Origin of the sequence: Altericroceibacterium endophyticum (assembly GCF_009827595.1) — a bacterium.
Classification (GTDB): domain Bacteria; phylum Pseudomonadota; class Alphaproteobacteria; order Sphingomonadales; family Sphingomonadaceae; genus Altericroceibacterium; species Altericroceibacterium endophyticum.
Map to the genome: position 1 here is coordinate 111,748 of NZ_WTYT01000001.1, position 56,723 is coordinate 168,470.

The following is a 56,723-nucleotide window of genomic DNA, read 5'->3' on the forward strand; positions in this document are numbered from 1 at the left end:
CCTTGAGCGCAGCGGCGCGAACGATGATGGCGTTGAGACCGCCGCAGAGCCCCTTATCCGTATTGACGACAACCAACAGGTGCCGTTGATCCGAACCGGTGCCGGCGAGCAGTTTGGGCGCATTGTCCTGACCAGCAAGCGTACCTGCCAGACTGCCCATGACCTTCGCCAGACGCTCCGCATAGGGGCGTGCAGCTTCGGCAGCAGCCTGCGCTTTGCGCAGCTTGGCCGCGGCGACCATCTGTTTGGCCTTCGTGATCTTCTGGGTCGATTTGACCGAGTTGATCCGACCTTTGAGTTCCTTGAGCGATGCCACTCTTGTTTCCTTCCCCTTTCGTCACCCCCCGGTTGAGGGATGACGAAGATGGATGATCCTCTGCGGTCTTACGCGAACTGCTTGGAGAAAGCGTCGAGAGCTGAAACGGTGCGGTCTTTCACATCGCCTTCAAACTTCTGGCTTTCACGAATGTCCTTCAGCACATCACCATGCTGCGAACGCATGAAGGACAGCATTTCGGCTTCATATTCGGTCACGCGGCCAACCGGGAGTTTGTCCAGATAGCCATTGGTGCCGGCGAAGATCGAAACGGTCTGTTCTTCAAAAGGCAGCGGCGAGAATTGCGGCTGCTTGAGCAGTTCGGTCAGACGCGCACCGCGGTTAAGCAGCTTCTGCGTTGCCGGGTCGAGATCCGAACCGAACTGAGCAAAAGCAGCCATTTCGCGATATTGCGCGAGTTCGAGCTTGATCGAACCAGCGACCTTTTTCATCGCCTTCGTCTGCGCTGCACCGCCCACACGCGAAACCGACAGGCCGACGTTAATAGCCGGACGGATACCCTGATAGAACAGGTCGGTTTCAAGGAAGATCTGACCGTCGGTGATCGAAATCACGTTGGTCGGAATATAGGCGGAAACGTCGCCGGCCTGGGTTTCAATGATCGGCAGAGCGGTCATCGAGCCCGAACCATTGGCTTCGTTCAGCTTGGCAGCACGTTCGAGCAAGCGGCTGTGCAGATAGAACACGTCACCCGGATAGGCTTCACGGCCCGGAGGACGACGCAGCAGCAGCGACATCTGACGATAGGCATTCGCCTGCTTGGAAAGATCGTCATAAACGATCAGCGAATGCATGCCGTTATCGCGGAAGAATTCACCCATCGCGCAACCGGTATAGGGTGCGAGATACTGAAGCGGAGCGGGTTCCGATGCGGTTGCGGCAACCACGATCGAATATTCCATCGCGCCGTTTTCTTCGAGCTGACGAACGATCTGCGCAACGGTGGAGCGCTTCTGGCCCACGGCAACATAGATGCAGTAAAGCTTCTTGCTTTCATCATCGCCCGCATTGGGGCCCTTCTGATTGATGAAGGTATCGATGGCGACAGCGGTTTTACCGGTCTGACGGTCACCAATGATCAGCTCACGCTGGCCGCGGCCAACCGGAACCAGAGCGTCGATGGCCTTGAGGCCGGTCTGCACAGGTTCGTGAACCGATTTACGCGGGATGATGCCCGGTGCCTTGCTTTCAACACGGGCGCGCTGATCGGAAACGATCGGGCCCTTGCCGTCAATCGGGTTGCCCAGCGCGTCAACAACGCGGCCCAGCAGGCCCTTGCCAATGGGAACGTCCACGATGGTGCCGGTCCGCTTGACGCTGTCGCCTTCTTTAATGTCGGAGTCGGTACCAAAGATAACGACACCGACATTGTCGGCTTCCAGGTTCAGGGCCATGCCCTGAATGCCATTGGCGAATTCAACCATTTCACCGGCCTGGACTTTGTCGAGGCCATGGATGCGGGCGATGCCGTCACCCACTGAAAGCACGGTTCCGACTTCGCTGACTTCGGCTTCTGTACCGAAATTAGCGATCCGGTCTTTAATGACCTTGGAGATTTCTGCGGCGCGAATTTCCATTTTCAGCCTTTCATCAGCCCTTCATCGCTTGGGCGAGAGAATTGAGACGAGTGCGGATCGAATTGTCGATCCTTTTGGAACCGATGGTAACGACCAGGCCGCCAAGCAGCTCAGGATCGACACTGGTCCGAAGTTTAACATTGCGACCTTCGCGTGCCTTCAGCTTTTGCTGAAGTGCCGCCAATTGTTCTTCCGTGAGCGCATGGGCACTGGTCACCTCGGCGGTGACCTCTCCGCGCTGTGCGGCGGCAATGGTTGCAAAGGCGCGAATCATGGCCGGCAGTTCAATGATCCGGCGATTCTCGGCAAGAACGCCGAGAAAATTACGGGTCATGTCACAAAGGTCGAGATGCTCCCCGATACCGCACATGACATTGCCGAGCTGAGCACGACTGATTTCTGGGTTGCGAATAAGGGCGCGCAACTCGTTCGATTCGACGAGTGCGGCCTGCAGCCTGTCCAGATCACCTTCCACGGCGGTCACAATGCCAGCCTCGGAAGCTAAATCGAACAAAGCGGACGCATAGCGCCCGGCAAGACTGGCCTGGATACCGGCGGAAAGCTCCACGCGTGAAGGTCCTCTCAAGTCCGAAGGAACGGAAAACGAAGTTTTGCCAATAAGAGCATGCTTTTGCAGCCCCCCGGCAAAGCTGGCGCGCGACTACCATCGGGTGCGGGGATATGCAAGCCAAACGGGGTCTTTACTGTCATGCTTCTGTCTCAGTCATCGTAAAAAGATCCTCATTCGGATTTGTCAGTGCAACTATATACCAGCCGTTCATTGGGCTGATCTGGCAATAGCGAGATGACACGGTCCTGGCTGGCACCGACTTCACGAGCCGCGTCCAGGCCGCCGCATTCCGGCGTTTGATAGTCGCCGCGCGCTTCGCGCGCCTTGGCGAGATCATCACGGCCCAACAAATAGCGATCCATCGAATATTTGCCCGATTGCGGATCAAAGCGGCTGATCGTCACGGCTGCTTCGGATGACGGCACAAAAACGCGCGACCATTCGCCATTGGACAATCCATATTGGGTCCGCTCATTGACGCAGCCATTGTCGTTCCATTTGAAATCAAGCGAATCATTCGCACTGCCGGTAATACGGCTGCGCGAAACATCGAGCGTGCATTGCTTGGTGACTTGCTGCGCCGTATCGCCGGCCGGGATCACGCCCGTATCTTCTTCCGCCTCCATCTCCGCTCTCAGGACGCGTTCGACACGGTCCTGTGCAGAAGAGAAGTCAGGCCGGGAGATCCAGCTGATCATGGCGCCGACAACGGACAATATCGTGATACCGCCGGCGATCGCTACGGCGCGGCGTTTGCCTTCGCGGTGCGACAATACAGCATAGCCGCCGCCGCCCAATGCGATAATCAGCAGCAGCAGAGCGATGGCCATCCCATCCTCCCGCTCTGATATAAGAGTGTAGTTCACGGTGCGGCGGATTTCATCGCGGCGGTGAGCCAGTGCGGCCTCTGCCTGATTGGCCTTTTGCTGAGCCATCATCTGCTCGCGCTGCGCTCGCTGGCGTTCTTCCTGATTAAGGTCGGCCAGACTGCGGCAGGCAAGGCCGTTGGTTTTGGGTGAAACGTCATTGGCGCGCAGGAAGGGCAGCAATTCGCGCGTGGATACGGCAAAGAAGAACTCCGCATCCGCGCCGCCGCTTTCCGCGCCGAAGCTGTTCACGCCGATAACGCGGCCACATTCATCCAGCAGTGGCCCGCCGCTGTTCCCGCGCGCGATGGGGGCCGTATGCAGCAATGTATCAAAATCGCGGCTTGGTCGGCGGCCAGACAGGAAGCCGGTGCTTTTTACCGGCGGGGTAGAGTGGAAGATGTCTTCCATATTCAATCCCTGCGCCCGGTCCACATTCATAGGATAGCCGACCGATACGACCGGGCCGCTGTCGGCGCCATTTCCCGATGCGATCGACAAAGGTGGCAGGTTCAGCGGGCTGGTCGTTTCGATAAGCGCCAGATCATTGCGCGGTGAAACGGAGATCAATCGGCCATAAACGGCATTTTCACCATCCGCCGGAACGATACCGATCGACAGGCTGGGGTCATCCACCGCTTCCTGCACGACATGGGCATTGGTGATAATTCGTTCGGGGGAAACGGCGAAGCCGCTGCCATGCGACACGGCATACACTTCATCCCCGTCATCGCCGACGATGACGACCCGGACCACACCGCGCGCTGCCGCATTAATATCGGCCGGGTCCGCATGGGCGGGCATGATGGGAGCCGCCGCCGCCAGAATCGCGATGCAAGCGATCAGCAGATGGGTGACAATGCGGGTATGCCGGGCGGATAATTGAGTAACCATCTGGCCCCTTTCGCCGTCTGCGGCTTTAAGTGCAAGAAACGGGAGGCAATTATTTCTGCCCGCCCTTACTATAGAGCCATGACTGCGCAAGATAACCCTATCAGCGAAAGCCAAATGGCCGAGGCGTTCCGGCAGCGCGACCGCAGCTGGGACGGGCGCTTCGTGGTCGCGGTGCGCACGACACATATATATTGTCGTCCATCCTGCCCTGCACGTCGGCCAAAGCCTGAAAACACCCGGTTTTATTCAAGCGCGGAAGCCGCGCGGCAGGCAGGCTACAGACCGTGCAAACGCTGCCGCCCGGATGACTTCGCACGCGACAGGAAGGCGGTGATGGATGTCATCAGCTGGCTGCGTGATGCAGAGACCGCGATGCCGCTGGATCAGCTGGCCGAGCGAACCGGCTATTCGCCTTCGCATTTGCAGAAGATATTCAAGACCAGCATCGGCCTGTCCCCTGCGGCCTATGCGCGTGCGCTGCGAGTTGAAAGAGCGCGCGCGGAATTGAGGAACGGCAAAAGTGTGAGCGATGCAATCTATGCGGCGGGGTTCGAATCGCCGTCGCGCTTCTACGAGAATATGGACGGGAGATTAGGGATGACACCTTCTATATGGCGCAAGGGTGGGGAGGGGATGACGATCAGATGGGTTGAGGCTCCCACAACGCTCGGCCCCGTGCTTATCGCGGCCAGCGAAAAGGGTGTATGCCGGGTCGCGTTCAATACGCCGCCCGAGGATCTGACCCGTCTGTTTCCCAAGGCGACGATTGTTGAAGGCGATGCAGATTTTGCGGATTTGTTCCAGCGCGTGGTTGCGGCGGTGGAGAATCCGGGCCGGTCGCATGATATTCCGCTGGACGTGCAGGGCACCGTTTTTCAGGAGCGGATCTGGGCGGAACTGTGCAAGATCCCACCCGGTGAAACCCGCAGCTATGGTCAACTTGCCGCCGCCAGTGACAAGCCGGGCGCATCGCGAGCAGCGGGGTCTGCCAATGGCGCAAACCGTATCGCCGTGCTGATACCCTGTCACCGCGTTATTCGCGCTGATGGATCGATTGGCGGCTATGCCTTTGGTGAGGAGATAAAGCGCGAATTGCTGCGGCGTGAAAATTCAGCTCAGGACGATGGTTGAGCGGGCAGGAACGGGGGCGTGACTTCGCTTAAACCTGTGAACCCACCCCAAGATTTGCTCAGGTCAAATTGGGTTCCAGCCCCGGCTCTGCTTTTTCCATGGCTTTGCGGTAGGCGGCGCGCGCGCCGATACGCTGCAGATAGGCGCGCGTATCGGGCATATTATCCAGTGACTGCCCGCTGAAATGACGCCCGGTCGTGAGGCAGAACACCATCATAATGTCCGCAGTGGTCAATTGACTGCCGCCAAAGAACTCTGCTTCGCCCAAGCGGTGTTCGATCAGATGGCTGCACTTTTTCATCCGGTCGGCGATGAAGTCCGCTCTGGGATTTTCGCCCTCTCCGCCTTGAAGGACCAGTCCGGCTATCGCCGTTGCCATCATCGTGCCGTTGGAGAAATGCAGCCAGAACAGATGATCGGCGAAATCGGGATGGTCAGAATCGAGCGATAATTTTCCGCCGCCATGGATGGCATCGATATATTCCACGATGGCGCCGCTTTCGCCCAGCATCTGGCCATTGTCTTCGATTACGGGAGCAATTCCCATCGGGTGAAGCTGTTTATAGCTGTCAGGTGCCAGCCGGTTATCGGCTCGCCGATCATAGAGTTTCAGTTCGTAATCAAGGCCCAGTTCTTCACACAGCCAAACGATGCGTTCGGATTGGGACATTCTCAGATGATACACGGTCAGCATGGTTGCTATAGTCCCTTCAGGATGCACGCGCCCAACCGGCGCTTGCCGGTTTCAGCGTGGCTAGAAATTGGTTTGCGGTTTCGAGATATTCTTGGCGCCTAGGCGCATCCATTCGGTCCCAATTGGAATAGACGCGCCCGATGCGCTGATTGCTTTCAAGTGCCTCGCGATGGCGATGCATGAAATGCCAATAGAGCGAATTGAACGGGCAGGCTTTGTCGCCGGTTTTCTGATGCGGCGAATAGGTGCAGGACCCGCAATAATCAGACATTTTATTGATGTAATTGGCGCTGGCGGCATAGGGTTTGGAAGCTAGTGCTCCGCCATCGGCAAACAGGACCATTGCCGAAACATTGGGCAGTTCGACCCATTCATATGCATCGGCGTAAACCGCCAGATACCAATCTTGGACTGCGGGCGGGCTGACGCCGATCAACAGCGCGAAATTCCCGAGGATCATCAGGCGCTGAATATGATGGGCGTGGGCATTTTCAAAGGTGGAGCGGATGCAATCGGCGAGGCAGCGCATGCTGGTTTGGCCGGTCCAGTAGAATTCCGGCAAAGCACGCTGTGCGTTCAGAGCATTGGAAGTTTGCAACTCCGGCATCTGCAGCCAGTAAAATCCGCGAACATATTCACGCCACCCAAGAATCTGCCTGATGAAACCCTCCACCGCATTGAGCGGTGAATTGCCGGCGTGATATTCCTCCTCCGCCCGGCGGCAGAGCGCCAGCGAGTCCAGCAATCCCAGATTGATCTCCGGGGAGAGCAGTGAATGATAGAGCTGATCCTGCCCGTGCAGCATGGCATCCTGATAATTGCCGAAATCGGCAAGGTAGTCGGTGAAAAAGGGTTCGGCCGCCTGTTCGGCCTGATTGCGCGTCACCGCCCAGCGAAATCTTTCAAGTGAGCCAAAATGGTCGGCGAAACGCTCTGCCACCAGATTTATCACGTCTCTGGTCAGTTCGTCAGGTTCAAACCCCTCGCGCCATTCGGGCGACAGGTCGCTGTCCGGCTTTGCGCGATTTTCCTTGTCGTAATTCCATTCGCCGCCTTCGGGGCCGCCTTCATCATCCAGCAAAATGCCGGTTTTGCGGCGCATATCGCGGTAGAAATACTCCATCCGCAGCGATGTTCGGCCATCTGCCCAATCCCGGAAGTCCTGCTTGGAGGCGATGAATCGGTCATCTTCGTGAATATGGACCGGGCAATCCAGATCATCGCCCCAGGCGTCGATCATCTGTTGTACGCGCCATTCACTTGCTTCGGTCACATGGAGTGCGGATGGTTGATGACGCTGCGCAGCGCGTTTCACTTCTGCGGTGAAGCTGCCGGTGTTGTCGGGATCGTCCAGCCGGATGTAATCGACCTGCCAGCCGTCATTTTCCAGCTCACGCGCGAAATGGCGCATGGCAGAAAGGATCAGGGCAATCTTCTGCTTGTGATGCTTCACATATGTGGTTTCGTCCCACACCTCCATCATCAATATGACGGAACCATCCTTGGTTCGGCCGCGCAGCGATGGAAGAGTACGCGTCAGCTGATCGCCAAGAATGGGGATGATTTCCGGCCCGTTCATGGCAACCTAACGATCGGGCCGCGCTCAAGTGCCCGAATTAGGCCGTAAACTCATAAACAGCACCGTCGAGGCGCCCAAATGGCGAACATATCGGGGCAAAGCGCCCGCCGGGAAGGCTGTTTGCCTTTCCAAGGGCGATTTGGTTCGGGAGGGAAGCCATTTGGGCGTCGCAAAGCGATTTGGTCAAAATGGCCCATCGCAACGTCAAGAAGCCTGGAAATATCGACATATTCCCACGTCTTCTTTCCTTGCGCTGAGCCATTTTGCCTCAAACCTCGATGGTGCTGTTTATGAGTTTACGGCCTAGACGAAACTATAAGGATCAATGTCGATACTGACGCGCACGCTGCGTGGAAAATCAAGCGCGCCGAGCCATTCGCGGATCACATTTTGCACCTGTGCGCTGCGCCGGGCATTGATCAGCAGGCGGTAACGATATCTTCCGCGCAGCAGCGACATGGGGGCCGGAGCAGGGCCCAGGACGGCGACATCGGGTAGATGCGGCGCGGTTCCGCCGATGGCGCGTGCAGCATTGCGCGCCTCGGCCTCATCTTCGGAGGATACGATGATCGCGGCCCAGCGGCCAAAAGGCGGCGCACCGGCATGGCGCCTCGCTTCCGTTTCGGCATCATAAAAGGCATCGCGATCGCCTGCTGCCAGCGCAGCGATCACGGCCGCTTCCGGGTGGCGGGTCTGGATCAGAACTTCGCCGGGTTTCGAGCCGCGGCCCGCACGCCCGGCAACCTGCGCGACCTGCTGATAGGTTCGCTCCGCCGCGCGCAGATCGCCTCCCTCAAGACCAAGATCAGCATCGACGACGCCGACCAGAGTGAGTTCCGGGAAGTGGAAGCCCTTGGTTACCAATTGCGTGCCGACAATCACATCCACCAGCCGTTCTTCTGCCAGCTGCACGAATTCCGCCGCTTTTTCGGGGGAATTCAGCGTGTCGGACGTGACCAGCGCGACGCGTGCTTGCGGCATGATCTCGCGGACTTCATCGGCAATCCGCTCCACCCCCGGACCGCAGGCGACCAGACAATCTTCCGTGCCGCATTCGGGACACGTGGCGGGGGGCTGCGTTTCATATCCGCAATGGTGGCAGGCGAGGCGACTGGACAGGCGATGTTCGACCAGCCAGGCGCTGCAATTGGGGCATTGAAAGCGGTAACCGCAATGGCGGCACAGGGTGAGCGGCGCATAGCCACGGCGGTTGAGAAACAGCAGCGATTGTTCGGAGCGTTCGAGCCGCGCTTCCATTTCCTTCACCAGCGGCGGTGCCAGCCAACGGCCGCGTTCAGGCGGTGTTTCGCGCAGGTCGAGCGTGGAAATTTCCGGCATTGTCGCGCCGCCAAAACGGCTGGCCAGCTCGATCTTTTCGTAAATGCCGCTTTCGGCCATTTGGAGGCTTTCCAGCGCGGGCGTTGCGCTGGCCAGAATGGCGGGGATTTCTTCAAACCGAGCGCGCATTACCGCCACATCGCGGGCATTATAACGCACGCCTTCATCCTGTTTGAAGGACACTTCATGCGCCTCATCCACCACAATCAGGCCCAGATTCGCATAGGGGAGGAACAGCGCCGATCGTGCCCCGACCACCACTTGTGCGCCGCCCTTGGCGGGCGGTGTGGCGATGGCTCGCCATGCGCGGCGGCGTTCGGTGCTTTTCAGGGAACTGTGCCAGACCACCGGCGAACTGCCGAAGCGGTTTTCAAACCGGCGCAGGAACGCCTCGGTCAGGGCGATTTCCGGCAGCAGGACCAGCACTTGCCGATCTTTGGCGAGCGCTTCGGAAATGGCTTCAAAATAAACCTCGGTTTTGCCCGAGCCGGTGACACCATCCAGTAGGAATGGTGCAAACCCACCTTTTTGCATCGCTTCGATAAAGCGATCTGCGGCATGTTGCTGACTATCATTGAGATCGGGAACGGCGAAATCCGGCTGCGCTCTGGGATAGGGGCGGTCGCAATCCACCTCCACCGGTTCCAGCACGCCTTGCGAGACCAGCCCGCGCAGCACGCCGTCACTTACCCCGGCGAGTTCGGACAGTTCGCGGATGGTGGCCTGTTCACCCTGCAGCGCGTCCATCGCGCGCAGACGCTGCGGTGTCATCCGGTCCGGCTCGTGATCGGTCAGGCGATATTCGGTCATGGTCGCCGGACCTTTCAGCGCGCCGCCACTGGCCAGCACCATACGCGCAACCGATGCGAGCGGCGCGCAGTAATAATCGGCGGTCCATTCCACCAGGCGGCGCAATTGTGCCTTGAGCGGGGCCACCGGCAGAACACCGATCAGCGGGCGCAATTTGGCATCCGGAACCTCAGCCGCAGGCAGCCGTTCGGCTTCCCAGACAATCCCGGTAATTTGCCGGGGGCCGAGCGGGGCAACCACTACCGAGCCCGGTTCGACCTGCATTCCCTGGGGGACGCGGTAGTCGAGCGGGCCGAGTGCGGCATTGAAAATGACAATTCGGACGCGGTTCATGAGAAGTGGCTATATGGGCGGCAATGGTGCTGCCCCGCAAGCACCGTCTGCAAACGCGATAATATGTGGCGATTATGCGGGCCGATTGGGAGAAAACAATATGCCTGCAGCACATGATATTTCAGAGCGAACGGTGTCAGCGCCATATGTCGGCACAGCGCGCCGCCGATTCCTCGGTCGCATGCTGGGCGGCGGCATTCTGGCTGCAGGTGTGCTGAGCCTGCCAGCCTGCCAGAGCTTTGGCGGTTTCAGCCTGACCGAAGCTGTGCGCCGCTTGATGCTGCTGTCGAGCGAAAGAGCCTTTACGCGCCTGACCGCGCCCGACGGTTACTGGGATCAGGCGGTAAGCCAGCTCGACCTCAATGGCTTTCTCGGCGCACGGGGCGATATTCTTGGTGGTATCCTGACCTCGGCCCTGTTCAAATCCCGGCTGGAATCCGCCTTTGCCGATATTGCGGTGGATGCATCCTATCGCGCAGCGCCCGTGGTGACCGAAGCGGTGCGGACCATCGGCATTGCCAATGCCGTGGCGCTGATCAATGGTCAGCCTTCGGCCGCGACATCCTATCTCCGCGGGGAAATGGCCGGCAGTCTGGTCGAAGCTATCGTGCCCGATGTGGCAGAGGCCTTGCGCGTGGCGGATGATCCGCTGGTGGGGCAGGCCTTGTCGGCCCTGACCGGGGTGAATGTTGCGCAGGTCGCACGCAGTTTCGCCGGGGAAGTGGATGACGTGATCTGGCAGCAGATCGGGGCTGAAGAGGCCGCTATCAGGGCCGATCCAGCCTCCAGCAGAGATCCGATGCTGATCAGTGTGCTGGGCGGTGCAGGGGCGCTGAGGTGAATAGAACTGTCGGTACGGAATAAGCGTGCAAGACTTGCGCCTGCCGGGGGTGGCCCTATTCGCTCTCGGCACCTATAGCACCGGCAACAGACTCAATTTTCCCAGCCGGAGCCAACATGAAATTCTTCGCCGACACCGCCGACACTGCCGACATTAAAGAACTCGCCGAAACCGGCCTGCTTGATGGCGTGACCACGAATCCTTCGCTGATTGCCAAGTCGGGACGGGATTTCATGGAAGTGACCAAGGAAATCTGCGGCCTGACCGGTGGCCCGGTTTCCGCCGAAGTCGTCGCGCTCGATCACGAGACGATGATGAAGGAAGCCGAAGTTCTGCGGAAAATCGCCGACAATGTCTGCATCAAGGTTCCGCTGACGATTGACGGGTTGAAGACATGTAAAGCGCTGACGTCAGAAGGTACGATGGTCAATGTGACGCTGTGCTTCTCTGCCAATCAGGCACTGCTGGCGGCGAAGGCCGGCGCGACTTTCGTTTCGCCCTTCGTTGGACGGCATGATGATAATGGCACGGATGGCATGGATCTGATCCGCGACATTCGCCTGATTTATGACAACTATCTGTTCGACACCGAAATTCTGGTCGCCTCTGTCCGTCACGCCACGCATGTGCTGGAAAGCGCGCGCATCGGCGCCGATGTGGCAACCATGCCGCCCAAGGTTATCAAGGCACTGGCCAATCATGTGCTGACCGATAAGGGCATTGAAGGCTTCATGGCGGATTGGGCCAAAACCGGCCAGACCATCCTGAAATAAGCCGCAGCAGCAGATTACTGATTTGTCCGAAGAAACACCTCTCGATCGTTTCAAGCAAGCACTGACCGGCGCATCGCGTGCATTGGCGCGCGATGCGGAGGTGGAAGTCGCGTGGAGTCCCGACAACGCCCAGCTTCAGGGTAAGAACGCGCGCGTGCCTATGCCCGCGCGCAATCTTCCCCCCGAAGAAGCGCAGCAGGCGCGCGGCCATGCGGACAGTTTTGCCTTGCGGCTGCGGCATCACAATGATGCGCTTCATCGTCGCAACATGCCCGCAGAGCCAGATGCGCGTGCCTGTTACGATGCGATCGAACAGGCGCGGTATGAGGCAATTGGTGAGACGGGTTTTGCCGGCATTCGCGGCAATATCGCCAGTGCGATTGATCAGCGGCTGGCCAATGATCCTATCGTCAGCGCGCAAAGCGCTGAAGATGTGCCGATGCACACGGCTTTGTCGTTGATGCTGCGTGAATCGCTGACCGGGCAGCCTGTTCCAGAGAATGCCCGTGCCGGGGTCGATCTGGTGCGCGAATATGTCGAAAGCCGGGCAGGTGATGATTTTGAACAGCTGGCCCATTCGCTGGATGATCAGAAGTCCTTTCAGGCGCTGTCGCTCAACCTGTTGCGCCATCTTGATCTGGTTCAGCCTGAGGATGCGGATGAAGCCGATCCTGAGGATGCGGGCGAGGAACCGGAAGGTGATGATGAGCAGCCATCACCAGAGGACCAGCCGGAATCAGGCGAAGATCAGCAATCTCAGGAAGTCGCCGGCGAAAGCGGTGAAGGCCAGGATGACGGCGAAAATGACGACGAGGCCGCTGGCGACGAACAGATGAGTGAAGGCGACGTGGGTGATGAGGGTGAGGAAGGCATGATGCCGGTCCGCCCCAATCGCCCATGGACGCAGGACCCCGAACATTTCGATTACAAGGTCTTCACCGAGGAGTTTGACGAAATTGTCGAGGCACAGGACCTCTGCGATCTGGATGAGCTTGACCGGCTGCGGGCCTATCTCGACAGCCAGCTGACCGGATTGCAGGGCATCGTCACCCGGCTGGCCAACCGGCTGCAGCGGCGCCTGATGGCGCAGCAGAACCGCAGTTGGGATTTTGATCAGGAAGAAGGCCTGATCGATGCTGCACGGCTGGCACGGATCGTGGTGTCGCCCGGGCATTCTCTGTCTTACAAGGTCGAACGGGAACAGGAATTCAAGGATACTGTCGTCACTTTGCTGATCGACAATTCCGGTTCCATGCGCGGCCGGCCGATTTCCATCGCTGCCATCAGTGCGGATATCATGGCGCGCACGCTGGAACGCTGCGGCGTGAAGGTCGAAATTCTCGGCTTTACAACACGCGCCTGGAAGGGCGGCCAGAGCCGTGAAAAATGGCTCAATAGCGGCAAACCCGGCGACCCGGGCCGGCTGAATGATCTGCGCCATATCATCTATAAAAAAGCCGATGAGCCGATGCGCCGGGCGCGCAAGAATCTCGGCCTCATGATGCGCGAAGGTCTGCTGAAGGAAAATATCGACGGCGAGGCTTTGCTGTGGGCGCATGAGCGGATGCTCGCCCGGCAGGAAGACCGCCGGATATTGATGGTCATATCGGATGGCGCGCCTGTGGATGATTCCACGCTCAGCGTGAATAGCGGCGGCTATCTGGAAACCCATTTGCGCAAAGTGATCGACTGGATCGAGAATCAGAGCCCGGTCCAGCTGGTTGCGATCGGCATCGGTCATGATGTGACGCGTTATTACAAACGCGCCGTCACCATCATGGATGTCGAGCAATTGGGCGGCACCATGGTGGAACAGCTGGCCGAATTGTTCGAAGCCGAATAGGCGCGCAGCGCAGCGGCGCAGATATTTCTCAGCCGCGCCAAGAAAAACACGCTGTTCGCTGTCTTCCAGCTCTGCTTTTTCTAGGCATACCGGCATTCGCCGCGCAAGCTGCGCGTCATTGCCGGATAGTCTCCGCCTATGCCGAGGGAAGTTTCGATGGCAGATGCAGCACTGATCTGGGTTCCTTTCACCCTCATGGCGGCCTGTGCTCAGGTCTTTCGCAATGCTTTCCAGTCACGCCTTGCCGGACGGATCGGCACGCTGGGCGGAACGCAGGTGCGGTTCATTTTCGGCCTTCCCTTTGCGGCGGTGTTTCTGGGCGTCCTGTGCCTGACCACCGGGCAGACGCTGCCTTCGCTGTCCGGCGACGCGATGCTTTGGGCCTTGCTGGGATCGGCGGTGCAGATCGCGGCGACATTTCTGATGCTGGTCGTCATGCAGAAACGCGATTTCGGCGTCGCCTATGCCTATATCAAAACCGAACCGGTCAGCGTTGCGATCATGGGGTGGGTACTGATCGGTGACCACCTTCCCGCGCTCAGCGTGGTGGCGATCTGCATCGTTACCGTCGGCGTGGTTCTCGCCTCTCTGCGCAAAGGAGACGGCGCGGCGCAGCTTGCGGAATGGAAACCGCTTGCTGTCGGCGTTGCCAGTGGTGCTTTGTTCGGCCTTTCCGCGATTTCCTTCCGCGCCTCCATTGGTGCTTTGCCGGAGGGCGGTTTTGTGCTGCGCAGCCTGACCATGCTGGTCATGACGCTGGGCATTCAGTCGGCAATGCTGCTCAGCTGGTTTGCGTTCCGCGATTCTGCCGGGCTGATCGGGTCTCTGCGCCAATGGCGGTTGAGCGTGCCCGCCGGAGCGCTGGGCGCACTGGCATCGGCGGGGTGGTTCATCGCCTTTTCCCTGACTCAGGCGGCCAATGTCCGCACTCTGGCGCTGATTGAAATGCCGGTGGTGGCACTTGTCTCACGCTTTGTATCTGGGCGCTGGCTCAGCAGCCGTCAGCTGCTGGGATTTGCGGCGATTGTCGCCGGTGTCGGCCTGTTGATGATGGCGGAAGCCGCCACCGGATAGACTTTGCGTATGAAATCCATGCGCCGCCCGCTTGACCAGTGCCTCGCCTTCGGGCCAAGGCCGCAGGCATGACCGACGCATCTATAACGCTCTTCAATTCGTTGACCCGCCAGCTGGAACCGTTTCAGCCCGTCCATCCCGGTGAAGCGCGGGTGTATAGCTGCGGGCCGACCGTCTACAATTATCCGCATATCGGCAATATGCGCGCCTATGTCTTCGCGGATGTTCTGGGGCGTACGCTGAGCGCTGCGGGATATAAGCTGACTCATGTCATCAATATCACCGATGTGGGCCATCTTACTGATGATGCCGATGCCGGCGAGGACAAGATGGAAAAGATGGCCGCGCAAAAGGCGCAATCCATCTGGGACATCGCGCGCCATTACACGCAGGCCTATTGGGCGGACATCAAGGCGCTGAATATCCGCGAGCCGGCGGAATGGTCGATTGCCACCGATTATATTGACCAGATGATCGCATTTGCGTCTGCAATTGCTGAAAAGCATTGCTACGAAATTGAGAGCGGCCTGTATTTCGACGTCTCCACGGTCGAGGATTATGGCCGTCTGGCCCGCGCACAGAATGAGGAAGAGGGCGAAGGCCGGATCGAGGCGGTCGAAGGCAAGCGGCATGCGGCCGATTTTGCCATCTGGCGCAAAACGCCGTCTGGAGAGAAGCGCCAGATGGAATGGGATTCCCCCTGGGGTAAAGGCGCCCCCGGCTGGCATCTTGAATGCTCCGTCATGTCGGGCAAATTGCTGGGCTTCCCCTTCGATATTCATACGGGCGGCATCGATCACCGCGAAATTCACCATCCGAATGAAATCGCCCAGAATCAGGCTTTTTGCGGCTGCGGAGCACTGAGTGATGCCGCGAATTCAGGCGCACGGATCTGGATGCACAATAATTTCCTGATCGACCGCTCCGGCAAAATGTCCAAAAGCGCGGGTGAGTTTCTGCGCTTGCCTTTGCTGATCGAGAAAGGCTTTCACCCGCTCGCCTATCGCATGATGTGCCTGCAGGCTCATTATCGCAGCGAGCTGGAATTCAGCTGGAATGGGCTGAATGCAGCTTTTACCCGTCTCAAGCGTATTCTCATGGCGGCGGAGCGCATTGCTGATGCCGGGGAGGGCGGCGAGATCCACCCCAAGTTCCAGCCCTTGATCGACAAATTTGATCAGGCGATGGCAGATGACCTCAACACGCCGATTGCGCTCACCGCGATGGAGGAAGCGCTGGCGGTGAAGAAAGTGCCGCCAGAGGCGAAGCGCGCCGTGATTGCACGGATGGATGCGGTGCTCGGTCTGAATGTGCTGACGCTGACCCGCAAGGATTTACGCCTCAGGCCGGCAAGTGCCGCAATCGATGAAGCGGAAATCGAAGATGCTCTGGCGCGCCGAAAAGAGGCTCGATTGCAGAAGGATTTTGCCGCTTCCGATGCGATTCGGGACGAATTGGCGGCTAAGCGCGTGGAGGTCATGGATGGCGATCCGCTCGGCTGGGAATGGGCATTGGAAGACAATGCGGCGGCGTCGCCCGCGTAATGTGTGCGGAAAAATCAGTTCTGAACGCGGTTTTGCCTGCAATTTGCCGTTCGCAGATTGAGGGCAATCTGCCTGAAGCGATCGAGCCGCTATGGTATGACACGCCAGAGCAGATGGTCGATCTTGCGCCGCGTGCGGATATTGGATGGTTTGATCAACAGGACAAACAACCGATGATCGCGGCCATCCGGCTGGCACGCGATTTGAAATGGCTCAACACCGCGATTGCCGGGCTGGACTTCATACCGGAGGATTTGCTGCGACGAGATGGGCTGATCATCACCAATGGCGCAGGGATCAGCAGTTTTGCGGTGGCCGAATTCGCGGTGATGGGTATGCTCAACATTGCGAAGGGCTATCGCCAAATCGTGCAGGCACAGGACCGGCATGAATGGCTGCACTACGCTGCCGGCACACGGGAACTTTCCGGCAGCCGCGCCTTGCTGCTGGGCTATGGTGCCATTGGCAAGGCGTTAGAACGTATGCTGGGCGGGTTCGGCGTGGAATGCGTGCCGGTGCGGCGCTCTGCTGCATCGGGCGCCCTGGGGCCGGATGAATGGCAGGCACGGCTGAGTGAATTTGACTGGGTTATCGCGGCTGTTCCATCCACGCCCGAAACCGCTGGTATGATCGGGGACAAGGAATTGCGCGCCATGGGCAGCGAAGCCGTGCTGGTCAATATCGCGCGCGGTGATGTTGTGGATCAGGCGGCTCTGGTCGATGCCTTGACCGAGAAGCGCATTGGCGGGGCTTTTCTGGACGTTACCAGCCCGGAGCCCCTGCCGGAGGATCACCCGCTGTGGTCGCTCGAAAATGCCCATATCAGCATGCATCTGTCCGCGCTTTCGCAAAACAGCATGTTTGACCGTGCGGCACAGCGTTTCTGTGACAATGCGCACCGTTTTTGTGCGGGCGATGATTTGGTGGCGCGTTACGATCCGCAGCGCGGATATTAATCCGGCGGCGTCTCAAAGGGTCCGCGATACGGCTCAATTGTCTTCCAGCAGCAACAATTCAGCCTCCACACACAGGCATGGCTCTGGCAGTAAAGTGTGATCAACCGCGACCACTGCGGCATCCGCCACCAATTGCCCCGGCAGAGTGAATTCATGATCGGGCAGGGCGGCGATCAGGGTCTCACCAGCGGCAATGGCGGCCTCTCCGCGAAAGCGCATGCTGATAGTATGGCGCGACCCGGTGAAGGTGATGCTGGCCCATCCTTGCTCCTTCAGCGACAGAAATTCGGCATGTCCATCGGACAGATCCTGCAAGGTCAGCCGTAATCTTTCGCCCAGAGTGCGCCGGGTGCGATGTGGTGTGCGCGGAATAAGCGAATCAATACGCATGGGTGTTCTCGCGATATTTGTTCATGAAATGTTCCACTTTTTTCTCTGTATCAGGGCGGGGCTCCCGACCGTTGCGTAAATCGAGCACGAATCGTGGGTCCTTGGTTGCCAGCCGCCCGAACCTGGTCGGCTTCATCTCCGTGTGCCGTAAAAATACTTCGATTTTCCGGATCAGCATGTTTCCCCAACTCCCAGACAGCGATTCGTTGACATGATTCGTCGCGAAGCAAATCCTACTTGTCTAGGAAAAATCCTATGCTAGAAGAAAAATATGTCGGACCCACAAGAAGCATCTTCTGCGGCGCGTACGCGGCTCATGAGCCTGGCCTCTGGCGGGGGCGTGTCTTTGGCGTCTCTGTCACAGATGATAGGCCGCAATTCGAGCTATCTTCAGCAATATATCCGCAAGGGAAGTCCGCGTAAGCTGGAGGAGCGCGACCGCAAGGTGCTCGCCGATTTCTTTGGGGTATCCGAAAGCGAACTCGGTGCGCCTGAGGAAAAATCCTATACTCCGGGGGATGGAAAACTCAGGCAGTGGGTCGATGTTCCGCGCCTGCCGCTTGATGCATCCGCGGGTCCCGGTTCGCTTGGGTCAGCGGAAATTCCGTTCGATGCCTTTCGCTTTTCTGGTCGCTGGTTGCGGCAGCAGGGCCTCGATCCCGCGCAATTATCGGCGATTTCGGTCAATGGGGACAGTATGGAGCCCTTGCTGCGCGATGGAGATGAAATTCTGGTGGATCGAACCCCCCGTGCGGTGCGTGACGGCGTGCATGTGGTGCGTCTGGGGGAGGCGCTGCATGTGAAGCGGCTACAGACCGGGCAGCCGGGCTATGTGCGGCTTATCAGCGAGAATGAGGCCTATCCGCCCATGGATCTGCCCATAGGGGATGTGGATGTCATCGGGCGGGTGGTCTGGAAGGCCGGCCGCATCTAGATAGCCGTATCTAGAACGGTTGCCCGGCGCGCAGCACTGGTTCACATTGCCGCTCATGTCTCAAACGAATGAAGCTCCGCTGCGTGCGGCCATTGTGCCGGTCACGCCCTTGCAGCAGAATTGCTCGCTGATCTGGTGCAGCAAGACGCGCCGTGCCGCACTGGTCGATCCGGGCGGCGATTTGCCGAAGATTCGCGATGCTTTGGCGAAAGCTGATGTCACTCTGGAAAAAATTCTGATCACGCATGGCCATATCGACCATTGTGGGCAGGCCGGAATCCTGGCGCGTGAGCTGGAAGTCCCGATTGAGGGGCCGCATGAAGAGGATCGCTTCTGGATCAGCCGTTTGGGCGATGATGGCCGCGATTACGGCATTCAGGGAGAAGTCTTTGAACCCGATCGCTGGCTGCAGGATGGTGACAGGGTGACTGTCGGGCAAGTGGAGCTGGAAGTTATCCATTGTCCCGGCCACACGCCCGGCCATATCGTTTTCTTCCACCGGGATACGCAATTCGCCTTTGTGGGCGATGTAATCTTTGAAGGATCTATCGGCCGAACCGATTTTCCGATGGGGAATCATCAGGATCTGCTTGATTCCATCACGCAGAAATTATGGCCGCTGGGCGATGGTGTGACCTTTGTGCCGGGCCATGGACGGCCCAGCACTTTCGGGCGGGAGCGGGAGCATAATATGTTCGTCAGTGATGCCGCTATGGCCGCAGGATAAGTCATGCTACACAGTTTGAAGTTCTGCAGACGCAGACAGATTACGAACAGAATACCCACGTCGCTTGCAACTGGCTGAGAATCCGTTATACGGCGCGCCTTCACCGCATGGCTGAGGATGGGTGCAGCCGCGCTTGCGCGGATGTCCTCCTTGTCCTAGATCGGCTGTCAAACAACCTAATTTCAAGGAACAGGTGCCTCAATGGCTGTCCCTAAAAGAAAAGTATCACCGCATCGCCGGGGCAACCGCCGGTCGCATGACTCACTGAAAGTGGAAGCATTCCACGAATGCTCCAATTGTGGCGAGCTGAAGCGCCCCCACAATCTGTGTCCGCATTGCGGGCATTACAATGGACGCGAAATCGTCTCCGTCGGCCTCTAAGCTGCGGTTGGATTGAGGATTAGCGCATGAGTCTTCCGCGTATCGCCATCGATGCGATGGGCGGGGATGAAGGCGTGCGCGTCATGATCTCCGGCGCTGCGCTTGCGCGGCGTGATCATGATCAGTTCAAATTCCTTTTGGTGGGTGACCAGCACCGCATAGAGCGGGCGCTGGAAGCTCATCCGAATTTGCGCGAAGCATCCGAAATCCTTCATTGTGATGATGTTGTTGGGGGTGATGAACGCCCAACCCAGGCATTACGTCGGGCGAAGACCACCAGTATGGGGCTGGCTATCGACGCGGTAAAACGCGGCGCTGCCGGTGCAGCTGTCAGCGGCGGGAATACCGGCGCTCTGATGGCGATGAGCAAGCTTGCCTTGCGCACCATGCCGGGAATTGATCGGCCGGCGCTGGCCGCGCTGATGCCAACGCTTGGCGAGCATGATCTGGTTATGCTTGATCTGGGTGCCAATACCGATTGCGATGCACGTAATCTGGTTCAATTCGCCATTATGGGTGCTGCCTATTCACGCATTGTGACCGGGGCAGAGAAGCCGCGTGTGCGGTTGCTCAATATTGGCACTGAGGCGACCAAGGGCACTGACGCCCTGCAGGATGCAGCTGCAAAACTGCGTGAATCCACAAATCTGGCAATGACTTTTGAGGGCTTTGTTGAAGCCGACAAGATCAGTCGCGGTGATGTGGATGTCGTGGTGACCGATGGATTTTCCGGCAATATTGCCCTGAAGGCCATGGAAGGTGCCGCACGATTTGTCGGTGATCTGCTGAAGCGCAGCTTCATGAGCTCCCTGCGATCCAAGATCGGCTTCCTCATTTCCCGTCCGGCGACGGACCTGCTGCGACATCATCTTGACCCCAATAATCATAATGGCGCGGTATTCATCGGGCTCAATGGCGTGGTCGTGAAATCGCATGGCGGTGCGACGGCGCTGGGTGTTGCCAATGCAGTGGCTGTGACAGCACGGCTGCTCGAAGAAAACTTGATTGAGCGCATTTCCGCCGATCTCAGCGAGGTGGCCACCGAAGCTGCGCCGAAGCAATCCGCGTCTCAGGAAGCCATTTAATGATTCGTTCTGTCGTCAAAGGCTCAGGCTCTGCTTTGCCGCAGCGGATCGTCACTAACGAGGAACTGGCGCAAAGCGTCGATACCAGTGACGAATGGATCCGCGAACGCACGGGCATTACGCAGCGCCGCATTGCCGCTGATGATGAAACGACGTCCAGCCTTGGCACAGGCGCTGCACGTGCGGCACTGGAAATGGCGGGTATTGATGCGAAATCGGTCGATCTGATCATTGTTGCGACCGCCACGCCTGATCAGACCTTTCCGGCTACCGCTACCGTCATTCAGCACGCGCTGGGCTGCAATGGCTGTGCCGCATTTGATGTTCAGGCCGTGTGCTCGGGCTTCCTCTATGCAGTGGCAACGGCGGATTCGATGATCCGCAGCGGTATGGCCAAGGTTGCACTGGTGATTGGCGCTGAAACATTCAGCCGGCTGCTGGATTGGGAAGATCGCGGCACCTGCGTGTTGTTTGGCGATGGTGCCGGCGCTCTGGTGCTTCAGGCGGAAGATGTTGCGGAGGACGGCCCAGGCGTTCTCGCGAGCAAGCTGCATGCTGACGGCGCCTATAATGAATTGCTGTATGTTGATGGCGGCCCATCCACGACTGGCACGGTTGGCAAATTGCGGATGAAGGGGCGCGAAGTGTTCCGTCATGCCGTGGTCAATCTGGCATCGGTCTTGAACGAAGTTCTGGACATGGCCGGTTATACCGCATCCGATATTGATTGGGTGGTGCCGCATCAGGCGAACCGCCGCATTCTGGATGCGACGGCCAAGAAGCTCAGCCTGCCGGAAGAAAAAGTGGTGATCACGGTTGACCAGCATGCCAACACATCGGCGGCGTCCGTGCCGCTGGCCTATGATGTGGCGATGCGCGATGGGCGCATTCAGCCCGGTGATCTGGTGATGCTGGAAGCTATGGGCGGCGGCTTTACATGGGCGGCTAGCCTTATCCGTGCCTGAAACGGGTTGAACGCGTGTTAAAACATTGCGTTTTCGATTAAAATCGCTAGTCAGTTCGAGGGTCGCCCCTAGAATTAGTGAAAGTTTTGATCATGCACACGATGCGATCTGTTGGCACTCTGACGCGCGCCGACCTCGCCGAGACAATCAATCGCAAAATGGGCCTTTCCCGCGCGGAAAGCCTTGAGATGGTTGAAAATATTCTCGCCAAAATGTGTGGTGCGCTTGCGGAAGGCGAAAACGTCAAGATTTCCGGATTTGGCAGCTTTGTTCTGCGTGACAAAAATGAACGCATCGGCCGCAACCCGAAAACGGGTGTTGAAGTGCCGATCACTCCTCGCCGGGTGATGACGTTCCGCGCCAGCCAGAAACTCAAAGACAAAATCGCCAATTCCTGAGCGACATAGGTGATGAGCGCGAGATGATCGAATTTAACGATGGCAAAGACAGCAATGCCTTGCGAACCATCGGCGAAGTAGCCCGCGCGCTCAATATCAAGCCGCATGTTCTGCGCTATTGGGAAGAGCAATTCCCTGCCTTGAAACCTTTAAAGCGTGGCGGAAACCGGCGTTATTACCGGCCGGAAGATGTCACGCTGGTTTCTGAAATTGACCGTATGGTCAATCAGCAGGGCTTTACCCTGAAGGGTGCCAGGCAAGCGCTTGATAATCGCACCCATTCCGGCGAGAGAGATGTTTCCGGCGCATCAGCGAACAGTGTTTCGCTCGATGATTTGAAGCATTTGCGCCAACGGATCGAAGCAGCGCTTCAAGCCTGCTGAATTCCAGCAGATTTAACTGAACTCGGTCGGGCCCAACTCCGGATCGAGATCGCGCGGACGGGCCAGATGGACCAGTCTGCCACAATGATCGGTCAGGCTGCGCCAGTTTTCGATGCTCAGCTCCAGCACAGCAAAGGATGCCGTAGGATATTTCTGTGCGGCAATGGCTGACAGATCGTTCTCTGCATCCGGCGCCTGCAATTCATTGATCAGATCCTGTAGTCCGGGATTATGTGCCGCGAGCAGAACAGTGCGGGCGGTCTCGGGGGCTGCCTGCAGCAATTCCATAAGCGTTGCCGGAGCAGCGAGATAAGCAGATTTCTGCCACGAGACATGCCGGTCCAGCCCGGCTGCCTCCAGGGTATTTTTAACCCGTTGGGCAGGGCTGGCAATGACGTGATCCCACTTGATGCCATGCTGACGAATATGATCGCCCATCAGGGCAGCGCCCTTCCGCCCGCGATCATTCAGTCCACGATCGAAGTCGCGCAGAGACAGGTCGTCCCAATCGGACTTCGCGTGCCGGAAAAGCCCCAGCAATTTCATGCTTGGAATTTCGATGTCTCATCCCCTTCGGCGGTGTCTGCCACATCCCTTGTATCAGAAAAGCCGAGCCTAATCCTGTCCAGCGCTTCTTCAAGCGGAAGCCGCATGACGGGGGTGCCGGCAGGGAAGGCGGTCAGCAGACGTGACGGGAAGGCCGGAGACAGCATGACGAAATGACCGCGATCCTCGCGCGCACGAATTAAGCGGCCAAAGGCCTGGGCCAGACGGGCGCGGATCATCCGGTCATCATAGGCCGAACCGCCATGGGCCGCGCGGCGGGCACGGTGGAGAATCGATGGTTTTGGCCAGGGTACCTGTTCCATCACGACGCAGCGCAGACTCCGGCCTGGAACATCCACTCCGTCGCGCAGGGCATCTGTCCCGAGCAAAGAAGCGCGCGGATCATCACGGAATATATCCACCAGAGTACCGGTGTCGATCGGGTCAACATGCTGCGCATAAAGCGGCAGCCCGTCGCGGGCGAGACGGTCGGCTATACGCCCGTGCACGGCCCGCAACCGGCGGATGGCGGTAAACAGGCCCAGGACGCCTCCGCCGCTTGCTTCTATGATTCTGGCATAGGCTCCGGCAAGGCCCGCCAGGTCGCCCTTTTTAATATCGGTAACGACCAGAATTTCGGCATTGCTGGCATAATCAAAGGGGCTGTCTGCAGCGGAAAGGCGCGGTGCTCCTTCCAGATGGTTCGCACCGGAGCGGAGCAGGGCGCTGTCCCAATCCTCCCCGTCGCGCAGAGTGGCGCTGGTCAGCATCACCCCATGCGCGGGTTCGATGACAACCTTCGCGAAAGGCTTCATCGGGTCGAGGAAATGGCGATGAATCCCGATATCGAATTCGCGGGCTTCCGACCGGTCAACCGCCAGCCAATCGACAAATTCAGGATCGGCGGCACCGCCCATGCGGTTCAGCAAGGCTTCCCAGGCGGATAGCGTATCCACGCGCCAGCTGAGCGAATGCCGTGCCCCTTCTATGCGGGCGCGGCCTTGACCATCCAGCCAGTCGGGCCCATCCTCGATCAAGGCTTCCAGCCGGACGCCCAGCTTCATCAAGGGGGCGCGAATGGCTGCGAGCGCGGATTGCGCGCGCCCGGCCAGCTCGACGAAATTACCTTCCAGCTGCGTAGCTTCGGTTTCGATGCCATATCCGGCTTCCTGCCCGCCGCTTTCATCGCGTGCATAGGTGGTGGCGCGGACTGCGGCGAGCAATTCTTCCAACGGACCCGATGGTTCATTTTCATTGAGCCGCTGTAACCATCCTTCGCTGGGCAAAGCCTCGGCCGCTTCACAAGCGGCGGCAATCGCCTTTGCGCCGTCTTCATCATAGGATGCGACATCCGCTAGCCGGGCGGACAGACCGCGCCTGCGTCCGCGTGACCCGCGCTCAGGGCCGAGAATCCAGCGCTTCAGTTCAATTGTTTCCTGTCCGCTCAGGGCGGCGGCGAATGTGCTGTCAGCCGCTTCGAAAACGTGATGCCCTTCGTCGAAGATGATGCGGGTGGGGCGCTGTGCATGGTCCCGTCCGCGGGCGGCGTTTACCATCACCAATGCGTGATTGGCGATCACCAGATCGGCATTGGCCGACGCCCGTCCAGCCCGTTCGATGAAGCACTTTCGGTAATGCGGGCAGCCGGCATAGACGCATTCCCCGCGCTGATCGGTCAGCGACGTGATCCCGCGCTTGCGAAACAGGGACCCCAGCCAGCCGGGCAGATCCCCGCCAATCATGTCCCCATCGGCGGTGAAGGCGGCCCAGCGGGCAACCAATTGCGCGAGGATAGCGGCGCGCCCGCCAAACCCGCCCTGCAGTGCATCTTCCAGATTGAGCAGGCACAGATAATTCTCGCGTCCCTTGCGCACCACGACGGGCTGGCTGCCATCCTCACGCCGCTCAGGCCATGCACGGGCGCTTTCGCGGCGCAATTGTCGCTGCAGATTCTTGGTATAGGTCGATACCCAGACAGTGCCTTGAGATCGTTCAGACCAAAGGGATGCCGGGGCGAGATAACCCAATGTCTTGCCCACGCCGGTCCCTGCCTGAGCGAGCAGCATATGCGGGATGCGGTTGGTGTGGCGCGGGGCAAAGGCGGCGCTGACCTCGCGGGCATAAAGCTGTTGCCCCTCGCGCTTTTCGGCGCCTTCACCAGTCAGCCGTTCAAGCCGGGCCTGCACCTCGTTTTCCTCCATCAGAACCTGTGCTGGCTGGGGGCGTTCGGGGTTTTCTTCCCATTCGGGCAGCGCGGAAAAGAGCCATTTTTCTGCGCGTTCGGGGCGGTGAATATGGGGCGTGATAATATTCGCCCAGGGCCAGCGCATTCGGGTCAGCGATTGCAGGGATGACCATGCACCTTCGCGTTCCTGCCAGCTTTCACTTTCGCATGTTTCCAGCAGGCGCGCTGCGGCCTGTTGCAACAAGAGCGGAACGCCGTGGTCATCCTCCGGCTCGTTCAGGTCGAGTGCATGGGCAAGCCCCTTCGGCGTGGGCACGACAAACCGCGCCGGATGAATAAAGGCAAACAGCTCCAGCAGATCGAGGCCGGACAGATCAGGATAGCCGAGACGGGTTGCCACCAGCGGAGCGTTGAGCAGCAGCAACGGCGTATCGGCCGCTGCCATGATCGCCTCGCCCTTACCCACGGTGCGGCTCGTGCCATTGGCATCGCGGAGCCAGGTTCCCGCATGGCTTGCGTGGAGGGCGGGAAGGGGAAGCGCTTCGGCCATGCCGCAGGTGATGCGTCAGCGGGAACGAAAAGTAAACGTCGCCAACGCATCCCTGCTCTGGAAATCAGCTCATTCTGGCGACTTGGAACAGCTCCAGTTGTTGAGATCATTCGTCTCGCCGCCACTATATTGCGCGACCAGGGGATAGGGACAGATTTTCCGCCGGAGCGGCGCGTCAGCTTTGGTCGCGGTCAGGAACGCAGGTGCACTGCCGTCTTCCACCCATTGATCAAGCGCGGCGAGCAGATCGACCGAGTCAGGCCCGGGGCCGCCAGCACAATGTTCAACCCCGGGTAGCTCGAAATAGCGCATCTGCTGGCCAGCCTCGGGATTTGCCAGGAAGGCGGCACGATAATAATCCGCCGTGCCGACCGGGCTGGGGCCGGGGTCGTTTTGGCCGTGCCAGAGCAGCAATTTACCGCCTTTGCTAAAAAAGCCTGAGAGATTGGGATCATCGGCTTCATATGCCTCGGCAAAGGCCGATCGGCGCGCTTGCAGCACATCTTTTCCAGTCATCTGTGTGTAATCAAATTTATGGCCGAATAGCAGGGGGGCGAGGCTGACCATGCCGCCACCGCCCGTTGCATCCATGCCGCTGCCATCGGTGGCGTTGAAAACGCTCCACCCCGTTTCACCGCCGCGCATCATCGGGAACATCACCCAGCTGCCATCATCGGCCCGGATGCCGTCATAGGCGGTCTGCAAGGACTGGACCTGTGCCGGTTGCAGGCAATTCTCACTCTGTCCTGCCTTGCAGATCAGACTGGCCGGGTTCCAGTCACATCGCGCGGGGTCGTTTATCAGGCCATCCTTGAGCCCATCCTTGGCATCACATGCGGTCAGCGCTGCATTTTGGGCAAGTGCAAGATCAGCCGAGCTGAGTGCTGCGCCGGGCCGTGCAAACAGATTGTTCCGAAAAATGGCGGAGGATTGCACCTGAAGGGTATAGACTGGCGCGCCTGAAATGATTCCATCGAAATCTTGCGGGAAACGTTGCGCCTCCATCAGGGCCATCCGCCCGCCCGTGGAGCAGCCTTGAAAATAGGCGCGTCGATGCGGGGTTCCGTAATAGGCGTCGACGAGGGATTTGCCGGAGACGCTCATCGTATGAATGGCGCGATAGGCAAAATCCGTGATGGCTGCGGGGTCACTGATCCAGCTGAGATCCCAAGGATTGGTGCCAGGATGTCCGCCATCGGTCTGCGCAGTGGCATAGCCGCGCGACAGACCCTGACTGGCGCTGCCGAGCTGGAGATTGCCGGCCCAGCCGCCGCCGCCGAGCCCCAATATCTTGCCATTCCAATTTTCTGGCAGCCGATAGACGACGCCGATTTGGGAGCCTTCTGCCGGGCTGAGAAGCGCTGTAACTTCACAGAAAGATGGCAAATCGCCGCTCGCCGGCACCCAGCGTGTCTGCGCTTCTTCGGCGCCGAGCATGGCAGGCGTTACGGCAGCGCAATTCCCGCTGTCGGATGCTGCGAATGCCGCGGTTCCGGATTCTGGTGCATTAGTATTGTCGTCATATGTCGCCGCGCAGCTGCTGAGCGCCAATGCGGCCATTGGCATCGCCAGAAATGAAAAACGCATCCTATTCCCCTTGTTTTTGCGGAGGAGGATAGGATGCGTGGAATTTTAGGCAATTACTTGTTCATTAAGCGGCGTCGTTTTCCGCCTTCGTGATTGGCAGGGCTTCCTTGAATGTGTGAGTGACATAAGGGAAGGGGATCTCGATCTCGGCCTCGTCCAGGGCCTTCTTGATCGTCTGGACGACCTCGCTTTTGACGCCGTAATAGTCGTTCTGCGCAGTATCGGTCCACCACCGGACCAGGAAATCCACCGAGCTGGCGCCGAATTCCATCGCATAGACATCGACATTCCGGCCTGCTGCTAGAGCTCCAACCGATTCCACGGCATCCCGAATGACTTTTTCCGCCTGGGCGAGATCGGTATCGTAGGACACGCCGACCATGACATCGTTCCGACGTTCATGGGCATCGGTGTAGATCTTCACCTGATTTTTGAAGACCATTGAATTGGGCAGAATGGTCAGCTCATTCGAATAATGGCGAATATGTGTTTCGCGCAGGGTGATTTTTTCGACCTTGCCCAGCGTGCCGTTCACTTCCACCATATCGCCGATCTGCATTTTTTCACGCAGCATGATCAGGACGCCGGCGAAGAAATTCTCGAAGATATCCTGAAACGCAAAACCGATTGCCACTGCGCCAACGCCCAGACCGGCGAGCAGGCTGCCGGCGGACAATCCGGGAAGCACAATCGTTGCCGCTATCAGCAGGCCAACAAGCCAGACACCGAGTTTGACCAGAGTTCTCAGCAATTGGCGAAGATCTTCGCGCATATGCGTGCTTCCGGTTAGTCGGTCGACTATCGATCTGGCGATTCGGGCCGCGATCCAGGTCAGGATAATGACGACCAGAGCCACGGCTATGCTCGGTAATGTGGCGATAAAACCTTGCGCCATGCCTTCTACTTCTTTGCGCAGTGTCTCAATATAATTCACGTGAACTCCCATGATGCTTGCCCCCGCATAGCGTTTTGGCCGCCAACTCGTTCCGCTGGGTCAGCCTTCGCTCTTGCGAAAATGTGTCGGTTCAGCAAAAGCCATGCCTATGTTTGACGAAGAAATCATTACCGCCGCCCATACTTCAAAAACCTGGCCATTTTTGGAGGCACAGAAACTCGTCAAACGCTACCCCGACGGGAAACGCGATGGGGAGGGCAATCTGCTGCCCGTCCTGTTCGAAACCGGCTATGGTCCATCGGGGCTGCCGCATATCGGCACATTTCAGGAAGTGCTCCGCACCACATTGGTGCGGCGTGCCTATGAAGTGCTGACCAATGGTGCGCCCACGCAACTGATTGCATTTTCCGATGATATGGACGGTCTGCGCAAGGTGCCCGACAACATTCCCAATCACGAATTGCTGGCGGCCAATCTTGGCAAGCCGCTGAGCCGTATTCCCGATCCCTTCGAAAAGTACGAAAGTTTTGCCCACCATAACAATGCGATGTTGCGGGATTTTCTCGATCGCTTTGGCTTTGACTATGAATTTATCGCCGCATCCGACCGTTACAATTCCGGCGCCTTCGATGATGCGCTGAAGAATGTCCTGCGCCATTATCAGGCGATTATGGATGTGATGCTGCCGACATTGCGTGAGGAACGCCGCAAGACCTATTCTCCCGTCCTTCCGATCAGTCCGAAAAGCGGGGCGGTGTTGCAGGTGCCGATCGAAGTCGTCGATGCCGAGGCGGGCATCATCCGTTTCGAAGATGACGGGGAGATGATCGAGCAAACGGCATTGGGCGGCCATTCCAAACTGCAATGGAAGGTCGACTGGGCCATGCGCTGGGTCGCACTGGGCGTTGATTATGAAATGTATGGGAAGGATCTGACCGATTCCGGAACGCAGTCAGGCAAGATTGCGAAGATTCTGGGCGGAAAGCGTCCCGAAGGCCTGATCTACGAATTGTTCCTCGATGAAAATGGAGAGAAGATTTCGAAGTCGAAGGGCAATGGCCTCACCATCGATGAATGGCTGCGCTACGGTACGGAGGAGAGCCTGTCTTTCTATCTCTTCCGTGAACCAAAAAGCGCCAAGCAATTGCATGTCGGGATCATTCCCAAGACGGTGGATGAATATTGGCAGTTCCGTGAGCGTATCCCGACGCAGAAGGCGGACAAGCAATTGGGCAATCCGGTTTGGCACTTGCTGCGCCTCAATGGCTATCAGGGCGGGGATGGCGACAGCCTGCCGGTGACCTTCGGTCTGTTGCTTAATCTGGTCGGCGTGCTGGGCGCCGAGGCGGACCGTGATCAGGTCTGGTCCTATCTCGGCAATTATATCGATAATCCAAGCCCCGAAGCACATCCTGAGCTGGATGTTCTGGTGGCAAGCGCGCTGGCCTATAATCGTGATTTCGTCGCGCCCAATATGGTGAAGCGCTCGCCGGAACCGAACGAAGCCGCTGCGCTCAAAGCGCTGGATACGGCGCTGTCCGGTTTCTCGGAAGAGACCCCGGCGGAGGATCTGCAAACCGCGGTTTACGAAATCGGCAAGAGTGAGGAATTCGGCTTTGAAAGCCTGCGTGACTGGTTCCGGGCACTGTATGAAACGCTGCTGGGCTCGTCTCAGGGGCCCCGGATGGGCAGCTTCATCGCGCTTTACGGTGTTGCCAACACGCGCAAACTGATTGCGCAGGCGCTCGCTTCTGCCTGAGGCAGCATGCGCGAATTATGCGTAACCGCATCCGCTCCGGCACTTAACGCCAGGAGCGGGTGCGGTACCATTTCGTGATGATATATTTGACGCCGCGCGCAACCGGCGTCCCGGCATGCATCGTCCATTCATTGGGCACGCCCTGTTCATCAGCATTGTTCCAGATCAGCAACGCACCCGGCTTGGGATCGATGGACAGGCCCAGATAGGTGAAATCGGTGGTGCCGCCTTCTTCCACTTCATTCAGGAAGACCATGGCAGTGATGCTACGCTGACCGCCGCGGCGCACTTCATTTTCCCAATAATGCCCCTCAGGATGGAACCAGTCATAATGTGACTTGAACTCCTGCCCGACCTCGTAACGCTGGCCTTGCACGGTTTCACCATAGGATGGGTCTATGCCCAGCAGATCATCCAGCCGTCGCTGAATCCGTTTGATGAAGGCGTCATGCGGATTCACATTGCCCGAATAGGATGTGCGGAATGCCGATGCCTCTTCGCTGAAGGTTGCGGAAGGTTGGGCCACATTATCGATCTCGGTGATCAATTTCGCGCATTCATCCTCCGTCAGAAAGTCACCGACCGCATAGATTTCCGCCTTATCGGTGGGAATTTTATACACCGCCGGGTTAGCCTGCAGCCGGGCGCGAACCTGCGCACCGACGCGCGCCAGCGCGGATTTGTCGGGGACCTTGGCGGGGATGGGGGTAACATCTTGTGGCATGGCGGGCGATCTATCCGGGCTGCCCCCGGTTCTGCAAGCCTGGTTTTTGATCACGGAGAATGCGCGCCCGGTAAATTTCGTCTGCACTGTCGGGATTGAACAAATGGCTGGCCTGTGCTGGATTGCTGTTCATCATATCGGCATGAGGCCGGAAAAGGAGATGTTATGCCCAAGTCTCGCTATTCACTGGGTGCAATGATCATGCATTGGCTGATCGCAATTGCAGTCATCACCAATTGGCAGCTGGCCCAGCAGGCAGAGGGACTTCCCCGTGATCAAGCCGGTCCTCTAATGGATGTTCACAAGGCGCTGGGGATGACGATCCTGGCCTTGACCATCCTGCGTATCATTTGGCGTCTGACGCACGACCAACCGGCAATGTCCGCTGCCCTGAAAGGGTGGGAAGTGATACTGGCCAAGATCGTGCATGCCTTGTTCTATATTATACTGATCAGCCTGCCTGTGCTGGGCTGGATTGGCAGTTCATCCTTTGGCGGCGGCATAGACATGTTCGGATTGTTCACGCTTCCCCCATTGCCGGTGGCCAATGATCGCGACGCTGGCGGCCTGATCTTCAGCGTGCATGCGACCATGGGCACAGCGCTGATCCTGCTGGTTGGACTGCATATTCTGGGTGCATTGAAACATCAGTTCATTGACCGGAATGGCGAGCTTTACCGCATGCTGCCTTTTGGGACACCCAAAGCCTGATCCCTTGCATCATCGCATAAAAAAGGCCGCCGGAATATTTCGGCGGCCTTTTTCAAAGGGTTGGCTCATCTTACCAGAAGAAGTCGTGAATCACATCGACCACTTCACCGGAATAGATATCGACCAGCAACACATCGTCATAATACCGTACCCAGCGATAGGGGCCATACACGTCCGGCAGACGATAGTATGACGGGTTGTTGATCCAGTAACGGTTCGAATAGAACAAGCGATCCAGACTGAAACCGATGCTCAAACGCCGGTAATTATAATTCCGGTAGGGCGAATAATAGCGTCCTGGCCGGAATACCGAACGATGGGCCGTGCGATAGCGGTGCCAATTATACCGTTGGTTCTGGCGCCACTGTCTGTTCCAGCGGCGGTGATCACGCCTGGCCTCGCGGTAATCCCGCCTATTCTCGTAGCGATTGCGATGCTGGCGCCTGTCGCCCGCTTGTTGTCTGTCGCGGTAGCGCTGGTTTCGTTCGATTCGTTGCCGCCGTTCGCGCTCATAGCGCTGGCGGGAATCACGGTCCGCCCTTTGTGTCTGGCGCTGCTGATGCTGGCGCGCGCGCTCGCCGCGATTATTGGCTCGCTGCCGGTCGCGTGAACCCCGCTCTATCGATCGGGCACGTTGTTCGCCGTTTCGCTCAACCCGGTCCGCGCGCCTTTCGCTGCGGCGATCAATGCGCTGGGCCTGTTGCTGATTTCCGCGATTGGCCGCACGCTGCGCTGCGCGGTCGCCGCGATTTTCAATGCGCTGTGCACGCCTTTCGCTGCGCCTCTCAACCCGGTTGGCTTGCCTTTCGCTGCGTCTTTCAACCCGATTGGCCCGTCTTTCAGCCTGTCCACCGCGATTATTTACGGACCGTTCCCGATCCGATCTTTGCGACGCGGCCTGGGCAGGTATAGAGGGCAGGGTCAGAGCCAAGGCCATAGCGGCAAGCCCACTATTCCTTAAGAATGATCCGATTTTCATTTCGGTGTCTCCGTCCAAAAGCCGCCAGTGCGGCGTAGGAGCATTGGATAGGCATTCCTGTCTGACCGTTCACTGAACCGACTGTTTACCTTAATATTCATATTAATAAGATGAAATATGAACAGTCCCGCTGTTGCTGGCCACTGGACCGGGCGTGACTTGACGGTTAGAGGGCGTTCATGAAGCTCTTGCCAAATTTTGCTGAACACCTGTCGAAAGCGCTTCCGAATGACATCCAGCGGATGGATGACTGGCGCCGACGGGTTGCGACATTCGCAGGGGCGCTGATGATTGGTCTGGTCGCGCTTGTTTTTGCATGGGCCGGGGATTTCGTACAGGATCAGTTTAACAGAATTCAGGCGGCAGAGCCTTACGCCCCCCTCATCCTCACTCCGCTCTTATTCGTGGTGTTGGCATCCGTCACGCGCACGCTAGCGCCTGAGGCGCGGGGATCGGGTATTCCGCAGGTCATCGCAGCCAGCCGCGATGTGGATGGCGAAACGGCGCGCGGATTGCTGTCGCTCAAGGCCGGCATTGCGAAAATTTTTCTGACCCTTGGTGCTTTGTTTGGCGGGGCGTCGGTCGGGCGTGAAGGGCCAACGGTTCAGCTGGGCGGCGCGATCATGGTGCAGATGCACCGGTTGTTCGGCGCCAGGGTAACCCCCGGGGTGCTGATTTCCGGCGGTGCCGCGGGTGTGGCGGCAGCTTTCAATACGCCGCTTGCGGGGATCGCTTTTGCGATCGAGGAGCTGGCGGTCGCTTATGAACAGCGTGTCGCCGTGCTGGTGATGGGCGCGGTGATGATTGCCGGCCTGACCAGTCAGGGGCTGGCGGGAAGCTATGTCTATTTTGGCGAAATGTCCGCCAGTCTGCCCCTCGACACTGTCTTGATCGCTGCACCGATGGCCGGCTTTATCGGCGGAATTCTGGGTGGTTGCTTTGCCCGCATGTTCCTGGCGCTGAGCGGACCCAAGGGCCGCTGGCGCCCACTGCTCAGCAAACGGCCGATCATCACCGCGTTGATATGCGGGATCATCGTTGCAGTTCTGGGCATCATCACCGGCGGCGCCAGTTGGGGAACCGGCTATGAACCCACCCGCGCTTTGCTGGAGGGTGCGGAGGGCACCTATCTCTTTGGCCCGGCCAAATTCATTGCGTCACTCGCCACGAGTGCGAGCGGTATCCCGGGCGGCATCTTTGCGCCTTCTCTCGCTGTCGGTGGCGGTATTGGCAATCTGATGACACCGCTGTTTCCGGCGGAACAAGCCAGCGCCATCATCCTGCTGGGTATGGCTGGGTATTTCGTCGGCGTCGTCCGGGCCCCTTTGACGGCGGTCATTATTCTCAGTGAAACAACCGGTAGCACAGGCGCCATTCTGCCGCTCTTTGCGACGGCCCTAATTGCAGACTGGGCCGGGGGGCTTGTTTGCAAGCAGCGTCTCTATCACGCACTGGCCGGCGATTTCATCAAGAAGCGTCCGGGCGGCCCAGACCCTGCACAAGGGCTCAAAGCCTGATAGATGTAGACCCGAAAAGGCCGCCGGGAGCGATCCCGGCGGCCTTTCAACTATAACAGTTACCGGTGCAGATAAGTCGGCATTCCTACACTGACAAAAAATTCCCGGAATCATTCAGTAAACGCGAATGGACAGCACCTTATTCTATCGAACCTTGCATGCAGTCGGTTTCCTCCAATCGTGCAAAGAAAATATCCTCCCAGGCCTGCGTGAATCTCTCAGCTCTCGCATCGGCATAGTCCAATGCTGCGTAGAAACATGTCGGCGGAGCAGCTTGAGATGGTGTTGATGTCGCTAATATAGCCGATCCGAGCAACAAAATAGAAATCTTCTTCATCGTTCTTCCTTCTAAATAAATATGAGGAGCGACTCGAAGGAATAACTAGAGGCTATATAATAAATTTTATCTGGCAAATAAAAAGGCCGCCGGGATTGCTCCCAGCGGCCTTTTTTTTTTGATCAATAAATGTAAGCAGATCAGTCGCGCGTCAGCTTTTTGTATGACAATGCAGTCGGACGATCCGCTGCATCACCCAGGCGGCGGCGCTTGTCTTCTTCATAATCGGCAAAGTTACCTTCGAACCATTCGACGTGGCTATTGCCCTCGAATGCCAGAATATGCGTGGCGAGACGGTCAAGGAAGAAGCGGTCATGCGAGATGACCACTGCGCAACCGGCGAAGTTCTCGATCGCATCTTCCAGAGCTGCCAGTGTTTCAACGTCAAGATCGTTGGTCGGTTCGTCAAGCAGCAGCACATTGCCGCCTTCTTTCAGCATCTTGGCCATGTGGACGCGGTTGCGTTCACCACCAGAGAGCTTGCCGACATTCTTCTGCTGATCCTGACCCTTGAAGTTGAAGGCGCCGACATAGGCGCGCGTCGACATGTCGTGGCCATTGACCTGCATGTAATCCAGCCCGTCGGAGATTTCTTCCCACACATTATTCTTGGGGTTCAGATCGCCGCGGCTCTGATCGACATAACCAAGATGCACTGTATCGCCGATCTCGATGGACCCGCTATCGGCTTGTTCCTTGCCGGTGATGAGCTTGAACAAGGTGGACTTACCCGCGCCGTTCGGCCCGATCACGCCGACAATACCGCCCGGCGGGAGCATGAAGGACAGGTCTTCAAACAGCAGCTTGTCGCCGAAACTCATGGTCAGGTTCTTGGCTTCGATAACCTTGCCACCCAGACGTTCAGGAACCTGAATGACGATCTGCGCCTTGCCGGGTTTGCGATCGCTCTGCGCATCCTGCAACTGTTCGAACTTGCGGATACGGGCCTTGCTCTTGGTCTGGCGAGCCTTCGGGCTCTGCCTGATCCATTCCAGCTCTTCCTTGAGCGATTTCTGGCGGCCTGATTCCTCGCGCTCTTCCTGGCCGAGGCGCTGGGCTTTCTTTTCCAGATAGGTGGAATAATTGCCTTCATACGGGAAGTATTTCCCGCGATCGAGTTCAAGAATCCAGCCCACCACATTGTCGAGGAAGTAGCGGTCATGGGTGATCATCAGAACCGCGCCAGCATATTCCTTCAGGTGATTTTCCAGCCAGTTGACGCTTTCAGCATCGAGGTGGTTGGTCGGTTCGTCGAGCAACAGAATGGAAGGCTTCTGGATCAGCAGGCGCGTGAGCGCGACGCGGCGCTTTTCACCACCGGAGAGGGTTTCCACCGAAGAGTCAGATGGAGGGCAGCGGAGCGCTTCCATCGCCAGTTCCAGCTGACTGTCGAGTGACCAGCCATCCACGGCATCGATCTTGCCCTGCAGCTCGCCCATTTCCTCCATCAGCGCATCGAAATCGGTATCATCCTGAGGATCGCCCATTTCGGCAGAGATGGCATTGAAACGTTCGACCATATCGGCTGTTTCGCGTGCACCGTCCTTGACGTTTTCCAGCACGGTCTTGGTCGGGTCCAATTCTGGTTCCTGAGCCAGATAGCCAACGGTGATGTTTTCACCGGCCCATGCTTCACCGGTGAAATCGGTATCGATTCCGCCCATGATTTTCATCAGCGTAGATTTACCCACGCCATTGGGCCCCACGATGCCGATTTTGGCACCCTGATAGAATTGCAGATTGATGTCCGACAACACCGGCTTCTGTGCGCCGGGGAAGGTTTTGGTCATGTTTTTCATGACATATGCGTATTGGGCGGCCATTCGTCGTCCTTCGGATAGGATCTAATATGTCTGTGAGGTTGCCCCGCAGATAAGGCGCGAAGCGCTTCGGGGCAAGCGCCCGCGAAATGCAGGCGCGTATTTTGCTATTGGCAAGATCGTGAGCGGTGTTAGCGTCACCTTCATGAAATCACATTCTCTCTTGCTCGCTGGTGCTGCCACATTTTTCGCAGCGGCACTTTCCGTCTCGCCTGTTCTGGCTCAGCCAACGGCTCCATCCCTAGCGGATCAGGCCGATAGCGCGCTTGAATCGGATGATTACGCCTGGAATTTCGTCGAAGGGCTGACAACCGAAGTCGGCCCCCGCCAGGCCGGAACGGAAGCCGAAGCGCGCGGCCGGGCCTGGGCTGTCCAATGGCTGAAGCAACAGGGGTTCTCCGATGTGCAGGTGGAGCCCTTCATGATGAATACATGGGTTCGCGGGGAGGAAAAGGCCGAGATTATCAGCCCCTTTGCGCAGCCGATGACGCTTGTCGCCCTGGGTAATTCTGCCTCAACCGGGCCGGATGGTGTGAAAGCGGAAGTTGTCGGCTTCGATTCCTATGCCGATCTTATGGATGCGCCCGCTGGCAGCCTCACGGGCAAGATTGCTTTTATCAATCATCACATGAAACCCACGCAGGATGGATCGGGCTATGGCTTTGCCGGACCGGCACGCTGGACCGGCCCTTCATTGGCAGCCAGCAAGGGTGCGATCGCGGTGGTTATCCGTTCGATAGGAACCGACAACCACCGCACACCGCATACGGGAGGAACCACCTTTGCCGAGGGCGTGGAGCCGGTTCCGGCGGCGGCGCTGTCCAACCCCGATGCCGACAATCTTGTGCGGATGCTGGAGCGCGCGCCGCAGGTGACGATGAAGCTGACCCTGACACCGCGCAATCTGGGGCAAACCGAAAGCGGCAATGTCCTCGCGGAGATTCCCGGAAGCGATCTCTCGCTTCCGCCGGTGCTGCTCGCTTGCCATCTCGATAGCTGGGACCTTGGAACCGGTGCGATCGACGATGGCGTGGGCTGCGGTATCGCTGCTGCCGCTGCGAAAAATGTGGCCGCCACCGGCACGCCGCTGCGCACGATCCGCCTGCTGTTTGCCGGAGCGGAAGAAACAGGCCTCTGGGGCGGGCGAGCCTATGCCAAGGCCCATGCGGACGATCCGATCGCCGTGGGGCTGGAAAGCGATTTCGGAGCGGATCGCATCTGGCAGTTGCGGACCAATTTTGCCGCTGAAAACGCCGCTCTGCATGACAGACTGGTAAGGGCGGTTGCCCGCTTCGGAGTCGAAGGATCGGATGAGGAAGCACATGACGGCGCAGATCTGGTCATAATCGGCGAGCAGAAGGCGGGGCATGTGGATCTGGCACAGGATGGCACCCATTATTTCGATCTGCACCACACGCCTGATGATACGCTGGACAAGATCGATCCGGCACAATTGCGGCAGAATGTCGCCGTCTGGACACAAGTGGTCGGTATTCTGGCGAATGAAGACCAGCCGATAAAGAGCTCGAACTGATGGATCAGGACGGGGGCACGGCGGCAGCGGCTCCGGCTATTGCGGAACCTGCGCTGACGCGGCTCGACCCGAATTATATCTGGATATTGCGGGCTCATTCGCTGGTCGTGCTGGTGCCCCTGCTGGCAGGTGCCGTATTTCTGGGTGAAACTCTGGAAGCCTTGCGCTGGCTGCCGCTCTTACTTGTTCTGATTGTTGGGGCCATTGTCCTGTGGCGCGTGCCTTTGCGCCGCTTCAGCCACCGTGGATATAACATGGGTGCGGATCGGCTGCGTATCGTCAAGGGATTCCTGTTCTACTCGGATACGGTGGTGCCCTTTGGCCGCGTTCAGCATATTGATCTGACGCGAGGGCCGCTGGAACGCTTCCTTGGACTGGCAACGCTTATCCTGCATACGGCCGGCACGCATAATGCCTCGATCACGCTGCCCGGTCTGGCGCAGGAGGATGCAGAGGCAATGCGTGAAACCATTCGGCAGCATATCAAGCGCGAGATGATGTGAGCGAAGAGCGCGGAATTCCCGAAGGTGCAGGACAGCGCACCCATCCGCTCGGGCTGATCGTGCGGGCCATAGAGGATATGCGTCAGGCAATCCTGCCGATTGTCGCGGCTTTTTTCGGCAGCCGGGCCTTTGTCGATAGAGGCCCGGCTCTGGTTGTCGGCGCGGCTGTTGTTATCATTGCATTCAATGTCGGCACCGCCTGGCTGGGCTGGATACGACGCGAATATTTTGTCGGCGCGGAGGATATTCGGCTCGAGAGCGGCATTTTTTCGCGTGAGGCTCGTTCGGTTCCTTTTGAACGTATTCAGGACGTCAGTCTGGAGGAGAAGTTTTTACCTAGACTGCTGGGTCTAGCCACGGTGCGGTTTGAAACCGGCGCTGGCGGAAAAGACGAAATGGCGCTGTCCTACGTTACACTTCAGGAAGGTGCCCGTTTGCGTGAACTGGTGCGGGCGAGGCGGGATGAGGGGGCTTTACCCAACGCTGATCCTGAGGGCGATCCCACTGGCAATATGGCCCAGTCCGCAGATGCAGTGGAGCGGCCGGCTGCGCAGGACCGCCTGCTTTTTTCCATGGGGCCGCTGCGTTTGCTGACCTTGGGGGTGTTCGAGTTCTCGCTCATTGCTTTCGCCTTGCTCTTCGGACTGGCGCAGCAGCTTGAATTCATGCTGCCATTCGATCTCTGGGAGCCGGATAATTGGCGGGGACTAGCAGAAAATCAGCAGGAAATGCTGAGCGGTTGGGGACCGTTCGCACAGGTCTTGCTCGTGGCGCTTGCGCTCGGGTCGCTGTCCCTGGCTGGGTTCGCGACGGGGATCATCAGAATTTTCGCGAGAGATTGGGGCTTCCGGCTTGATCGTACGGCCAAAGGTTTTCGCCGCCGCCGGGGTCTGCTCACCCGCACGGATGTGGTTATGCCCATTCACCGTGTGCAGGCTGTGCAAATTCGCACCGGCATGATCCGTCGGCTGTTCGGCTGGTATTCGCTGCGATTTGTCAGTTTGGCGCAGGATACCCGTTCAGCCAGCCATGATGTCGCTCCACTGGCCCGCCTTGCGGAATTGGACCCGATCATTCGCGAAGCCGGGCAGACACCGCCATCGGACGCGTTGAAATGGCATTTCCCGTCGCCGAAACACTGGATCATGCGCGGATCGCTTTTGATGGTGCCAATTTTGGCGCTCGCCATCGGGGCGTGGCTGGAATTCGACCTATGGTTGGGGGCCGCGATTGGCCTCATCGGCTCCGGGCTGAATTTGATCGGCAATGCGATTGCGTGGCGGCGCACGCGTTGGGCCTGTGATGACCGGCAAATCTATCTGCGTGAGGGGCTGCTGACGCCTGAACTGTCCATCGCCGCCCGGATAAAGCTGCAATCTGCGGAAATTACGCAGGGTCCCTTTGGGCGAATGCTGAATTATGCCGATCTGCATTTCGGTCTGGCCGGCGGCAAGATGAGCATACATGGCATAGATCGACGATCCGCAATGGCGCTTCGCGGAGCGGTTATGGAAAGCGCAGCCAAGGTTGGATTTTCCGATCTGCCACACTGAAAATTTGTCTGTTCCAGTATAATTAAACTTTGCGGTGAGATGAACAAGCGGTGCGGCCAAAGGTGGAACCTGGCCTTCTCAATGTAATGAGATGATGTAACAAAGGCCCCGGTTCGGTTCTGGAGTCACCCGATGATTAAGCTTGCAGGAAAGTGGTCGGCGCGCGGTAAAGCGACCGTGATGAGTATTGCAGCCTGTATGGCGTTCAGTGGCGTGATAGCCTCCCCTGCGGCCGCATCGCCTTTGCAATGCGTGCCCTATGCGCGTGAGCAGTCGGGCATTTCTATCCATGGGAATGCGCGGACCTGGTGGGGTAAGGCAGAGGGTAAATTTCAGCGCGGTCAGGAACCGGAGGTCGGCGCGGTCATGGCATTTGCCCCTACGCGGGCGATGCCCCTCGGTCATGTTGCCGTGGTGCGCGATATTCTGGATGAACGCCACGTTCGTATCGGCCATGCCAATTGGTCTTCACCGGGCAGGATCGAAGAGAATGTTCTAGCGGAAGATGTCTCCGAGGATGGCGACTGGAGTGAAGTGCGCGTCTGGTACGGTCCGAGCCATGCGTTGGGCGCGCGCCATAATCCGCTTTACGGATTTATCTACAATGCCAGCCCAGCCGAGAATGATGACGTCGCGACAGAAATTGCGGCTTCTACCGAGAGTGGCAGGGACGATATCGGCTAAGGCGTGATCAATCGCCCCGGAATTCCTACAATTGCCTCGTTTTGCCTCCGCCTCTCAGTGTGACGCAGCTAAGCGACAAAACCCCTCAGCTATTTTGTAGCGCATAGTCGAGCGCAGCACACACGGCGGCAACTTGCGCGGCGTTGCATTGTTTTGGCGTCGCTTTCGGGCTGTCAGGATAGACTTCGGTCGTGGTCGTGAAGCGGGCACCGGAAACCGATGCGCACATGGCATATTTCGCCGACGGGTATTCGATTATCCCGCGCGACACAGCCGGTGTGCCGATGATCTTCCCTTGATCATCAGAGGGGGCGATATGCGTGACTTTCTCGACCGCTGCGATAATCGCCTGCTGGAATTCTGGCTGCGGATTTTCGCTATCATCCACCAGATAGAACCCGTCGGGAATGATGTCGGGTTCGTATTCGGTCCCATCGCGCGCTGACAGCGCGGGGCGAAACTCACTTTCATCACTGTCTGTGGTTTCATGCAGATCGATATGCAGGAGAAAAGGTGCAGGCTGTGATGAAACCAGCTTCATCAGCGCGTTCGCTTCCGCAACGCCGCTGTTTTCGAAGAAGCTGCGATTGGGGTCCTGCGCATTGTAATTCCAGCGATTAATGCGCTCAAATGCCCATGGGCTGACGCAAGGTGCCACCAGCAGATTGACCTTGCCGCTATAATCGGTGGCGTGGTTTTCGAGAAAATCCAGCGCGCCCATCACGCCGCTGGTTTCATAGCCATGAACGCCGCCGGTAATCAGCGCATGCGGCAGTGATTCGTCACGTGGGCCATTATGCAGGGCGTAGAGCGGAAATCGCTCACCATTATAATCGAGTTCGCCATAATTGATCAGGTCGAAGCGGTCCGCCAGCGCCTCGATACGCGGCAGGACCTGCTCATCATAGCGGCGCTGACGCGACTGGCGCGCCCGCCACTGATCGACTTCCTTTGCTCCCCATGGCTGCCCCGGTGTTCCGATGGGATAAAAGGTGCTGGCTGACATGGCTTACTCTCTTTGAATCTCTGCGATTGGCGCAATCAGCACTGAAGCGCGGATTTGGCAATATCCGGCGCAAACCATATCGGTTCTTAAAATGCCGTGATTATTGCCATGAAATGCTCACAAGAGCGAAGTGGTCGGGGAGACAGGATTCGAACCTGCGACCCTCTGTTCCCAAAACAGATGCGCTACCAGGCTGCGCTACTCCCCGACCTCCCGGAATAATCCGGGCTGCGTGCGATCACGGTGGTGGGCCCGGCAGGATTCGAACCCGCGACCTAGCCGTTATGAGCGGCCAGCTCTAACCAACTGAGCTACAGGCCCTGTTGCCGCGATGCGCAGCCGCTGCCTAGCTTGGCCGGGGGCAACTGGCAACCCGCCTATCGCAAAACAGCATCGGTAATTTCGCTTAAGCTGCAGGGAGTGACGTTCCGCTGTTCCAGATATGCGAAAATCCGCCGCCACCAGCCATAAAAATGCTCCAGATCGCGTTCATTGGAAATGTAGCTGGTCGATCCGGGAAGCAAGGAAGAGCTGTGGAAAGCAAACACCAGCAGCGGCAATTCCTCATCCAGCGCCATATCAATCGCGCGAATCGCTTCATCGGCCGTAATGCCTTCAGGGGTAAGCGGTATGCGCTCCAGCAAGGCCAGGCGTGACATCGCGCCGCCAAGCAGCGGAAACCGCTCCGCCAAAGGATGAAGTACCGGCCCCTGCTTTCGCAACATACCCCAGAATACACTGGTAAGCGGAAGCTCGAGCAGGGAATGGTCTTCATTCAGCCAGAACGGATGGGAAGGATAATTCCTGTAATCCGGCCCGCCATCATGGCTGTAATCGAAATGCGGGCGGATGGATGTGTCGATCGTCACGCCATTCGCGGTCAGCGCATCGATTGTGTTTTCCCCGAAGCCATAGCGGCCCGCGCGATAAATAATGGGCTTCGCGCCCAGTTTGGTCTCGATCGCCTCGATCAGGTTTTCGAGCTTGGCCTGCTCCAGTGCGGCGGGCAGATTTCCGGCGAAGGAATTGTAGCGCGTGACCGCTTCTTCAAAGGGTGGATTTACCCATGGGTGAAGCTGAATGCCAATTTCTGCGCGGCCAGCTTGCAACGCGGGGCTGAGTATCTCTGCAGCTTCATCGCTGTGGGAAATCGGCCAGTCCACCAGATAGATGGGCGCGACATTCTCATACTCGCAAAATTCCTGAAACCGAGCGAGCTGGGGAAACTGTTCGAGGCGATAGGCGTCGCGGGCGAAGGGGGCTGCCCAGTCGAATTCTTCTTCAGTGTCGACGGTAATCAGGAAATGAGGCCCAAAATCTTTGGGAAAGCACGCCTTTTCAAACCGGTGATGCTGGTTGCCGTTGCGGACTGGCGTGCTTTTCATGCTGCTCCCACAGTCAGGCAGTGTGTTTTGATTGTTCTTCCTGAGTGCTATTGTGTGAAGGGTTCTCGGTCAAGCGCGGCAGGGTAACCCACAGCTGGTTGTCTTGCTGTCTCAGCGATCCGCCCATCGCCTTCGCTTCGGCGCGCGCCAGTCTGATGGAAAAGCCGGTTCCGAACATTCCGGCTGACAGAGAGGGGGCTTTCGCAGGTTGAGCTGCTTCGAAGATATCGCCCTTATCGATAATGGCGAGCGGCAACTCTATTGAGATGCGCACAGTATCAATTTGCTTTTCCAGCGTGATCTGAAGGCTTTCAGCAGGCGCCATCGTTCCTGCAAGAGTTGCCAATATCCGCCAGATCATGCCGATGACGTCACTGGCACTATGAGGGATCAGCACATCATCCCGATCGCCGAGCAGCACGATGCGTGCGTTGCGCGGGCGCAGGGCACCCGTCAGCCGGTGCAGCATGTTTTCGATAATATGGGGAAGGTCGCAGTTACCCTCAGTCAGTTCGAGCGCGCCGGTTTCCAACCGCGCAAGCCGGTCCAATTCGTCGAACCCGGCCATTAGCCTGGCCGCATCGACGGCTATGGCTGCAGAAAGGGCACGATATTCGTTCGGGGCAGGACCGAAAAGCTGTTGCTGGATGATTTCAGCAAATCCCTGGATTGCATTCACCGGGGTGCGCAATTCATGCAATATTTGCCGCATCCGGTCGCTGGGATGATCTGTCTGAACCTTGGCACTGCCATCGAAACGAGCTGCACAAGCTGCGTCGGACAAACGTGTCGCACGTAAGGAATACCCCCGAAACTGGCCATCTTGTGAGTCAAAGAGAGGTGCGCCCTGCAGCAGCCAAATCCCATCCAGTTGGCCCAGACCGTCCAGCGTTAATGCCGCATCGCAGAGCGGTTGACGCAATCGCATGGCCATGATTGCCGCATCGGGAAGGCTTGCCGGTGCGTTTTCATTCTGGCTGCTGAAGGTGAGCCCAAACAGAAGCGGCGCGATATTCATCGGCGTTGCGGCTTCTATTCGTCCATCACGGTCGGTGCAGGCGATGAAGCTCAGCGGTACTGTGAAGGCGTTCAATTCAGAGGACGGCGCGGCAGTAGCTTCGGGCGGTTGATGCACCGGTGTGGCGGCAGCAGCATCGGTTTGTGCCATGGCGCGTTGCTGACGGACAGCTTCGATTCTCTCGATCAGCGACGAAACGGGCTGGCTGGCATGCGGGCGCCGGACCCTATTGCGCGGATCATCACCTGTTTGAGCCGGGGTATCATCGGCTTCGGATGCTTCACCAACTTTGCTGGAATCGGTAGCGCCAACAGTGCTGTCCGCTTGCTGTGAAGACGGCGCGAGCTGCATGTCCGGTTCGGGGAGAAGCAGGTCTTCCACTCCAAGCTGGGCCAGAACATGGCGAGCATTTTCTGACAAATCCTGCCGGTGCCGCAGGAAGCCGCGCGCGATTACCGGCAGACTGGGAATAATGTTAAGCCATTCGGCTTCTGTCAGCCGCGCGCCGGCCATTGCGGATGCCGCGACTTTAGGTGCACGCTGGGCAAGCCACATGATGAGAGCGGGATCGCGCAATCGTGTGCCGGGTTCGCGCAAAATTTCCGCTTGCTGCGACGCAGGCACGGCGTCACCCAATTCGGTCAGCTTTACGAAGGCCGCATCACGCAGAATCGGATCGACGGCCCGACTGGCGCTTCCCAGTAGGTCGATCAGCTGCCGATATTGCGTTTTGGTCGCCAGTTCACCGCCTGCGCGCTGGCGCAATACGGTAACAAGGCGATCGTCAAACAGCATTTGATCTCCGATAAATGGCGAAATAGGGCGAATTGGCCGGATGAATTGTCATAGCTGGCTGTTGCTCGGCGCGTAGCTTCCTTTTTCCCGCGTTGCAAAGCGGGACAATTGCCGTCATAGATAATAAAATTTCCGAATAGCGAACTCCGGCCATTGTGAAGTTTCCGGTTTGAGTAAGCTAAATGGGGTATTCCGCAATCGGGGCTGGATTCATGGCAACTCTGGACAAGATTGATCGTCGTTTGCTGGCAGAATTGCAGGCAGAGGGGCGTGTCACCAATGTCGAACTCGCGCAGAGGGTGGGGCTAACGGCCCCGCCTTGTCTCCGCCGGGTGCGGGCATTGGAAGAAGAAGGGGTCATCCGCGGCTATCATGCTGATCTGGATGCATCGAAACTGGGCTTTGCGATCACCGTTTTTGCGATGGTCAGTCTGAAAAGCCAGGCAGAGGAAGACCTGCGCTTCTTCGAAGAGCATATCAAAACTCTGCCGGAAGTTCGTGAGTGCCACATGTTGAATGGCGAAATCGACTTTATTCTGAAAGTCGTAAGCCAGGATCTTCAGAGCTTTCAGGAATTTCTCACCAGCAAGCTGACGCCGACGCCCAATGTGGCCAGCGTCAAGACATCGCTGACGATCCGGACATCCAAATACACACCAGGCGTCCCGTTGGGATAACGGAACGCCTGGCGTTTATTCTATCTGAAAATTGAGGCTTTAGGCGTGGCGGGCTTTATCAGCTGCCGCGCTTTTCAAGCCATTCTTCAAGCCATTTGATCGAATAATCACCATTCAGAATGTCTGGCTCCTCGAGCAAGGCACAATGAAGTGGGATTGACGTCTTCACGCCTTCGACAACCATTTCATCCAAGGCCCGTTTCAGCCGCATAATACACCCTTCGCGGGTACGGCCATAAACGATCAGCTTGGCGATCATGGAATCGTAATAAGGCGGGATAGAATAGCCGGCATAGAGCCCGCTATCGACGCGCACATGCATGCCGCCTGGGGCATGATATGTAGTGATTTTGCCCGGAGAAGGTGCGAAGTTGAATGGATCTTCCGCATTGATGCGGCATTCGATCGCATGCCCTTTGAACTCGATCTCATCCTGCTTGATCGAGAGCGGCTTGCCGTCGGCCACACGAATCTGTTCACGCACCAGATCGACCCCGGTGATCGCTTCGGTCACAGGATGTTCGACCTGCAGGCGGGTGTTCATTTCGATGAAATAGAACTCGCCATTTTCCCACAGAAATTCGATCGTGCCAGCACCGCGATAGCCCATTTCGGCCATCGCCTTGGCCACAATACCGCCCATCCGCTCACGATCTTCCTGACCGAGAACGGGGGAGGGGGCCTCTTCCAGAACTTTCTGGTGGCGACGCTGTAGTGAACAATCGCGCTCACCAAGATGGATAGCATTGCCATTGCCATCGCCAAAAACCTGGAATTCGATATGACGCGGATTGCCGAGATATTTCTCGATATAAACCGTGTCATCACCAAAAGCAGCCTTGGCTTCGCTCTTGGCCTGTGAAACCAGAGTTTCAAGCTGGTCGCGTGACGGAATGACCTTCATTCCGCGGCCACCACCACCCGAAGCCGCTTTGACCAGGACTGGGTAACCGATTTCTTCCGCCACCCGGGCGGCTTCTTCGGTCGTGTACACTGCACCGTCAGACCCCGGAACCAGCGGAAGGCCAAGCGCCCCGGCGGTTTTCTTCGCCGCGACCTTGTCTCCCATCGTCCGGATATGTTCCGGCTTGGGGCCGATCCAGGCAATGTCATGCGCTTCGACGATTTCGGCGAATTGCGCATTTTCAGACAGGAAGCCGTAACCGGGATGGATCGCATCCGCGCCGGAAATCTCCGCCGCAGAAATGATCGCAGCCTGATTCAGATAGCTGTCCTTGGCGGCAGGCGGCCCGATGCAGATGGCATGATCGGCGAGCCGGACATGCATTGCATCAGTATCGGCGGTCGAATGGACCGCCACTGTTTCGATGCCCATTTCATGCGCGGCGCGATGAATTCGCAAGGCGATTTCGCCGCGATTGGCGATCAGCAGGCGGGAAATGGTCATGCGATCAGTCTACCACGACAAGCGGCTGGTCGAATTCGACCGGCTGCGCATTTTCGACCAGAACCTGCCTCACCGTGCCAGAGGCGGTGGCGGTGATGGGATTCATCACCTTCATCGCTTCAACGATCAGCAGTGTGTCACCGGCCTTAACGCTATCGCCGACTTTCACGAAGTTCGGGGATTCCGGATCGGCGGCCAGATAGACCGTGCCGACCATGGGCGACTTAATTGCATTGGCGTTGTCTGCTACAGCCGGTTCTGCAGGACTTTCCCCTGCAGTTGGTGCCGGAGCGGGGGCTGGCGCGGGTGCCATCGGAGCCGGAGCTGCCGCCGCCAATGTGCCGCGTGCCACGCGTATTTTGCGTTCGCCGTCCTCAACCTCAATTTCGGTGAGGCCGGTTTCAGCCAGCATTTCTGCCAGTTCGCGAACCAGGTCGCTGTCGATTTTCATGCCGGAATCACGTCCGGTCTTGCCTTTTATGTCGGCCATTATGTCCTCGCGGTGGTCGATTATTGAAAGGCGCTATGCGTCCGGTGAGCGCACAAGGCAAGGGGTCGCCCATAGTTGAACCACATTACAGTTGTTTTGCAGCATCCAATGCCAGTTCATAACCGAAGGATCCGAAGCCTGCGATCGAACCATGTGCGGCCATGCCTACAAAGCTTTTGTGGCGGTAGCTTTCACGAGCATGCGGATTGGAAAGATGCACCTCGATCACCGGCGTGCGGATCGATCGGATCGCATCATAAAGGCCGAGGCTGGTATGGGTGAGGGCGCCGGCATTCAGAATGATCGCCTTGGCGTTTTCATTCTGTGCTTCATGCAGCCAATCGATCAGGTGTCCCTCATGGTTGGACTGGCGAATCTCCAGCTCAAAATCGAGCGACTTGGCTTTGCCTTCCAGTGATGCGGCAATATCGTCCAGCGATTCATCGCCGTAGATTTCTGGCTCACGAATCCCCAGCATGTTGAGATTCGGACCGTTGAGAACGTAAATAGTCTCGGACATTGTAACTCCCTTGGCGTTTGCGGGTGCCATAACGCCAAGGGAGTGGAAGAGCAAAAAAGACGTGAGGGTATTACCCTGCGCCCTTGATCTTCCCCCATTGGCGAGCGGCCGTATAGCCCAGGTAACCAGTACCAAAGAGAGCATAGAGTGGTTCCGGCAAACCGTTGAGATAGGCATTCATGCCGCGGGCAATATCTTGCGCGGCCTGGGGGTTGAAGGCGGCCAGAATGCCCATCGGCAGTGCCCAAAGCAGCAGAATATACATGACATAAAGAAAGCTGGGGCGTGCCCTGCTGGTCCATGGATCTGGAGATTGTGCCTCGCTGACGATGGCGGACAAGCGGGTGCGAACGGTTTCGAGCTCCTGTGATCCCTCCAGCTTCAGCAGCTCCAGCTTGGCTTTTTCCCGCGTGGCGGGGTCGGGAATCACTTTGTCTATGATGGAAGCGATGGGCGCGATAAGCGAATCGATCAGCGGCATGGCAGGGCTCCGATAGCGGTGAACGCTGCCGGCATTTGCTTAGTGCTCCAGATGTAGGAAAGGGGGCGGACCGCTCGCGCGGTCGCCCCCGATTCTTTCACTGTGCTGAACTTCAGCGGCGACCTGGCAGATCGAAACGATCAGCGTCCATCACCTTGGTCCACGCGGCAACGAAGTCCGCCAGGAATTTTTCTTCAGCATCGGATGCGGCATAGATTTCGGCCACGGCCCGAAGCTGAGAGTTCGATCCGAAGACCAGATCGGTTCGGGTCGCTTTCCATTTCGTGTCACTGGTGGCGCGATCGGTGCCGATGAACTCTTCATCAGCCGAGCCGTCCACTTCCTTCCATGCGGTTCCCATATCCAGGATGTTGACGAAGAAATCATTGGTCAGCTGACCCGGTCGTTTGGTCAGAACACCTTCCTCGCGCCCTTGATAATTGGCACCCATCACGCGCAGTCCGCCGACCAGAACGGTCATTTCCGGTGCGGTAAGCCCCAGCAATTGGGCGCGATCGACCAGCAATTGTTCCGTTGGAACGCTGAAGCGCGTGGACAGGTAATTGCGGAAACCATCAACCTTGGGTTCCAGCACATCCATACCCTCGCTATCGGTCTGCTCTGCGCTGGCATCGGTGCGCCCGGGAGTGAAGGGCACGTTCATGTTGTGGCCTGCGGCACTGGCGGCTTGTTCCACACCAACCGAACCACCCAGCACGATCAGATCGGCGATCGAGACTTTTTTGCCGTCCTTTGCAGACCTGTCGAAATCGGCCTTGATGCCTTCATAAACCTTCAGGACACGTGCCAGATTGTCCGGTTCGTTCACCGCCCAATCCTTCTGGGGTGCCAGGCGGATACGTGCGCCATTGGCGCCGCCCCGCTTGTCAGACCCGCGGAAAGTGGAGGCAGATGCCCATGCGGTCTTGACCAGATCAGCGATAGACAGTCCGCTATCCGCAATGGATTGCTTCAGCGCAGTGATATCGCCTGCATCAATCTGCGCATAATCGGCTGCTGGAATCGGATCCTGCCACAGCAAATCTTCCGCCGGAACATCCGGGCCGAGATACCGGACCTTCGGCCCCATATCGCGGTGCGTCAGTTTAAACCATGCACGGGCAAAAGCATCGGCGAAATAGGCCGGGTCAGCCCGGAACTTCTCCATGACCTTGCGATATTCCGGGTCGATCTTCATCGCCATATCGGCGGTACTCATCATGGTCGGAACCGATCGTTCCGCAGAATGGGCCATCGGCGCCTGCGTATCTTGCGGGTTTCCAACAGGCTGCCATTGCTGGGCACCGGCCGGGCTGCGGACCAGTTCATATTCATGGTCGAGCAGCATATTGAAATAGGTCATGTCCCAGGTGGTGGGCGTTGGCGTCCACGATCCTTCAAGGCCGGAGGTTATGGTGTCATCACCCATGCCGCTTTCATGGCTTGAGGCCCAGCCCATCCCCATTTGCGCAATGTCGCCGCCTTCGGGTTCGGCACCGACCTTGGATGCATCGCCAGCGCCGTGGCATTTGCCGAAAGTGTGTCCGCCAGCCGTCAAGGCGGCGGTTTCCTCGTCATTCATACCCATGCGGGCGAATGTTTCGCGGATATCGCGGCCTGATTGCATCGGGTCAGGCACGCCGCCCGGGCCTTCAGGATTGACGTAGATGAGACCCATCTGGATCGCGGCGAGCGGATTTTCGAGCGCCAGTTCCTTGTCGGGATCAATCCGGGTCTGGCTGCCTTCGTCACCCACCCATTCTTCTTCGGTGCCCCAATATACGTCCTTCTCGGGCTCGAAAATATCTTCACGGCCACCGCCAAAGCCGAAGATCGGGCCGCCCATCGACTCGATCGCCACATTGCCGGCCAGGATCATCAGGTCGGCCCAGCTCAGCTTCCGGCCATATTTCTGCTTGATGGGCCACAGCAGGCGGCGGGCCTTGTCGAGATTGGCATTATCGGGCCAGCTGTTGAGGGGTGCGAAGCGCTGATTGCCGTAGGAGGAACCGCCGCGGCCATCTCCGGTGCGATAGGTGCCAGCGGAATGCCATGCCATGCGGATGAAAAACGGTCCGTAATGACCATAATCAGCCGGCCACCATGGCTGGCTATCGGTCATCAAGGCGGTCAGGTCGCGCTTTACCGCATCATAATCGAGCGTGTTGAAGGCTTTCGCATAATCGAAATCGCTCCCCATCGGGTCGCCGTGCAAACCATGCTGGTGAAGAATGTCGATGGAAAGCTGGTTGGGCCACCAGTCACGATTGGTTCTGCCCAGCAGTGAATTGCGGGCGGTTTTATTGTGCATCGGGCAACCGCTCGGCACATTACCATCTGTCTTCGCATCCATGTTTTGTCTCCTATGAGTAGATGGCTACTGGGTAGACCGTGTCTTTGATCGATGAAAACGATTATGATTGTTAACTGAAATCGCTTTTTGCGATGATTTGGAAAGTTAGCTGTGTGCAATCATCAATTCGTAAATGCGTGAAGTTAAGGTGGAGTTGCATTTTTAGTGACACGCTGATGCATTTTTCGCACTTATCCGCTGGTTGAAACGCCGGCTATCGACGACACATAGCGTTGCCTTCGCAATTGCAGCACGGAGGCTTCTTTTGAGCCAGTCATCTTCTTACGCCGCGCCTCCGGGTCTGATCATATTCGCGCTGTCGATGGGCGCTTTCGCCATCGGCACCACTGAATTCGCGGCAATGAGCCTGCTGCCCTTCTTTGCAAAAGACCTTGGGATCAGCGAACCGGTCGCTGGCCATGCCATCAGTATCTATGCGCTGGGCGTGGTCACAGGTGCGCCACTGATTGCCATTTGGGGGGCACGTTTTTCGCGTAAAACCCTCCTGCTGGCGCTGATGGCCGTGTTTGCCTTCGCTAACGGTTTGAGTGCGTTTGCGCCCGATTACCCAACTCTCTTGCTGTTCCGCTTTCTCAGCGGACTACCGCATGGCGCGTATTTCGGCGTGGCGGCACTGGTCGCGGCGGGGTTGGTCCCGCGAGAGAAACGCGCGCAATCCGTTGCATTGGTGATGGTTGGCCTGACCAGCGCGACCATCATTGGCGTGCCGCTGGCCAATTGGATGGGGCAGGCGTTTGGCTGGCGGGTTGGTTTCATGATTGTCGCGGTTCTGGCGATGATCACGGTGACGCTGGTGGCGATATTCGCAACTCACGATAAGGGCGACCCCGAATCCAGTCCGCTGCGTGAGCTGGGGGCACTTAAAAACCCGCAAGTTCTGCTCACGCTGCTCACCGGGGCCATCGGTTTTGGCGGGCTCTTTGCAGTCTACACTTATGTTGCATCGATTCTGATCGAAGTGACGCAAGTATCTGAAAGCATGGTCCCGCTGGTTCTGGCGATTTTTGGTATCGGGATGACAATCGGCAATTTGGTTGCCGCGCGGGCGGCCGATCGCGCGATGAACCGAACCGTTATCGCGCTCATGCTATGGAGCGCCGCCTCGCTCGCTCTGTTTCCGTTTGTGGCAAGCAACCTGGTGGCAATGTGCGTGGTAATTTTCTGCATCGGCGCAGGTGGCGGACTTGGTTCGGTTCTTCAGGCACGACTGATGGATGTGGCAGGGGACGCGCAGACACTGGCCGCAGCAGCCCACCACAGCGCGTTCAACATGGCCAATGCGCTCGGCCCCTGGCTTGGCGGTCTGGCAATTTCGGCGGGCTATGGTCTGACGTCGACCGGTTGGATTGGTGCGGGTCTCTCGCTTGGAGGGCTCGCAATTTATCTCGTCGCGCTGTCGCTGCAAAATCGCACTGAAACGCTATTGTCGAAGGCCGGTCCAGCCTCAAAATAACGTCTCGTCTTGATCCGAAATGCTTTGGTTTGGCCCGGATCTCTCCTTAGCGGACCTCCCTAACCTCACGCCGCTCGCTTTCAATTGCTCGGCAGGCCGGAACCGGGCGGGCGGTGGGGCAGCGTCCGGTTCATCCTGCTGGGCACGCCGCGCGCGCTATTGGCATAATCTCGTCCAGCAGTAGCTCAACGACGCTGCAGATTGGCCGAGGAATGCAGGGCTCTAGGCCCCTGTTGTAGCAAGCGCCTCTGCCGCTTGCATGACGGCGATCGCAGCCAGAATTACCCCCAGAGAACTTGCTGCTCGTTCTTTGGCAGAAGCCGCGCGCAGGTACCCTTCACAGATTATTCGCAAGCAATTCAATGCTCCGAGTAAATTGATATTGACTCGCAATAAGGCCTCTTCTAGGGCCCTTCAAATAGTGATAATCAGTCGCAATAAGCCTATTTTGAAGGGGGCATCTTGAGTATTCAGTCCACGCGTTCATCGAAGTCGATCATCACCACATTCTTGGCATCGGCTTCCCTCTTTGGCATGATCTATGCCCCTGCTGCGCAAGCACAGGATAGTGCCGCGCAAGCGCAGGATAGTGCCGCGCATGCATCGTCTTCCAGCAAGGCGGGAGAGCGGGCTCAGGAAGATGATCGCGAAATTGTCGTTACCGGGTCTTACACGACAGGTGCGGAGCTTGGTTCGGCCACCGGGCTGGGGCTAACGATCCGCGAAACGCCGCAATCGGTGACGGTCATGACCGCTCAGCGGATGGAAGATCAGGGAATTCGCACCCTTTCCGACGTTGTGAACAACGCCGCTGGTGTTTCTGCACGCTCACTCGACAGTTCGCGAAATGGCTTTTCCGCCCGTGGTTTCGATATCAATAATTATCAGATCGACGGTGTCCCGCTGCAATGGGAGAATGGCTACAGTGCAGGGGAAACTCTGCTCGATATCGCCATGTATGATCGCATCGAAATTGTGCGCGGTGCGACGGGCCTCCTGACCGGGGCGGGCGAACCGTCTGCCTCGATCAATCTGATCCGCAAACATGCCGATAGCGTGGTTCCGACAGGCTCACTCACCGCCAGCATCGGGCGCTGGGACGCCTATTCTCTTGCCGCTGATTTTTCGACCCGTGTGACGAGCGATGGTTCTGTTCGCGCGCGCGTCATTGCCAAATATGGCGAGAATGACAGCTATGTGGATATTCTTCATGATGAAAAGCTGGTGCTTTACGGGGTGGTCGATGCTGATCTCGGCCCTGATACGGCCTTGAGCTTTGGCGCAAGCTATCAGGATAACAACCCACGGGGCACTTTGTGGGGCGGGCTCCCCACCTGGTATGCTGATGGATCGCGCACCGATTGGGACCGATCAAAGACAACCGGCACCGATTGGAGCCGCTGGGCTTCGCAGAACGAGAACTATTTTGCCAATCTCAGGCAGAACATCGGCGAGAACTGGACGGTAGAGCTCTATGGCTCTTACTCTGCCAATAAGGGTGATCTTCACCTGCTCTATGTTTCTGGTCAGCCTGATCGGGAAACAGGTCTCGGTCTTAACCGCTCTGCCTATCGCGCAGATTTCAAACGCAAACAGATTGATGTCGGATTCAAGTTGAACGGCACGTATCAGCTGCTGGGGCGGAGCCACGAACTCGTGCTCGGGGCAAATTATGCCAAGCAGGATCAGGATATTTTTACCTATGCCAGCAGCAATGTTGCGGAGATCGGCGACTTTAACGCGTGGGATGGTTCCTTCCCTGAGCCGACTTGGGGTGAACGCAGCCGTAATGGCGATGTAAGGACGCGCCAGTGGGGCTATTTTGCCGCCACCCGGCTTTCAATTGCCGACCCGCTGAAAGTGATTCTAGGCGGCCGCCTTGCGAGCTGGAAACGTGATGGTGTCCTTTCGGGATCACCGGTCGACTTCGGCAATGAGAACCGTTTTCTGCCTTATGCAGGCGTACTTTACGACGTCACACCCGATCATACGCTCTATGCCAGTTACACCAAGATCTACAATCCGCAGGATGCGCGCGACAGGGAAGGGGAGTTTCTTCCGCCGATCACCGGGCAGAATTACGAGGCCGGTCTGAAAAGCGCCTTCTTCAATGGCGGTTTGACGACTGCGATCTCGGTCTTCCATATCAAACAGGACAATCTCGCTCAGCCGGATACTGGTTATACCGTGCCGGGAACCAACCCGCCTGCGGAAGCCTCCTATGCGGCCAATGGTGCGCGCAGCACCGGTTTTGAGGTTGAGGCCAATGGGGAGATTCTTCCCGGATGGTCGCTCGCTGCCAATTACACGCAGTTCACTGCCGAAGATGCCGACGATCAACGTATCAACACCCTCTATCCGCAGAAATTGCTGCGCGTTTTTTCGACCTATGATTTTGCCGGCACGCTTGAGGGCCTGACGATTGGGGGCGGTGTGAACTGGGAAGACACGAGCTACACAGACACCGTCAATCCCGTGACAAAAGAGGCGGAGCGGCTGAAGATCAAGTCCTATGCCCTGGTCAATCTGATGGCTCGCTATAAGCTTGAGAACGGTCTTTCCCTCCAGCTGAACGCGGAGAATCTCTTCGACAAGAAGTATTATTCGCAGATCGGTTTCTACAATCAGCTCGCCTTTGGTGAACCGCGTAACGTTACGCTCACCGCACGCTACGAGTTTTGATCGGCGGATAGAGACATGGCTGTCACGAAAGAAAGAACCGCCAGGATAAGCGGCTGGAATATAGCGGCACGGCTCGTGGCCGCTATTCCAGCCAATTATCTGGTCACATCGCTTGCTACGGCCTGCCTGGCACGGATGCTTCCGATGCCGCCGGCTGAAGCAAGTGTTGCTGCGACCCTGTTTTCTTTTGCCTTGTTTGCGGTGATTGCCCTTACGGCCTTTGGCCTCGCGAGTCTGACGAGGCTCTGGGTCTGGATGCTGGGCGCGGGGCTTGTATTGGGGGCCGGGCTCTGGCTGTCGCTCATCACGGGAGGGCGGCTGTGAAAGAGAGCCTGCGCCAATCCATGGCCTTGTTTCACACCTGGTCAGGCCTCGTCTTTGGCTGGCTGCTTTTTGCGGTGTTTGCCACGGGGACAGCCGCCTATTTTCAGGAGGAAATCACCCGCTGGATGCAGCCGGAAGTTCACGGCAGCGTCGATGATGTGACGGCAGCCGAAAATGCTCTCGACTTTCTTGGGCGGGAGGCTCCCGGCGCAAAGAACTGGTTTATCACTCTGCCCAATAATCGGCGAATAACGACGCAGCTTTTCTGGCGGTCAGACGATCCTTCAACGGGTGGGGGCTATAACAGTGCGGATCTCGACCCGTCAGGGGCAAAGATAACTACGCGTGCAACGAGCGGAGGCTATTTTCTCTACCGGTTCCATTTCGATCTCCATTATATGCCGGTCATTCTGGCCCGCTATCTGGTCGGTATCGCCGCCATGTTCATGTTGGTGGCGATCCTGTCTGGCGTGATTACGCATAAGAAGATATTCAAGGATTTCTTCACCTTACGTCTGGGGAAGGGGCAGAGGAGCTGGCTTGACGCGCATAATGTCAGCGCAGTTCTGGCGCTGCCATTTCACCTGATGATCACCTTCACCGGCCTCGTGACGCTGGCCGTTCTCTATATGCCTTGGGGCATTGCGGCCAACTACGCGTCGCCGAGCAGTTTCTATGAAAGTGCGTTTGCGACGCCGCCCGAAGTGGAGCGCAGCGGAAATCCGGCAGATCTCGCTCCTGTCGAAGAGATGCTGAGCACAGCAGAGGCGCATTGGAATGGCGCGAGGCCTGGTTCGATCAGTGTTTCCAATCCGGGCGACGAGACGGCCGTGGTCACGATCACACGGGCAGCAGACGCCGCGATTGGTGCCAAGGGTGAAACGCTGGCATTCAAGGGCGCTACGGGTGAGCCGATACAGGAGAGCCTGCCCAAGGGGCCGGCCCTGCAAACGCAAAGTGTGATGATTGGTCTTCATGCCGGGCGCTTTGCAGATTGGGGGCTGCGCTGGCTGTATTTCCTCTCCGGGATCGGCGGAACGATCATGGTCGGCAGCGGACTCGTCATGTGGACTGCCAAGCGCAGGAGCCGTCTCGATAATCCGGCCAGGCCGCATTTTGGGTTCCGTCTCGTCGAAAGGCTCAACCTTGTTGCGATAACTGGCTTCTCTGCAGGCATAGCCAACTATTTTCTGGCCAACCGGCTGCTCCCCCTTACGATGGAAGGCCGGGCCGAGTGGGAAGTGAACTGCCTGTTTCTCACGCTTGCGGCGGTCGCTCTCTTGTCTGTGCTTCGCCCGATAAGGAAGTGCTCGATCGAGATGCTGTCAGTTACCGCGCTGCTCTATCTCGCCGTTCCCGTGGTCAATGCGGTCACCACCAATCGCGGGCTGGGGGCAAGCCTTCTAAACGGTGACTACATATTTGCCGGATTTGATCTGGCGATGCTGCTTCTTGCCAGCCTCTTCGCTTATGCGACGCATAAACTTCGAAGCAGGCAACCTGCGGTGGTGAAAACGCGTCCGCGCATGGCGGCGGAGGCGAGAACATGATCCACTTTGTTCTCCTCGCCCTGCTGATCCTCGGGTTTGCTGCGCTGGCTCTGTCGATGAAGCGCCATCACCGTGACGTGTTTGCGCGCCTTCTCTCGCGACGTGAAATGCTTCTTGCCCGTGCAGGGGCAGCCGTATGTATCGTGGCCGCACTTGCGCTTGCAATCGGCCAGTTCGGCTCGGCCTATGGAGTGCTGGTCTGGTTTGGCTATCTCTCGATAGCCGCATGGATCGTGGTTGCCGCTCTGTGCT

At 57.9% G+C, this 56,723-nt stretch carries 53 protein-coding genes and 2 tRNA genes (2 of these 55 only partly in view); 29 read left to right on the top strand and 26 right to left on the bottom strand.

Going from position 1 to position 56,723, the window contains the following annotated elements; all coding sequences use genetic code 11:
* The 4 genes from GRI91_RS00580 to GRI91_RS00595 form a co-directional block, all read right to left on the bottom strand.
* Positions 1-316, bottom strand: the beginning of a protein-coding gene (locus GRI91_RS00580; protein WP_160734709.1) for a F0F1 ATP synthase subunit gamma. The gene continues 560 nt to the left of window position 1, outside the view; only the first 316 of its 876 coding nucleotides appear in the window; it begins with the start codon at positions 314-316; its stop codon lies beyond the left edge, outside the window.
* A 68-nt stretch (positions 317-384) separates the two neighbouring features.
* Positions 385-1,914: a F0F1 ATP synthase subunit alpha gene (gene atpA / locus GRI91_RS00585; protein ID WP_160734710.1), complete on the bottom strand. Its 1,530-nt coding sequence runs from the start codon at positions 1,912-1,914 to the stop codon at positions 385-387.
* Between the two features lie 13 nt (positions 1,915-1,927).
* On the bottom strand, positions 1,928-2,482 hold the full coding sequence (locus GRI91_RS00590) for a F0F1 ATP synthase subunit delta (protein ID WP_160734711.1): 555 nt from the start codon (positions 2,480-2,482) through the stop codon (positions 1,928-1,930).
* 173 nt (positions 2,483-2,655) lie between these two features.
* A complete protein-coding gene (locus tag GRI91_RS00595; protein ID WP_160734712.1) occupies positions 2,656-4,245 on the bottom strand; it encodes a S1 family peptidase in 1,590 nt (529 codons plus the stop codon).
* Positions 4,246-4,323: 78 nt separating this feature from the next.
* Here GRI91_RS00595 and GRI91_RS00600 point away from each other — a divergent pair, with 78 nt between their 5' ends.
* The gene (locus GRI91_RS00600) at positions 4,324-5,376 is read left to right on the top strand and encodes a bifunctional transcriptional activator/DNA repair enzyme AdaA (RefSeq protein WP_160734713.1); all 1,053 of its coding nucleotides are present in this window, start codon (positions 4,324-4,326) and stop codon (positions 5,374-5,376) included.
* Between the two features lie 58 nt (positions 5,377-5,434).
* On the opposite strand, the gene GRI91_RS00605 is transcribed toward GRI91_RS00600, so the two are convergent.
* The 3 genes from GRI91_RS00605 to GRI91_RS00615 form a co-directional block, all read right to left on the bottom strand.
* Positions 5,435-6,070, bottom strand: coding sequence for a glutathione S-transferase family protein (locus tag GRI91_RS00605; protein ID WP_160734714.1), 636 nt, complete (start codon positions 6,068-6,070; stop codon positions 5,435-5,437).
* Between the two features lie 16 nt (positions 6,071-6,086).
* Positions 6,087-7,649: a cryptochrome/photolyase family protein gene (locus tag GRI91_RS00610; RefSeq protein ID WP_160734715.1), complete on the bottom strand. Its 1,563-nt coding sequence runs from the start codon at positions 7,647-7,649 to the stop codon at positions 6,087-6,089.
* Positions 7,650-7,952: 303 nt separating this feature from the next.
* Positions 7,953-10,130, bottom strand: a complete 2,178-nt coding sequence (locus tag GRI91_RS00615) for a primosomal protein N' (RefSeq protein WP_160734716.1) — start codon at positions 10,128-10,130, stop codon at positions 7,953-7,955.
* A gap of 100 nt (positions 10,131-10,230) precedes the next feature.
* On the opposite strand from GRI91_RS00615, the gene GRI91_RS00620 reads away from it, so the two are divergent.
* The 6 genes from GRI91_RS00620 to GRI91_RS00645 all read left to right on the top strand — a co-directional run bounded on the left by GRI91_RS00620 (position 10,231) and on the right by GRI91_RS00645 (position 17,161).
* A complete protein-coding gene (locus GRI91_RS00620; RefSeq protein ID WP_160734717.1) occupies positions 10,231-10,971 on the top strand; it encodes a DUF4197 domain-containing protein in 741 nt (246 codons plus the stop codon).
* 116 nt (positions 10,972-11,087) lie between these two features.
* Positions 11,088-11,744, top strand: coding sequence for a fructose-6-phosphate aldolase (gene fsa / locus GRI91_RS00625; protein WP_160734718.1), 657 nt, complete (start codon positions 11,088-11,090; stop codon positions 11,742-11,744).
* A gap of 22 nt (positions 11,745-11,766) precedes the next feature.
* Positions 11,767-13,587 (top strand): cobaltochelatase subunit CobT, encoded by a 1,821-nt coding sequence (gene cobT, locus GRI91_RS00630; RefSeq protein WP_160734719.1) that lies wholly within the window; start codon positions 11,767-11,769, stop codon positions 13,585-13,587.
* Positions 13,588-13,743: 156 nt separating this feature from the next.
* The gene (locus GRI91_RS00635; protein WP_160734720.1) at positions 13,744-14,661 is read left to right on the top strand and encodes a DMT family transporter; all 918 of its coding nucleotides are present in this window, start codon (positions 13,744-13,746) and stop codon (positions 14,659-14,661) included.
* 68 nt (positions 14,662-14,729) lie between these two features.
* Positions 14,730-16,205, top strand: coding sequence for a cysteine--tRNA ligase (gene cysS / locus GRI91_RS00640; RefSeq protein WP_160734721.1), 1,476 nt, complete (start codon positions 14,730-14,732; stop codon positions 16,203-16,205).
* Positions 16,205-17,161: a D-2-hydroxyacid dehydrogenase gene (locus tag GRI91_RS00645; RefSeq protein ID WP_160734722.1), complete on the top strand. Its 957-nt coding sequence runs from the start codon at positions 16,205-16,207 to the stop codon at positions 17,159-17,161. The genes cysS and GRI91_RS00645 overlap by 1 nt, the downstream gene beginning before the upstream one ends.
* A 33-nt stretch (positions 17,162-17,194) precedes the next feature.
* Here the strand turns inward: GRI91_RS00645 and GRI91_RS00650 are convergent, their stop codons facing one another.
* Positions 17,195-17,551: a hypothetical protein gene (locus tag GRI91_RS00650; RefSeq protein WP_237437574.1), complete on the bottom strand. Its 357-nt coding sequence runs from the start codon at positions 17,549-17,551 to the stop codon at positions 17,195-17,197.
* Between the two features lie 271 nt (positions 17,552-17,822).
* Between GRI91_RS00650 and GRI91_RS00655 the strand changes: the two genes are divergently transcribed.
* The 7 genes from GRI91_RS00655 to GRI91_RS00685 all read left to right on the top strand — a co-directional run bounded on the left by GRI91_RS00655 (position 17,823) and on the right by GRI91_RS00685 (position 22,424).
* The gene (locus GRI91_RS00655) at positions 17,823-18,485 is read left to right on the top strand and encodes a S24 family peptidase (protein ID WP_160734723.1); all 663 of its coding nucleotides are present in this window, start codon (positions 17,823-17,825) and stop codon (positions 18,483-18,485) included.
* A gap of 55 nt (positions 18,486-18,540) precedes the next feature.
* The gene (locus GRI91_RS00660) at positions 18,541-19,212 is read left to right on the top strand and encodes an MBL fold metallo-hydrolase (protein ID WP_272917825.1); all 672 of its coding nucleotides are present in this window, start codon (positions 18,541-18,543) and stop codon (positions 19,210-19,212) included.
* A 201-nt stretch (positions 19,213-19,413) separates the two neighbouring features.
* Complete coding sequence (gene rpmF / locus GRI91_RS00665; protein ID WP_160734724.1) at positions 19,414-19,593, top strand: 50S ribosomal protein L32; 180 nt, start codon at positions 19,414-19,416, stop codon at positions 19,591-19,593.
* Between the two features lie 26 nt (positions 19,594-19,619).
* Positions 19,620-20,678 (top strand): phosphate acyltransferase PlsX, encoded by a 1,059-nt coding sequence (gene plsX / locus GRI91_RS00670; RefSeq protein WP_160734725.1) that lies wholly within the window; start codon positions 19,620-19,622, stop codon positions 20,676-20,678.
* Entirely contained in the window at positions 20,678-21,643 is a 966-nt protein-coding gene (locus GRI91_RS00675; RefSeq protein ID WP_160734726.1) for a beta-ketoacyl-ACP synthase III, read from the top strand. The genes plsX and GRI91_RS00675 overlap by 1 nt, the downstream gene beginning before the upstream one ends.
* Before the next feature lie 101 nt (positions 21,644-21,744).
* Entirely contained in the window at positions 21,745-22,041 is a 297-nt protein-coding gene (locus GRI91_RS00680) for an integration host factor subunit alpha (protein WP_160735307.1), read from the top strand.
* A 23-nt stretch (positions 22,042-22,064) separates the two neighbouring features.
* A complete protein-coding gene (locus GRI91_RS00685) occupies positions 22,065-22,424 on the top strand; it encodes a MerR family transcriptional regulator (protein WP_160734727.1) in 360 nt (119 codons plus the stop codon).
* 12 nt (positions 22,425-22,436) lie between these two features.
* Here GRI91_RS00685 and GRI91_RS00690 read toward each other — a convergent pair whose 3' ends face one another.
* From GRI91_RS00690 to GRI91_RS00705, 4 genes are all read right to left on the bottom strand, one after another.
* On the bottom strand, positions 22,437-22,970 hold the full coding sequence (locus GRI91_RS00690; RefSeq protein WP_160734728.1) for a SixA phosphatase family protein: 534 nt from the start codon (positions 22,968-22,970) through the stop codon (positions 22,437-22,439).
* Entirely contained in the window at positions 22,967-25,705 is a 2,739-nt protein-coding gene (locus tag GRI91_RS00695; RefSeq protein ID WP_160734729.1) for an ATP-dependent DNA helicase, read from the bottom strand. The genes GRI91_RS00690 and GRI91_RS00695 overlap by 4 nt, the downstream gene beginning before the upstream one ends.
* 69 nt (positions 25,706-25,774) lie before the next feature.
* Positions 25,775-27,292: a tannase/feruloyl esterase family alpha/beta hydrolase gene (locus GRI91_RS00700; RefSeq protein ID WP_160734730.1), complete on the bottom strand. Its 1,518-nt coding sequence runs from the start codon at positions 27,290-27,292 to the stop codon at positions 25,775-25,777.
* A 64-nt stretch (positions 27,293-27,356) separates the two neighbouring features.
* Positions 27,357-28,226, bottom strand: a complete 870-nt coding sequence (locus GRI91_RS00705) for a mechanosensitive ion channel domain-containing protein (RefSeq protein ID WP_160734731.1) — start codon at positions 28,224-28,226, stop codon at positions 27,357-27,359.
* A gap of 109 nt (positions 28,227-28,335) precedes the next feature.
* Between GRI91_RS00705 and GRI91_RS00710 the strand changes: the two genes are divergently transcribed.
* Positions 28,336-29,946: a lysine--tRNA ligase gene (locus GRI91_RS00710; protein ID WP_160734732.1), complete on the top strand. Its 1,611-nt coding sequence runs from the start codon at positions 28,336-28,338 to the stop codon at positions 29,944-29,946.
* A gap of 43 nt (positions 29,947-29,989) precedes the next feature.
* Here GRI91_RS00710 and GRI91_RS00715 read toward each other — a convergent pair whose 3' ends face one another.
* On the bottom strand, positions 29,990-30,670 hold the full coding sequence (locus tag GRI91_RS00715; RefSeq protein WP_160734733.1) for a prolyl hydroxylase family protein: 681 nt from the start codon (positions 30,668-30,670) through the stop codon (positions 29,990-29,992).
* Positions 30,671-30,835: 165 nt separating this feature from the next.
* Here GRI91_RS00715 and GRI91_RS00720 point away from each other — a divergent pair, with 165 nt between their 5' ends.
* The gene (locus GRI91_RS00720) at positions 30,836-31,381 is read left to right on the top strand and encodes a cytochrome b (RefSeq protein WP_160734734.1); all 546 of its coding nucleotides are present in this window, start codon (positions 30,836-30,838) and stop codon (positions 31,379-31,381) included.
* 70 nt (positions 31,382-31,451) lie between these two features.
* Here the strand turns inward: GRI91_RS00720 and GRI91_RS15940 are convergent, their stop codons facing one another.
* Entirely contained in the window at positions 31,452-31,637 is a 186-nt protein-coding gene (locus GRI91_RS15940; protein WP_237437576.1) for an RcnB family protein, read from the bottom strand.
* Between the two features lie 60 nt (positions 31,638-31,697).
* On the opposite strand from GRI91_RS15940, the gene GRI91_RS15945 reads away from it, so the two are divergent.
* The 3 genes from GRI91_RS15945 (at position 31,698) to GRI91_RS00730 (ending at position 33,877) form a co-directional block, all read left to right on the top strand.
* Complete coding sequence (locus GRI91_RS15945; RefSeq protein WP_237437577.1) at positions 31,698-31,991, top strand: hypothetical protein; 294 nt, start codon at positions 31,698-31,700, stop codon at positions 31,989-31,991.
* Between the two features lie 24 nt (positions 31,992-32,015).
* Complete coding sequence (locus GRI91_RS15950; protein WP_237437578.1) at positions 32,016-32,342, top strand: hypothetical protein; 327 nt, start codon at positions 32,016-32,018, stop codon at positions 32,340-32,342.
* Positions 32,343-32,539: 197 nt separating this feature from the next.
* A complete protein-coding gene (locus GRI91_RS00730; RefSeq protein ID WP_160734736.1) occupies positions 32,540-33,877 on the top strand; it encodes a chloride channel protein in 1,338 nt (445 codons plus the stop codon).
* Positions 33,878-34,016: 139 nt separating this feature from the next.
* On the opposite strand, the gene GRI91_RS00735 is transcribed toward GRI91_RS00730, so the two are convergent.
* Entirely contained in the window at positions 34,017-34,214 is a 198-nt protein-coding gene (locus GRI91_RS00735; protein ID WP_160734737.1) for a hypothetical protein, read from the bottom strand.
* A 140-nt stretch (positions 34,215-34,354) separates the two neighbouring features.
* Entirely contained in the window at positions 34,355-36,037 is a 1,683-nt protein-coding gene (gene ettA / locus GRI91_RS00740) for an energy-dependent translational throttle protein EttA (protein ID WP_160734738.1), read from the bottom strand.
* A 142-nt stretch (positions 36,038-36,179) separates the two neighbouring features.
* Between ettA and GRI91_RS00745 the strand changes: the two genes are divergently transcribed.
* The 4 genes from GRI91_RS00745 (at position 36,180) to GRI91_RS00760 (ending at position 40,308) form a co-directional block, all read left to right on the top strand.
* Positions 36,180-37,568, top strand: a complete 1,389-nt coding sequence (locus tag GRI91_RS00745; RefSeq protein ID WP_160734739.1) for a M28 family peptidase — start codon at positions 36,180-36,182, stop codon at positions 37,566-37,568.
* Positions 37,568-38,071, top strand: a complete 504-nt coding sequence (locus GRI91_RS00750; RefSeq protein ID WP_160734740.1) for a PH domain-containing protein — start codon at positions 37,568-37,570, stop codon at positions 38,069-38,071. The genes GRI91_RS00745 and GRI91_RS00750 overlap by 1 nt, the downstream gene beginning before the upstream one ends.
* A complete protein-coding gene (locus GRI91_RS00755) occupies positions 38,068-39,624 on the top strand; it encodes a PH domain-containing protein (RefSeq protein WP_160734741.1) in 1,557 nt (518 codons plus the stop codon). Before GRI91_RS00750 ends, GRI91_RS00755 begins: the two co-directional genes overlap by 4 nt.
* Positions 39,625-39,756: 132 nt before the next feature.
* Entirely contained in the window at positions 39,757-40,308 is a 552-nt protein-coding gene (locus tag GRI91_RS00760) for a CHAP domain-containing protein (protein ID WP_237437579.1), read from the top strand.
* 85 nt (positions 40,309-40,393) lie between these two features.
* Here GRI91_RS00760 and GRI91_RS00765 read toward each other — a convergent pair whose 3' ends face one another.
* The 5 genes from GRI91_RS00765 to GRI91_RS00785 all read right to left on the bottom strand — a co-directional run bounded on the left by GRI91_RS00765 (position 40,394) and on the right by GRI91_RS00785 (position 44,512).
* Positions 40,394-41,314 carry a M14 family metallopeptidase gene (locus GRI91_RS00765; RefSeq protein WP_160734742.1) on the bottom strand — a complete coding sequence of 307 codons (921 nt, stop codon included), beginning with the start codon at positions 41,312-41,314 and terminating at the stop codon, positions 40,394-40,396.
* A 131-nt stretch (positions 41,315-41,445) separates the two neighbouring features.
* A tRNA-Pro gene (locus tag GRI91_RS00770) sits at positions 41,446-41,522 on the bottom strand.
* A gap of 36 nt (positions 41,523-41,558) precedes the next feature.
* Positions 41,559-41,635, bottom strand: a tRNA-Ile gene (locus GRI91_RS00775).
* 56 nt (positions 41,636-41,691) lie between these two features.
* Positions 41,692-42,699, bottom strand: coding sequence for a polysaccharide deacetylase family protein (locus GRI91_RS00780; protein WP_160734743.1), 1,008 nt, complete (start codon positions 42,697-42,699; stop codon positions 41,692-41,694).
* 13 nt (positions 42,700-42,712) lie between these two features.
* Entirely contained in the window at positions 42,713-44,512 is a 1,800-nt protein-coding gene (locus GRI91_RS00785) for a sensor histidine kinase (RefSeq protein ID WP_160734744.1), read from the bottom strand.
* 212 nt (positions 44,513-44,724) lie between these two features.
* Here GRI91_RS00785 and GRI91_RS00790 point away from each other — a divergent pair, with 212 nt between their 5' ends.
* On the top strand, positions 44,725-45,189 hold the full coding sequence (locus tag GRI91_RS00790) for an Lrp/AsnC family transcriptional regulator (protein WP_160735309.1): 465 nt from the start codon (positions 44,725-44,727) through the stop codon (positions 45,187-45,189).
* Between the two features lie 58 nt (positions 45,190-45,247).
* Here the strand turns inward: GRI91_RS00790 and accC are convergent, their stop codons facing one another.
* The 5 genes from accC to katG all read right to left on the bottom strand — a co-directional run bounded on the left by accC (position 45,248) and on the right by katG (position 50,441).
* Positions 45,248-46,597: an acetyl-CoA carboxylase biotin carboxylase subunit gene (gene accC / locus GRI91_RS00795; protein WP_160734745.1), complete on the bottom strand. Its 1,350-nt coding sequence runs from the start codon at positions 46,595-46,597 to the stop codon at positions 45,248-45,250.
* 4 nt (positions 46,598-46,601) lie between these two features.
* Positions 46,602-47,087, bottom strand: coding sequence for an acetyl-CoA carboxylase biotin carboxyl carrier protein (gene accB, locus GRI91_RS00800; RefSeq protein WP_237437580.1), 486 nt, complete (start codon positions 47,085-47,087; stop codon positions 46,602-46,604).
* Positions 47,088-47,172: 85 nt separating this feature from the next.
* Entirely contained in the window at positions 47,173-47,607 is a 435-nt protein-coding gene (aroQ, locus tag GRI91_RS00805; RefSeq protein WP_160734746.1) for a type II 3-dehydroquinate dehydratase, read from the bottom strand.
* 70 nt (positions 47,608-47,677) lie between these two features.
* A complete protein-coding gene (locus GRI91_RS00810) occupies positions 47,678-48,088 on the bottom strand; it encodes a holin family protein (RefSeq protein WP_160734747.1) in 411 nt (136 codons plus the stop codon).
* Positions 48,089-48,200: 112 nt separating this feature from the next.
* Positions 48,201-50,441, bottom strand: a complete 2,241-nt coding sequence (katG, locus tag GRI91_RS00815; protein WP_160734748.1) for a catalase/peroxidase HPI — start codon at positions 50,439-50,441, stop codon at positions 48,201-48,203.
* Between the two features lie 322 nt (positions 50,442-50,763).
* On the opposite strand from katG, the gene GRI91_RS00820 reads away from it, so the two are divergent.
* From GRI91_RS00820 to GRI91_RS00840, 5 genes are all read left to right on the top strand, one after another.
* The gene (locus GRI91_RS00820) at positions 50,764-51,915 is read left to right on the top strand and encodes an MFS transporter (protein WP_160735311.1); all 1,152 of its coding nucleotides are present in this window, start codon (positions 50,764-50,766) and stop codon (positions 51,913-51,915) included.
* A gap of 462 nt (positions 51,916-52,377) precedes the next feature.
* Positions 52,378-54,597, top strand: coding sequence for a TonB-dependent siderophore receptor (locus GRI91_RS00825; protein ID WP_237437581.1), 2,220 nt, complete (start codon positions 52,378-52,380; stop codon positions 54,595-54,597).
* A 15-nt stretch (positions 54,598-54,612) separates the two neighbouring features.
* Positions 54,613-54,921 (top strand): hypothetical protein, encoded by a 309-nt coding sequence (locus tag GRI91_RS00830; RefSeq protein ID WP_160734749.1) that lies wholly within the window; start codon positions 54,613-54,615, stop codon positions 54,919-54,921.
* Positions 54,918-56,471 (top strand): PepSY domain-containing protein, encoded by a 1,554-nt coding sequence (locus tag GRI91_RS00835; protein WP_160734750.1) that lies wholly within the window; start codon positions 54,918-54,920, stop codon positions 56,469-56,471. The genes GRI91_RS00830 and GRI91_RS00835 overlap by 4 nt, the downstream gene beginning before the upstream one ends.
* Positions 56,468-56,723, top strand: partial view of a DUF3325 domain-containing protein gene (locus tag GRI91_RS00840; RefSeq protein ID WP_160734751.1) — the 5' portion only. It continues 20 nt past the right edge of the window; the window shows 256 of its 276 coding nt (coding positions 1-256); its start codon is at positions 56,468-56,470; its stop codon lies beyond the right edge, outside the window. The genes GRI91_RS00835 and GRI91_RS00840 overlap by 4 nt, the downstream gene beginning before the upstream one ends.

Bases quoted from the DNA above. Each gene is read 5' to 3' on its own strand.
- atpA (WP_160734710.1), bottom strand. From the start codon at position 1,914: ATGGAAATTCGCGCCGCAGAAATCTCCAAGGTCATTAAAGACCGGATC.
- GRI91_RS00595 (WP_160734712.1), bottom strand. From the start codon at position 4,245: ATGGTTACTCAATTATCCGCCCGGCATACCCGCATTGTCACCCATCTG.
- GRI91_RS00600 (WP_160734713.1), top strand. From the start codon at position 4,324: ATGACTGCGCAAGATAACCCTATCAGCGAAAGCCAAATGGCCGAGGCG.
- GRI91_RS00605 (WP_160734714.1), bottom strand. From the start codon at position 6,070: ATGCTGACCGTGTATCATCTGAGAATGTCCCAATCCGAACGCATCGTT.
- GRI91_RS00610 (WP_160734715.1), bottom strand. From the start codon at position 7,649: ATGAACGGGCCGGAAATCATCCCCATTCTTGGCGATCAGCTGACGCGT.
- GRI91_RS00615 (WP_160734716.1), bottom strand. From the start codon at position 10,130: ATGAACCGCGTCCGAATTGTCATTTTCAATGCCGCACTCGGCCCGCTC.
- GRI91_RS00620 (WP_160734717.1), top strand. From the start codon at position 10,231: ATGCCTGCAGCACATGATATTTCAGAGCGAACGGTGTCAGCGCCATAT.
- fsa (WP_160734718.1), top strand. From the start codon at position 11,088: ATGAAATTCTTCGCCGACACCGCCGACACTGCCGACATTAAAGAACTC.
- GRI91_RS00635 (WP_160734720.1), top strand. From the start codon at position 13,744: ATGGCAGATGCAGCACTGATCTGGGTTCCTTTCACCCTCATGGCGGCC.
- cysS (WP_160734721.1), top strand. From the start codon at position 14,730: ATGACCGACGCATCTATAACGCTCTTCAATTCGTTGACCCGCCAGCTG.
- GRI91_RS00645 (WP_160734722.1), top strand. From the start codon at position 16,205: ATGTGTGCGGAAAAATCAGTTCTGAACGCGGTTTTGCCTGCAATTTGC.
- GRI91_RS00650 (WP_237437574.1), bottom strand. From the start codon at position 17,551: ATGCGTATTGATTCGCTTATTCCGCGCACACCACATCGCACCCGGCGC.
- GRI91_RS00655 (WP_160734723.1), top strand. From the start codon at position 17,823: ATGTCGGACCCACAAGAAGCATCTTCTGCGGCGCGTACGCGGCTCATG.
- GRI91_RS00660 (WP_272917825.1), top strand. From the start codon at position 18,541: ATGTCTCAAACGAATGAAGCTCCGCTGCGTGCGGCCATTGTGCCGGTC.
- rpmF (WP_160734724.1), top strand. From the start codon at position 19,414: ATGGCTGTCCCTAAAAGAAAAGTATCACCGCATCGCCGGGGCAACCGC.
- plsX (WP_160734725.1), top strand. From the start codon at position 19,620: ATGAGTCTTCCGCGTATCGCCATCGATGCGATGGGCGGGGATGAAGGC.
- GRI91_RS00675 (WP_160734726.1), top strand. From the start codon at position 20,678: ATGATTCGTTCTGTCGTCAAAGGCTCAGGCTCTGCTTTGCCGCAGCGG.
- GRI91_RS00680 (WP_160735307.1), top strand. From the start codon at position 21,745: ATGCGATCTGTTGGCACTCTGACGCGCGCCGACCTCGCCGAGACAATC.
- GRI91_RS00685 (WP_160734727.1), top strand. From the start codon at position 22,065: ATGATCGAATTTAACGATGGCAAAGACAGCAATGCCTTGCGAACCATC.
- GRI91_RS00690 (WP_160734728.1), bottom strand. From the start codon at position 22,970: ATGAAATTGCTGGGGCTTTTCCGGCACGCGAAGTCCGATTGGGACGAC.
- GRI91_RS00695 (WP_160734729.1), bottom strand. From the start codon at position 25,705: ATGGCCGAAGCGCTTCCCCTTCCCGCCCTCCACGCAAGCCATGCGGGA.
- GRI91_RS00700 (WP_160734730.1), bottom strand. From the start codon at position 27,292: ATGCGTTTTTCATTTCTGGCGATGCCAATGGCCGCATTGGCGCTCAGC.
- GRI91_RS00710 (WP_160734732.1), top strand. From the start codon at position 28,336: ATGTTTGACGAAGAAATCATTACCGCCGCCCATACTTCAAAAACCTGG.
- GRI91_RS00715 (WP_160734733.1), bottom strand. From the start codon at position 30,670: ATGCCACAAGATGTTACCCCCATCCCCGCCAAGGTCCCCGACAAATCC.
- GRI91_RS00720 (WP_160734734.1), top strand. From the start codon at position 30,836: ATGCCCAAGTCTCGCTATTCACTGGGTGCAATGATCATGCATTGGCTG.
- GRI91_RS15945 (WP_237437577.1), top strand. From the start codon at position 31,698: ATGGGCCGTGCGATAGCGGTGCCAATTATACCGTTGGTTCTGGCGCCA.
- GRI91_RS00730 (WP_160734736.1), top strand. From the start codon at position 32,540: ATGAAGCTCTTGCCAAATTTTGCTGAACACCTGTCGAAAGCGCTTCCG.
- GRI91_RS00735 (WP_160734737.1), bottom strand. From the start codon at position 34,214: ATGAAGAAGATTTCTATTTTGTTGCTCGGATCGGCTATATTAGCGACA.
- ettA (WP_160734738.1), bottom strand. From the start codon at position 36,037: ATGGCCGCCCAATACGCATATGTCATGAAAAACATGACCAAAACCTTC.
- GRI91_RS00745 (WP_160734739.1), top strand. From the start codon at position 36,180: ATGAAATCACATTCTCTCTTGCTCGCTGGTGCTGCCACATTTTTCGCA.
- GRI91_RS00750 (WP_160734740.1), top strand. From the start codon at position 37,568: ATGGATCAGGACGGGGGCACGGCGGCAGCGGCTCCGGCTATTGCGGAA.
- GRI91_RS00760 (WP_237437579.1), top strand. From the start codon at position 39,757: ATGATTAAGCTTGCAGGAAAGTGGTCGGCGCGCGGTAAAGCGACCGTG.
- GRI91_RS00765 (WP_160734742.1), bottom strand. From the start codon at position 41,314: ATGTCAGCCAGCACCTTTTATCCCATCGGAACACCGGGGCAGCCATGG.
- GRI91_RS00780 (WP_160734743.1), bottom strand. From the start codon at position 42,699: ATGAAAAGCACGCCAGTCCGCAACGGCAACCAGCATCACCGGTTTGAA.
- GRI91_RS00785 (WP_160734744.1), bottom strand. From the start codon at position 44,512: ATGCTGTTTGACGATCGCCTTGTTACCGTATTGCGCCAGCGCGCAGGC.
- GRI91_RS00790 (WP_160735309.1), top strand. From the start codon at position 44,725: ATGGCAACTCTGGACAAGATTGATCGTCGTTTGCTGGCAGAATTGCAG.
- accC (WP_160734745.1), bottom strand. From the start codon at position 46,597: ATGACCATTTCCCGCCTGCTGATCGCCAATCGCGGCGAAATCGCCTTG.
- accB (WP_237437580.1), bottom strand. From the start codon at position 47,087: ATGGCCGACATAAAAGGCAAGACCGGACGTGATTCCGGCATGAAAATC.
- aroQ (WP_160734746.1), bottom strand. From the start codon at position 47,607: ATGTCCGAGACTATTTACGTTCTCAACGGTCCGAATCTCAACATGCTG.
- GRI91_RS00810 (WP_160734747.1), bottom strand. From the start codon at position 48,088: ATGCCGCTGATCGATTCGCTTATCGCGCCCATCGCTTCCATCATAGAC.
- katG (WP_160734748.1), bottom strand. From the start codon at position 50,441: ATGGATGCGAAGACAGATGGTAATGTGCCGAGCGGTTGCCCGATGCAC.
- GRI91_RS00820 (WP_160735311.1), top strand. From the start codon at position 50,764: ATGGGCGCTTTCGCCATCGGCACCACTGAATTCGCGGCAATGAGCCTG.
- GRI91_RS00830 (WP_160734749.1), top strand. From the start codon at position 54,613: ATGGCTGTCACGAAAGAAAGAACCGCCAGGATAAGCGGCTGGAATATA.